At 35.6% G+C, this 51,227-nt stretch carries 43 protein-coding genes; 21 read left to right on the top strand and 22 right to left on the bottom strand.

The window, feature by feature from the left end:
* The 3 genes from HC728_RS17775 to HC728_RS17785 form a co-directional block, all read left to right on the top strand.
* On the top strand, window positions 1–717 hold a 717-nt coding region (locus HC728_RS17775), incomplete at its 5' end, for an OmpA family protein (protein ID WP_190395836.1).
* 120 nt (window positions 718–837) lie between these two features.
* A complete protein-coding gene (locus tag HC728_RS17780; RefSeq protein ID WP_235630887.1) occupies window positions 838–1,473 on the top strand; it encodes a helix-turn-helix domain-containing protein in 636 nt (211 codons plus the stop codon).
* A 1-nt stretch (window position 1,474) separates the two neighbouring features.
* Window positions 1,475–1,870, top strand: a complete 396-nt coding sequence (locus HC728_RS17785) for a hypothetical protein (protein WP_233651461.1) — start codon at window positions 1,475–1,477, stop codon at window positions 1,868–1,870.
* Between the two features lie 18 nt (window positions 1,871–1,888).
* Here the strand turns inward: HC728_RS17785 and HC728_RS17790 are convergent, their stop codons facing one another.
* The gene (locus HC728_RS17790; protein ID WP_017019801.1) at window positions 1,889–4,099 is read right to left on the bottom strand and encodes an ATP-binding protein; all 2,211 of its coding nucleotides are present in this window, start codon (window positions 4,097–4,099) and stop codon (window positions 1,889–1,891) included.
* Between the two features lie 18 nt (window positions 4,100–4,117).
* Window positions 4,118–4,513, bottom strand: a complete 396-nt coding sequence (locus tag HC728_RS17795; RefSeq protein ID WP_017019800.1) for a hypothetical protein — start codon at window positions 4,511–4,513, stop codon at window positions 4,118–4,120.
* A 386-nt stretch (window positions 4,514–4,899) separates the two neighbouring features.
* Here HC728_RS17795 and HC728_RS17800 point away from each other — a divergent pair, with 386 nt between their 5' ends.
* The 4 genes from HC728_RS17800 to glpD all read left to right on the top strand — a co-directional run bounded on the left by HC728_RS17800 (window position 4,900) and on the right by glpD (window position 10,015).
* Window positions 4,900–5,754, top strand: a complete 855-nt coding sequence (locus HC728_RS17800; RefSeq protein WP_017019799.1) for an MIP/aquaporin family protein — start codon at window positions 4,900–4,902, stop codon at window positions 5,752–5,754.
* 65 nt (window positions 5,755–5,819) lie between these two features.
* Window positions 5,820–7,334, top strand: a complete 1,515-nt coding sequence (glpK, locus tag HC728_RS17805) for a glycerol kinase GlpK (protein WP_005422118.1) — start codon at window positions 5,820–5,822, stop codon at window positions 7,332–7,334.
* A 188-nt stretch (window positions 7,335–7,522) separates the two neighbouring features.
* Window positions 7,523–8,290, top strand: coding sequence for a DeoR/GlpR family transcriptional regulator (locus HC728_RS17810; RefSeq protein WP_005422126.1), 768 nt, complete (start codon window positions 7,523–7,525; stop codon window positions 8,288–8,290).
* 177 nt (window positions 8,291–8,467) lie between these two features.
* A complete protein-coding gene (glpD, locus tag HC728_RS17815; protein WP_005422127.1) occupies window positions 8,468–10,015 on the top strand; it encodes a glycerol-3-phosphate dehydrogenase in 1,548 nt (515 codons plus the stop codon).
* Window positions 10,016–10,044: 29 nt separating this feature from the next.
* On the opposite strand, the gene HC728_RS17820 is transcribed toward glpD, so the two are convergent.
* Complete coding sequence (locus HC728_RS17820; protein WP_065597871.1) at window positions 10,045–11,166, bottom strand: winged helix-turn-helix domain-containing protein; 1,122 nt, start codon at window positions 11,164–11,166, stop codon at window positions 10,045–10,047.
* 224 nt (window positions 11,167–11,390) lie between these two features.
* Here HC728_RS17820 and HC728_RS17825 point away from each other — a divergent pair, with 224 nt between their 5' ends.
* A complete protein-coding gene (locus tag HC728_RS17825) occupies window positions 11,391–11,588 on the top strand; it encodes a hypothetical protein (protein WP_005422129.1) in 198 nt (65 codons plus the stop codon).
* A gap of 86 nt (window positions 11,589–11,674) precedes the next feature.
* Complete coding sequence (locus HC728_RS17830) at window positions 11,675–12,763, top strand: linear amide C-N hydrolase (RefSeq protein ID WP_005422130.1); 1,089 nt, start codon at window positions 11,675–11,677, stop codon at window positions 12,761–12,763.
* A gap of 21 nt (window positions 12,764–12,784) precedes the next feature.
* Here the strand turns inward: HC728_RS17830 and HC728_RS17835 are convergent, their stop codons facing one another.
* Window positions 12,785–14,491, bottom strand: a complete 1,707-nt coding sequence (locus HC728_RS17835; RefSeq protein WP_017019797.1) for a GGDEF domain-containing protein — start codon at window positions 14,489–14,491, stop codon at window positions 12,785–12,787.
* 311 nt (window positions 14,492–14,802) lie between these two features.
* Between HC728_RS17835 and HC728_RS17840 the strand changes: the two genes are divergently transcribed.
* Together HC728_RS17840 and HC728_RS17845 are read left to right on the top strand one after the other, a co-directional pair.
* Window positions 14,803–15,006: a hypothetical protein gene (locus HC728_RS17840; RefSeq protein ID WP_026029379.1), complete on the top strand. Its 204-nt coding sequence runs from the start codon at window positions 14,803–14,805 to the stop codon at window positions 15,004–15,006.
* A gap of 118 nt (window positions 15,007–15,124) precedes the next feature.
* Entirely contained in the window at window positions 15,125–16,981 is a 1,857-nt protein-coding gene (locus HC728_RS17845) for a methyl-accepting chemotaxis protein (protein WP_050997531.1), read from the top strand.
* A gap of 43 nt (window positions 16,982–17,024) precedes the next feature.
* On the opposite strand, the gene HC728_RS17850 is transcribed toward HC728_RS17845, so the two are convergent.
* The 4 genes from HC728_RS17850 to glpA form a co-directional block, all read right to left on the bottom strand.
* On the bottom strand, window positions 17,025–18,149 hold the full coding sequence (locus tag HC728_RS17850; RefSeq protein ID WP_238933826.1) for a winged helix-turn-helix domain-containing protein: 1,125 nt from the start codon (window positions 18,147–18,149) through the stop codon (window positions 17,025–17,027).
* A gap of 316 nt (window positions 18,150–18,465) precedes the next feature.
* Entirely contained in the window at window positions 18,466–19,737 is a 1,272-nt protein-coding gene (gene glpC, locus HC728_RS17855) for an anaerobic glycerol-3-phosphate dehydrogenase subunit GlpC (RefSeq protein ID WP_194688053.1), read from the bottom strand.
* Entirely contained in the window at window positions 19,734–21,101 is a 1,368-nt protein-coding gene (gene glpB / locus HC728_RS17860; RefSeq protein WP_190395838.1) for a glycerol-3-phosphate dehydrogenase subunit GlpB, read from the bottom strand. Before glpB ends, glpC begins: the two co-directional genes overlap by 4 nt.
* On the bottom strand, window positions 21,098–22,750 hold the full coding sequence (gene glpA / locus HC728_RS17865) for an anaerobic glycerol-3-phosphate dehydrogenase subunit A (protein ID WP_190395839.1): 1,653 nt from the start codon (window positions 22,748–22,750) through the stop codon (window positions 21,098–21,100). The genes glpB and glpA overlap by 4 nt, the downstream gene beginning before the upstream one ends.
* A gap of 295 nt (window positions 22,751–23,045) precedes the next feature.
* Here glpA and fdhF point away from each other — a divergent pair, with 295 nt between their 5' ends.
* On the top strand, window positions 23,046–27,206 hold the full coding sequence (gene fdhF / locus HC728_RS17870; protein ID WP_065622855.1) for a formate dehydrogenase subunit alpha: 4,161 nt from the start codon (window positions 23,046–23,048) through the stop codon (window positions 27,204–27,206).
* 80 nt (window positions 27,207–27,286) lie between these two features.
* Here the strand turns inward: fdhF and pepT are convergent, their stop codons facing one another.
* Window positions 27,287–28,516, bottom strand: a complete 1,230-nt coding sequence (gene pepT / locus HC728_RS17875; protein WP_017019789.1) for a peptidase T — start codon at window positions 28,514–28,516, stop codon at window positions 27,287–27,289.
* 134 nt (window positions 28,517–28,650) lie between these two features.
* On the bottom strand, window positions 28,651–29,031 hold the full coding sequence (locus tag HC728_RS17880; RefSeq protein WP_005422154.1) for a helix-turn-helix domain-containing protein: 381 nt from the start codon (window positions 29,029–29,031) through the stop codon (window positions 28,651–28,653).
* 552 nt (window positions 29,032–29,583) lie between these two features.
* Between HC728_RS17880 and HC728_RS17885 the strand changes: the two genes are divergently transcribed.
* From HC728_RS17885 to HC728_RS17895, 3 genes are all read left to right on the top strand, one after another.
* Window positions 29,584–30,372, top strand: coding sequence for a helix-turn-helix domain-containing protein (locus HC728_RS17885; protein WP_026029378.1), 789 nt, complete (start codon window positions 29,584–29,586; stop codon window positions 30,370–30,372).
* Between the two features lie 262 nt (window positions 30,373–30,634).
* The gene (locus HC728_RS17890) at window positions 30,635–31,009 is read left to right on the top strand and encodes an MmcQ/YjbR family DNA-binding protein (protein ID WP_017019787.1); all 375 of its coding nucleotides are present in this window, start codon (window positions 30,635–30,637) and stop codon (window positions 31,007–31,009) included.
* A gap of 107 nt (window positions 31,010–31,116) precedes the next feature.
* Window positions 31,117–32,472, top strand: coding sequence for a diguanylate cyclase domain-containing protein (locus tag HC728_RS17895; RefSeq protein ID WP_065597867.1), 1,356 nt, complete (start codon window positions 31,117–31,119; stop codon window positions 32,470–32,472).
* A 33-nt stretch (window positions 32,473–32,505) separates the two neighbouring features.
* On the opposite strand, the gene HC728_RS17900 is transcribed toward HC728_RS17895, so the two are convergent.
* On the bottom strand, window positions 32,506–33,066 hold the full coding sequence (locus HC728_RS17900) for a malate synthase (RefSeq protein WP_017019785.1): 561 nt from the start codon (window positions 33,064–33,066) through the stop codon (window positions 32,506–32,508).
* Window positions 33,067–33,224: 158 nt separating this feature from the next.
* Between HC728_RS17900 and HC728_RS17905 the strand changes: the two genes are divergently transcribed.
* Window positions 33,225–34,727: a DUF3612 domain-containing protein gene (locus HC728_RS17905; protein ID WP_012535451.1), complete on the top strand. Its 1,503-nt coding sequence runs from the start codon at window positions 33,225–33,227 to the stop codon at window positions 34,725–34,727.
* A gap of 37 nt (window positions 34,728–34,764) precedes the next feature.
* Here HC728_RS17905 and HC728_RS17910 read toward each other — a convergent pair whose 3' ends face one another.
* The 5 genes from HC728_RS17910 to HC728_RS17930 form a co-directional block, all read right to left on the bottom strand.
* Window positions 34,765–35,865, bottom strand: a complete 1,101-nt coding sequence (locus HC728_RS17910; RefSeq protein ID WP_017019783.1) for a winged helix-turn-helix domain-containing protein — start codon at window positions 35,863–35,865, stop codon at window positions 34,765–34,767.
* Window positions 35,866–36,288: 423 nt separating this feature from the next.
* The gene (locus tag HC728_RS17915) at window positions 36,289–38,205 is read right to left on the bottom strand and encodes a monovalent cation:proton antiporter-2 (CPA2) family protein (RefSeq protein ID WP_017019782.1); all 1,917 of its coding nucleotides are present in this window, start codon (window positions 38,203–38,205) and stop codon (window positions 36,289–36,291) included.
* A 7-nt stretch (window positions 38,206–38,212) separates the two neighbouring features.
* The gene (locus tag HC728_RS17920) at window positions 38,213–38,830 is read right to left on the bottom strand and encodes an NAD(P)H-dependent oxidoreductase (RefSeq protein ID WP_017019781.1); all 618 of its coding nucleotides are present in this window, start codon (window positions 38,828–38,830) and stop codon (window positions 38,213–38,215) included.
* A gap of 115 nt (window positions 38,831–38,945) precedes the next feature.
* Window positions 38,946–39,275 (bottom strand): multidrug efflux SMR transporter, encoded by a 330-nt coding sequence (locus tag HC728_RS17925; protein ID WP_005422175.1) that lies wholly within the window; start codon window positions 39,273–39,275, stop codon window positions 38,946–38,948.
* A 157-nt stretch (window positions 39,276–39,432) separates the two neighbouring features.
* Window positions 39,433–39,840, bottom strand: coding sequence for an RNA-binding S4 domain-containing protein (locus HC728_RS17930; protein ID WP_017019780.1), 408 nt, complete (start codon window positions 39,838–39,840; stop codon window positions 39,433–39,435).
* A 197-nt stretch (window positions 39,841–40,037) separates the two neighbouring features.
* Between HC728_RS17930 and HC728_RS17935 the strand changes: the two genes are divergently transcribed.
* The gene (locus HC728_RS17935) at window positions 40,038–40,400 is read left to right on the top strand and encodes a hypothetical protein (RefSeq protein WP_017019779.1); all 363 of its coding nucleotides are present in this window, start codon (window positions 40,038–40,040) and stop codon (window positions 40,398–40,400) included.
* Window positions 40,401–40,447: 47 nt separating this feature from the next.
* Here HC728_RS17935 and HC728_RS17940 read toward each other — a convergent pair whose 3' ends face one another.
* The 3 genes from HC728_RS17940 to HC728_RS17950 all read right to left on the bottom strand — a co-directional run bounded on the left by HC728_RS17940 (window position 40,448) and on the right by HC728_RS17950 (window position 43,567).
* Entirely contained in the window at window positions 40,448–41,596 is a 1,149-nt protein-coding gene (locus HC728_RS17940; protein WP_017019778.1) for a YcbX family protein, read from the bottom strand.
* Window positions 41,597–41,670: 74 nt separating this feature from the next.
* Complete coding sequence (locus HC728_RS17945) at window positions 41,671–42,927, bottom strand: HAMP domain-containing sensor histidine kinase (RefSeq protein WP_065597864.1); 1,257 nt, start codon at window positions 42,925–42,927, stop codon at window positions 41,671–41,673.
* A complete protein-coding gene (locus HC728_RS17950; RefSeq protein WP_065597863.1) occupies window positions 42,902–43,567 on the bottom strand; it encodes a response regulator transcription factor in 666 nt (221 codons plus the stop codon). The genes HC728_RS17945 and HC728_RS17950 overlap by 26 nt, the downstream gene beginning before the upstream one ends.
* 81 nt (window positions 43,568–43,648) lie before the next feature.
* On the opposite strand from HC728_RS17950, the gene HC728_RS17955 reads away from it, so the two are divergent.
* Both HC728_RS17955 and HC728_RS17960 read left to right on the top strand, forming a co-directional pair.
* Window positions 43,649–44,530, top strand: coding sequence for a DUF5666 domain-containing protein (locus tag HC728_RS17955; RefSeq protein WP_065597862.1), 882 nt, complete (start codon window positions 43,649–43,651; stop codon window positions 44,528–44,530).
* A gap of 143 nt (window positions 44,531–44,673) precedes the next feature.
* Window positions 44,674–45,582 (top strand): DUF808 domain-containing protein, encoded by a 909-nt coding sequence (locus tag HC728_RS17960; protein ID WP_065622852.1) that lies wholly within the window; start codon window positions 44,674–44,676, stop codon window positions 45,580–45,582.
* Between the two features lie 81 nt (window positions 45,583–45,663).
* On the opposite strand, the gene HC728_RS17965 is transcribed toward HC728_RS17960, so the two are convergent.
* Window positions 45,664–46,677: an acyltransferase family protein gene (locus tag HC728_RS17965; protein ID WP_190395842.1), complete on the bottom strand. Its 1,014-nt coding sequence runs from the start codon at window positions 46,675–46,677 to the stop codon at window positions 45,664–45,666.
* Between the two features lie 239 nt (window positions 46,678–46,916).
* Between HC728_RS17965 and HC728_RS17970 the strand changes: the two genes are divergently transcribed.
* Complete coding sequence (locus HC728_RS17970; protein WP_005422193.1) at window positions 46,917–47,876, top strand: trypsin-like serine protease; 960 nt, start codon at window positions 46,917–46,919, stop codon at window positions 47,874–47,876.
* Between the two features lie 59 nt (window positions 47,877–47,935).
* Here HC728_RS17970 and HC728_RS17975 read toward each other — a convergent pair whose 3' ends face one another.
* Window positions 47,936–49,063 carry a fatty acid desaturase gene (locus HC728_RS17975; protein WP_065640912.1) on the bottom strand — a complete coding sequence of 376 codons (1,128 nt, stop codon included), beginning with the start codon at window positions 49,061–49,063 and terminating at the stop codon, window positions 47,936–47,938.
* 132 nt (window positions 49,064–49,195) lie between these two features.
* Between HC728_RS17975 and HC728_RS17980 the strand changes: the two genes are divergently transcribed.
* Window positions 49,196–49,432 (top strand): DUF3389 domain-containing protein, encoded by a 237-nt coding sequence (locus HC728_RS17980; RefSeq protein ID WP_065640911.1) that lies wholly within the window; start codon window positions 49,196–49,198, stop codon window positions 49,430–49,432.
* Window positions 49,433–49,441: 9 nt separating this feature from the next.
* Here HC728_RS17980 and HC728_RS17985 read toward each other — a convergent pair whose 3' ends face one another.
* Window positions 49,442–50,677: a sensor domain-containing diguanylate cyclase gene (locus tag HC728_RS17985; RefSeq protein ID WP_190395840.1), complete on the bottom strand. Its 1,236-nt coding sequence runs from the start codon at window positions 50,675–50,677 to the stop codon at window positions 49,442–49,444.
* Window positions 50,678–51,227: the final 550 nt, after the last annotated feature.

Raw genomic sequence — 51,227 nt, forward strand, 5'->3', positions numbered from 1 at the left:
GCTAATGCTAATGCTAATGCTAATGCTAATGCTAATGCTAATGCTAATGCTAATGCTAATGCTAATGCTAATGCTAATGCTAATGCTAATGCTAATGCTAATGCTAATGCTAATGCTAATGCTAATGAGAAAGTGGAAGATATAAAAAAATCAGAACAATCGGTTTTAATTTACTGTGGTTCAGTAAATAAAGAGTACCAAAAAGAAGTGAATGTGGCTGAAGGAAAAAGACTTTCACTTAATGAGGGAGGCTTCTATCAAATTCAACACCTTGAACCTATTGAACCTAAAGGTGCATTTGTTAATCGTGAGCTTGACAGCATAGATGTTGAATCAACGTGTTCCGAATTTTTAATCAGTAATACATCTGATGCATTAGTAAATAAAAATGCAGTATTAGCTCGTGTGTATTTTAACTTTGATAAATCAACATTAACTCAGCGCTCAGAGTATGTGCTTGATAAGCTTTACTCCAAAATGGGCGAGAAAGACATTAAATTTAAAGTTGAAGGTCATACTGATTCAAAAGGCAGCAGTACCTATAACTACGACCTGGGTTTAAAAAGAGCGAATATTGTGTATCAATACTTAGTCCAACAAGGAGCTGAACCTAATCAGTTTTCTGTGGTTACTAAAGGTGAGCGAGAGCCTATTAAAACAAATAAAACTGCAAATGGACGAGAGAAGAACCGACGAGTAGAAATTGAGAAAATTTAATTAATTTAAATTTAATTTTTTGGCTCAGAATAGAGTAATAATGAAATTTTAGAATGTAATATTCTATAGTTTTATTGTTGCTCTATTCTGTTTTGTTTTATCTAAAATTAATAGTTTGTTGTGAATAATATAGATGTATATGTAAACAAGAAAGAGAGATTGCTGACAGATAACATGAGTTTGAATGTGTATTTAACTAAATATGAATTCAAGCTCTTTATTTGTTTATTAGAGTTACCAGGAGTAAATCAAACAAATGATGATTTAATAAGTAGAATATGGAATGATGATAAAAAAGACAACTCAAACTTAATACAATTAATATCTAAGACAAGGCGACATTTAAAGCCATTGGAACATGTATTTAAAATAAAATCACAAAGAGGAGAAGGCTACTCAATAGAAATTAATCAAAATTATACATTTGTAGATAACTGGTTTAAATCTAGTGAAATAAAATCAGAAAAAGAGGTCAATACCTTTATATTCGACTTCAATAATAAAGTGTTTAATAAAGAAATTGTTTTATTATTACTAATTTCAGTAATGATTTCTATTTATGTAGTAAATAGAACTGTGTTTTTCCCTAAATTTAAAACAATGAGTGATAATTTTGTTAAGTTAAGTTGCTCTGATGATAATATTATATTATCAACAACTAAATTGGATTGTTCAATGATTAAGGAAAATTTTTCAAAGAGTAAGAGCTATGTACTATCTACTTTTGATGAAAAAGTTGTTTATACAGAAAAGTGAAATGGTTAATAATTCTCTTATATTAACCATTTTTTTTATTGCTGGATTATTCCTAATAACAAAAGAGGTTAAAGAAAACTATGTAGGTACATTAACTGAATTGTCTGGAGATAAATGTAAATATAGGGTTACTATTATTGATTATAAAAAAATCATCGTGAATAAAGCAATCTATGGTTTGAACGATTTTTCAAGTCATATGTGTTTATTTTCTTTAAATCATATAAAAGATAATAAGTATGTTTTGTTAAGTTCAGAATTATATTCAAATGAATCAAATTTTTTAACTTGTGATGGTTTTTTTAGCAATTTGTCAATGATTGCATTTTATCAAGATGATAATGGACTATTTTTAGAAAATAATAATACTTATTTATTTTTAAACAAAATAAAATAAAAATAGGCTCAAGTGAGCCTATTTAAAAATTTTTGTTATTATTGAGTCTAACTCTTTATTTTCAATTGGTTTTGCAAGATAACCGTCACAATGTTTTTTAATCTCAAGCTCTTCATGAACCATACCATGCGCCGTAATTGCTATGACAGGTATATGATGTGTTCGTTCTGATGACTTGATGTGTTTGGTCAGTTCTATGCCATCCATAATTGGCATTTTGATATCAGTAAAAATAATATCAGGTAAATCTGTTGCTGATTCAAGTTTCTCTAGCATGTCTTGACCATGTATTGCCTCGATGATTTCAAATCCATAATCTTCAACTTTCTTTTTTAGTACTTCGCGATTGAACTCAATATCATCAATAATTGCAATTCTTTTTGTTCCTGTAAACTTAGTCACATTTCGACGCATTGTATGGTATTGTTCGATCAATTTAGATTTGATGATTTCAATATCTTTTAATTTAATGCAAATAGATGTTCCTATTCCAACTTTACTTTTAATTGAGATATTGCCATTCATATCTTCTATTATTTTTTTAGTAATAAACAAGCCAAGACCAGTACCATATTCTCTGTCTTTATCATAGAGTTGTTCAAATGGATTGAATATACGTTCTAAATCTTTTTCTTCAATTCCTCGGCCATTATCTGTAAATACCATGATAAGATCGGTTGTTGTGGGTGTTGAATTTTCATACTTAACATCAATATCTATTTTCCCTCCGTCTTCAGTAAACTTAATGGCATTACTTAAGATATTCATTATTATCTTATTTATATATTTTTTATCTATATTTAAATGATGAAATTCCGTTTTTTTGTATTGAATTTGGATGTTCTTTGATTTTGATTGAAATTGTGTAATATCAATAATATCCGAAATGATATTGTCAATCGAGTTTGGTTTATTGTGGGCAATGATTTTGTCGGCTTCAATTTTACTTAAATCTAGAATGTCATTTACCATTTCTAATAAACCTTGACCGGCTTTATTTAATGTCTCTAATGTCTTCTTTTTCTCACTATTTTCTTCTTTTTCAATAAGATATAAACTTAGACCTAATACTGCATTTAAAGGTGTTCTTAATTCATGTGATATATTAGCTATAAATTTTGATTTATTGATATTAGCTTTTTCTGCTTGTTCTTTTGATTGTTGAAGAAGTTTCGTTCTTTCAGTTATTTTACTTTCTAAGTTATTGACTAAAATTGAGATATCTTGAGCCATCAAAGACACATTTCTTGCTAAGGTTCCTAATTCATCTTTCCTATATAATAAAGGATTATTGTATTCATAGTTACCTCTTTGAATCTCTTTGATCCATTCACTAAATAAAATTAGTGGACCTTTTACATAATAAGTGATTAAAATTGATGTTATAAGAGTGAATAAGGTAATAAATATTATTGTGTTAAATAATTTATTACTAAAAAGGATGTAGTTATTATCAATTTTATTCGTTAGATCTTGGTCATAATTGATCGATAGTTTTTTCTTTATAAGGGTAACTATGCTCCATGGGAGGTCTTTTACGGGTTGAATTGCAATAATATGGTCTTCGCCGTTTATTTTTATTTCTGAATCCCATGTTTCCTTTTTTTCGATTTTTCTCATTGCTATCATTAGGTCATAAGAAATTTCATCTAGTTTTGTAATGTCCTTAAGTTTTTGTTTATAAAGAGATAAGTATTGTTTGCTATCTGAATTGTCTGTTACGACATTCATGTTTTTATCTACTATTATTGTAACGAAGTCAGAGTAATAGTCTTTATTCTTTAATTTATTGAGCAGTTCGGTTACGTCTGTTTGAAAAATTAAATATGTACTTTCATTAATTTTATACTGCTGAGTAACGTGTGTTTCATCGGTAGTGTATCTGATCTTTACATCACTGATGGTTACATTAGTAGAATACTTTTTTAGCTCTTGTACAGCAGTGTCTAAGATATCTCTTGATTTAATCGAGCGAATGTTTTTGATTAATTCAACGTATCTTTTGGAGATGTTTTTAATCTCAATCATTTTGCGGTTTAATGAATTGCTTACATCAAGTGAATAATGCAAAGCACTTTGATGTAAGTACTTATTTTCCGCATTTGCAGCAATTGTTTTTATTTCTTCTTGATTTGAAGTGATTATCTTATACGACGTAAACGAAATGAAGACGGAATAGGCAATAATGGTACCAGCAAGAGCAACAAAGAATTTGTTTTTCAAAAGCATTAGTTGTCCTTTCTTTTCTTAATTATGGTATAGGGTAATATTTTTCTTTACTGTATTTTTTAACGTTTTTATCGAAAAAGGCTTTTCTAATATAGTTTGCTTAGGAAAATTGTATTGTTTCATCTCTAATAGTTTCTCGAACGACCCCATTAAAATGACATTTTGCGCAGCAGTGAAAGGATTAAACGATTTTTCACTTAAAAGTTTCATTTTATCTTCAATTGTGTATTTTTCACTGTCTAAATCATAAACAACAAGATCGGGTACAGGTATCTTATGCATGTCTTTTTCTGTGAGTTTATGAAAATTTGCGACTGTCATTGTCTTAGTATCATGTACATCATTTAGTTCACTCAGTACTTTATTTGCTACATCTTTGATAAGAAAGTAATTACTTACTATTAATATGTTCATAACTATGGCTCAAAAAATGATGGATTTCAGTTCACCATACTAATAGTTATTTAGATTGGTATTGATAGCATATTCAACTTAGCCTTTTAAATTTCTGCCTAAAGATCATTTATCTTGTTTTTCTCCTTTCGATAACGAATGTATAACTTTCGTTTTTTGTGGCAATGTTTCAAATAATCTTGCTGCGCAAGTTGGTCAGACCTGTTCGTTTGCTTGTTTTATGCTTTAGATCTTCTTTTTAGAATTCTGACACGTGCTTTCTGTGCTCGAACGCTCATTTTGATTGTGTTGATATTTTAAATATTAATAATAAGAGTACATTTCTTGGTGCTTAACGTGAATGCTGTACCTACATATAACGAATAAAACGCATAAAGGAATCAATCATGAGACAAAACAAACAACATACCTTGTTTGGTGAATGCCTTGCAGAGTTCATTGGAACAGGGTTACTGATCTTTTTTGGGGTTGGCTGTGTTGCCGCTTTAGTGTTAACTGGAGCTGAATTTGGTCAATGGGAAGTCAGTATTATATGGGGCTTTGGTGTTGCCATCGCTATTTATTGTACTGCTGGGGTATCAGGTGCTCATATCAACCCAGCAGTTACTATTGCACTTGCTGCTTTTCATGGTTTTGATAAAGCGAAAGTTCTTCCTTATATCGTCTCACAAATGCTTGGTGCTTTTTGCTCTGCAGCATTAGTTTACTCTCTATACAGTAATTTATTTGCGGATTATGAAATCGCAAATGGTTTCCTAAGAAGCAGTGAAGCCGCATTATCCACTGCAGGTATCTTCTCAACTTATCCTCATCCCTCTTTGTCGATACTTGGTGCTTTTGCTGTTGAATTTGTAATTACTGCTGTGCTTATGTTTGGAATTTTGGCACTAGGAGATGAGCATAATGGTGCTTCTCGTGGACCAATGAACCCATTACTTATTGGTATTTTAATCGCTGTTATTGGTGGTTCGCTTGGGCCGCTAACGGGTTTTGCAATGAACCCTGCTCGTGATTTCGGACCAAAATTATTTGCATATCTAGCTGGATGGGATTATGCCTTAACTGGGGCGAAAGAAATTCCGTACTTTATTATTCCAATCTTAGCTCCTATTGCTGGTGCATGTTTTGGTGGTTGGGCATACCCAAAAATGATTGGTGCTTATCTACCTACGGCAGGGCAAGGTTGTACGATTCCGAATCAATGTGATAAAGATGAAGATAATAAAACGGCTGAAGCATAATTATTAGAATAAATAATATCTAACAAATAACACCCTACAATTAAATATAATAAAGGAAACTCATCATGACTGAGCAAAAATACATTGTTGCACTTGACCAGGGTACTACGAGTTCTCGTGCTGTCATTCTTGACCACGATGCCAATATTGTCAGTGTTTCTCAGCGTGAATTTACTCAGATTTATCCAGAAGCTGGATGGGTTGAGCATGATCCACTAGAAATCTACGCAACACAAAGCTCTACACTTGTTGAAACGTTAGCAAAAGCTGGGATTCGCAGCGATCAAATTGCAGGTATAGGTATTACCAATCAGCGTGAAACAACGATTGTTTGGAATAAAGAGACCGGTAAGCCTGTTTATAATGCCATTGTTTGGCAATGTCGCCGTACCGCTGATACGTGTGAAAAATTAAAAGAAGCAGGATTAGAAGAATACATCCGTGAAAATACCGGTCTTGTTGTAGACCCATACTTCTCTGGAACCAAAATTAAATGGATTCTAGATAATGTAGAGGGAGCACGTGAAGATGCAGAAGCTGGTAAGTTGTTATTTGGTACTGTTGATACATGGCTTGTGTGGAAGATGACACAAGGGCGTGTCCACGTAACCGATTATACCAATGCATCGCGTACTATGGTGTTTAATATCAATACACTTCAATGGGATGAAAAACTGCTAAAAGAGTTAGATATTCCACTTTCAATGATGCCTGAAGTGAAATCATCATCAGAAGTATATGGTGAAACAAACATCGGTGGTAAAGGTGGAACACGTATTCCTATTGCAGGCATTGCAGGTGATCAGCAAGCAGCACTTTACGGGCAAATGTGTGTTGAACAAGGCCAAGCAAAAAATACTTATGGGACAGGCTGCTTCTTGTTAATGAATACAGGAAAAGAAAAAGTAACCTCTCGTAATGGCCTACTAACTACATTGGCTTGTGGTCCTAGAGGTGAAGCATCTTATGCTCTTGAAGGTGCAGTGTTTATGGGGGGGGCTTCTATCCAATGGTTACGTGATGAAATGAAACTGTTGGCGGATGCTAAAGATTCAGAGTACTTTGCGACCAAAGTAGACACCTCTAATGGTGTATATGTTGTTCCAGCTTTTACTGGTCTTGGCGCACCATATTGGGATGCTTATGCTCGCGGTACAATTGTGGGTTTAACTCGTGGTTGTGGTTCTAACCATATTATTCGTGCAACGCTTGAAAGTATTGCTTATCAAACTCGTGATGTAATTGATGCTATGCAGGCGGATTCTGGTATTAAATTATCTGCACTTCGTGTTGATGGTGGTGCGGTAGCGAATAATTTCTTAATGCAATTCCAATCGGATGTTTTAGATGTTGCGGTGCATCGTCCAAAAGTTACTGAAGTAACGGCTCTTGGTGCTGCATACCTTGCTGGTTTAGCCGTTGGCTTTTGGAATGGTCTTGATGAGTTAGCAGATAAAGCTGTCATTGACCGTTCGTTTGAACCACATCATGATGAAGAAAAGCGTAATCAACGTTACCGTGGTTGGAAACGCGCAGTAAAATGTGCACAATCATGGGCAGAGTTGCATGATGAAGAGTAATTAATCTACTTTGATGAATAATCATACAAAAGGAGCATATATATAGTGCTCCTTTTTTCTTTTCCGAACTTTAATTGATATATATCACGCATATTCATCGCAATTATTTCCAATTTTATTCGCTTCTTTGTACACTTTATTGAGTAAAATATTAAGTTGTTGATTGTTCGTAATTAGGGGAGTAATTCGTGAAGCAATTATCAAGACATCAAGAAATCGTAAACTTAGTACAGCAACACGGATACGTCAGTACTGAAGATTTAGTTGAGCAATTTAAAGTTAGCCCACAAACCATCCGTCGTGATTTGAATGAATTAGCCGATGAAAATAAAATTCGTCGTCACCATGGTGGGGCAACCATTCCTCTTAGTTCAGTTAATACAGCCTATACAACACGTAAGGTAATGCAATTAAATGAAAAAGACACCATTGCAGAGGCATTAGCAAAGCATATTCCTGATGGTGCAACACTGTTTATTGATATCGGAACCACGCCTGAATCCGTAGCTAAAGCCTTAGTAAAGAATCACAAAGACCTACGTGTTGTTACTAACAATATCAATGTTGCTATGATTTTAATGGCAAATCCAGACTTTAAAGTGATTTTAGCTGGTGGAGAAGTTCGTAATCGTGATGGTGGAATTGTTGGTGAAGCAACATTAGATTTTATTAAACAATTCCGTTTAGATTTTGGTATTTTGGGGATCAGTGGTATTGATTATGATGGTTCACTACTGGATTTTGATTATCATGAAGTGCGAGTAAAGAAAGCAATTATTGAAAACAGTCGTAGTGTTTATCTTGCTGTGGATCATACGAAATTTGGTCGTAATGCTATGGTTAATTTAGGTAGCATTACTGAATTGCATATGATTATCACCGATCAAGAGCCACCAGAAGAAATTGTAACTATCCTAAAAGATAATGAGATCCCTTATGAAGTAATTTCAAAGTAGCTCTCATTTTTGACCGATAAACGATCCCTGTTCTTGATTGAGATCAGGGATTTTTTATATCTGTATCACAGTAAATGTTCGAATTCGAAAATATAAAGTGACTATAAACGAAAGTTAAGTTATCGTGTTTTTATCGTAAATCATGTTCGTTCGCTCATTTTGTGTAAAGGTCAGACTATGAATAATGAAAATCAAACTCATATAGCCGATTCAGTTTTAGACGTCATTGTTGTTGGTGGCGGTATTAATGGCGCAGGTATTGCTGCAGATGCTGCTGGCCGAGGGCTAACCGTAGGTTTATATGAAGCATCTGATTTTGCTTCTGCAACTTCATCAGCTAGCTCAAAACTCATTCATGGAGGCTTACGATATTTAGAACATTATGAGTTTCGCTTAGTTTCTGAAGCATTAGCCGAACGTGAAGTGTTATTGGCTAAAGCACCACACATTGCAAAACCAATGCGTTTTCGTTTACCCCATCGTCCATTTTTACGCCCTGCATGGATGATCCGTGCTGGCCTTTTCCTTTACGATAATTTGGGTAAACGAACAACACTTCCTGCTAGCCATTCAGTTGATCTTGCTGTATCCGGTTTACTTAAAAGTGAAATAACAAAAGGTTTTGAATATTCGGATTGTTGGGTAGATGATGCTCGTTTAGTTATTTTAAATGCGATGGCTGCAGAAAAAAATGGAGCTGAAGTTAAAAACTATTGCCGAGTAGAAAAGGCGATTCGTGTTGATAATATTTGGCATGTAACGGTTTTTGATGTGCAAGCGAATGTTCGTTTTGAACGTAAAGCTAAGGCATTGGTTAATGCTGCTGGACCATGGGTAAAACAGTTCTTTGATGACAGTTTAGAAGACGAGTCTCCTCGCAATATTCGCTTAGTAAAAGGCTCGCATATTGTGGTGCCTAAAATTCACAATGAAGAACAAGCGTATATTTTACAAAATAAAGATAATCGCATTGTGTTTGTTATTCCTTATATGGAAGATTTTTCAATTATTGGTACTACCGATGTTGAATATAAAGGTGACCCAAGAAAAGTAGAAATTTCTGAAGAAGAAGTTAACTATCTTATTGATGTTGTTAACCAACACTTTGTTGATCAAATAAAACGTGATGATGTTGTTTGGACTTATAGTGGCGTACGTCCACTATGCGATGATGAATCCGATTCACCTCAAGCGATTACCCGAGATTATACGTTAGAATTAGAGCAAGAGTTAGATCAAGCTCCATTACTCTCCATTTTTGGTGGCAAATTAACGACCTATCGTAAGTTAGGTGAAACGGCGATGAAAATGTTGAACCCATATTTTACTAAAATGGGGACGCCATGGACCAGAAATGTTGCATTACCTGGTGGTGATTTTGATTATCCTCGACATCAACTGGTCGATAATATCTGTAGTAAACATCAATGGTTAGCTAAAGAAACAGTGGCACGTTATGTTAATCAATTTGGAACATTAACCTGGACTTTATTAGAGGGCATTGAGTGTCAATCTGATATGGGAGAGTTGTTTGCTCAAGGTGTTTATCAAGCAGAAATTGATTATTTAATTAAACATGAATTTGCTCAGAACGCAGAAGATGTTCTATGGAGAAGAACTAAGCTTGGTCTATATTTGACAGAAGAAGAAGAAAAACAAATAGCGTTATATATCGAAAGTTATTTAAGTCATAGACATAAAGTAAAACTTCAACATGTGATATAAACGAAAGCAGCCATGATTGGCTGCTTTTTTTATGTATGCTTATAAGCAATGTATGAAATGTTCATCTCATCATTAAAATAATAACTTATGTTTTTAGATATCGGGTATGAATAACTATAAGACTGTTTTTCTCTAGGGCCTGATAGCAGATTGTATGCATAAGTCATTTTGCTATTCTTTACCATACCAAATTGAAATCGTAGTGAAAGCAGATTATCGTCATCAATTTTTTTTATTAAATATTTATGATGATTTTTATTCTTTATTGGGGTTATTTTGTTGACTGAGGCATAGCCAAACCCTCCAGAATAGCCAGACTCTTTGATATAAGTTGTCTTTTTTGAAAAATAAGCATTGTTGTTTGTTTTTTCTAAGTCAAAGTTTATAAATAACTCTCCATTATATTTTTTGTTATTTAACGATCTTAATTGTATTTCTGCTGATAACGAAGTTAATTTATCTTTTTTCCCTAATAATAAATCCATATCATCATCAAATTTAACATTAGATATTAAATCTGCCATCTTAATCGGTGTTGATTCTTTTTTAAAATAAATGGCATTATAAACGTTAGTACATATATTATTTTTAAGCTTACATGCTGAAATCGAGATGAAATTATTTTGATTATTTATAAAATATTTAACATTATCTTCTAATTTCAACTTGCTAGTATCGAATTTATTTGATGCAGATGTAGTTACTATATTATTGTTTATTTTTTTGAATTTAAATGATGTCAGTTTCTCATTTCCTAAATTAGAAACTGGGTATTCTAATATTAATATAGATATTATGCTTAAAAATAAAACCAAAGCAGAATACATTCCCATACTTTGATCTTGAACGAGATGCGCCGCTTTGTACCCTTTACCTTTTACGGTTTCAATTGGTTCTAAGCCATGCATACTTAACTTCTTGCGTAGTAAGGAGATAGCTTGCGGAACGACTGATGAATGACATTTAATTTCTTTACACCATGAGTGGTTATGAATCTCCTCTTTAGTAAAGATAACGGTAGGATTTTGTATCAGTAAAGATAGAATATTTCGTTCTACTGAGTTTAATTTTATTTCCTTATTACTTTTTGTGATGATCTTTTTTTCATTTATCAGTAATGTGAAATTATGAAATTTAATTTTATTAGACATTGTAACCCCTATATTCTAAATGACCTATGATTCTCAAATATGATATTTAAAATGTCTATGATTATTGGGGATTATTTTTAGATTAATTTGATTATGTAGGATTCTATTTAAGTAATTTATTTGTTTTTATTTTTTTTGCTTTTTTTATTTCTAACGATGTCGCAGTTATGAGAGGATGGAATTCTGTTTCTTATTTAATCGATATATATTATAAGGATATTTATATGGAAAGAATCACTCTTATATGTAACTCAATGCAATCATTTATGGATCTTTGTGAAAATAATTTAGTTACCTCATGTTTTGTTCACTGTACCTTTATCGTCGAGTTAAGTGATTTTAAATGGATGGAAAAACGGTTAAAAGATAAAAGTGGTAATGGTTTGTCCGTGACCAAATTAGTCAAAGATGGTTACTTCTAAGATAAATTTACACACTAACTAATAAATACTTGGAAACTGATTTGATAGGAGTAATATCAAGCAACCATTAACAGTGAGATCTCAAAATGAAAATAAAAATTCTCTCTATGCTTGTTGCTTCCTGTGTTGCCTATTCAGCCAGTGCTTGTACTGGTATTTCTCTTTCAACAACTGAGCATGATTATATTCAAGCGAGGACGATTGAGTGGGGACAAAATGATCTTAATAGTAAGCTTATTATCTCTCCGCGTAACCATGCTTACGTCTCAACGATGCCAGATCAAAAAAATGGATTGAAATGGAATTCTAAATATGGATTTGTCGGTATTTCAGTAAGTGATGACCGATTTATTGCAGATGGTGTTAACGAAGAAGGGTTAACTGCTGGGCTGTTTTATTTTAAGAATTACGGCTCGCTAGAGAAGTATGACCCCAATGATACTAAAAGAACCATTACAGATATGGATTTTAACCGTTGGATGTTATCTCAATTTAAAACAGTAGCAGAAGTCGAACAAGCGATTAATAAAATTAAAATTGTTCCAGTGTATATTGACGCGAAAGGTACTCCATCACCGACGGCACATTGGCGAGTTGCTGATAAACAAGGGAATAATATCGTTATTGAAATAATGAACAATGGTGAAGTGAATGTTCATAAGAATACGGCAAAGGTATTAACTAATGCACCTGATTACCAATGGCAAGTGACTAATCTTAATAATTATATTCATTTAGTTCCAGGAGCAAGCCAAGGGCAGAAAATCAATGATGTGAATGCCTTTTCATTTGGTGTTGGTTCAAGTTTCTTAGGTCTTCCTGGGGATATTACACCACCATCTCGATTTGTACGTGCTGCATTTTATGTTAATTCTGCACCTATTATGAAAACAGAAAAGCAAGCGGTATCGCAAGCGTTTCATATTTTGAATAATTTTGATATTCCAATTGGTAGTGAGTTTAGCGCTAAAGAACATATTCCTGATTTACCTAGCGCAACTCAGTGGACTTCGGTAATTGATCAAACCAATGGCGCATTTTTTTATAAAACAATGCGAGATAGTACTATTAAGAAAGTAGATTTAACTAAAATAGACTTTAATGAGAAAGAAGAGGTGAAACGCCCACTCGATTCTGGGCGTTTTCATGTGATTGATGTGACCGGTGGATTGTAATTTATTAAATAAAAATAAGCTTCATGCCGGGTGAAGCTTATTTTTCTTCGACTTCTTGCGTTTCCGCTTGTTAATGTACATTGCTTTATCAGCTTGCTCTAATGCACTTTTTACGTCGTGTTCTATTGAAGAGACACCAAAAGAGAAGGATAAATCTAAACCTTTTTGTTGAAAATGTTCTTCAAAACTCGTTCGTATAGCGGCTAATTTTTTGCTTATGTTCATTGTTGAGGTTGAATCAAAACATAGAATAAATTCATCACCACCAAAACGGATTAATAAATCTTCTTTTCTTAAATATTTATTAATTAAGCGTGCACCTTCTTTGAGTTGTAGATCACCACACTGATGCCCTAGCTCGTCATTAATGTTTTTAAAACCGTCCAAATCAATAAACGCCATGGTGTTATACAAATTTGTATCTATGTGTTCTAACTTTATCTTTGTAAAACAGCCTGTTAATGGGTCTATCGCAGCATTTCCTTCTTGATCATCTTCGTAGACGAAAGTCATAATGAAAGTTTTATCAAAGTATTTAATTTTCTGTCTATAAGTATGAAAGTATTGCGTACAACTTCCGACTTCTACCGTTTCATTGGAAATCAGAATATCTGAGCTTTTGTTTAATAATTGTTGATCAAGTTGCAAGCAGGTCTGATAGTCAGGATATCTGGCCAACACTTCGTCAACTGGCATTCCGACTAAGCTACATCCAAGGTAGTCGATATGTTTTTGATTATTATAGATTGCAACCCCATGTTCATCTCGTAAAATGAAAAGACAATTACAATGTTTCATTAAATTTGTTGTAAAAAGAATTGATGGGCTTTTAATACCATCAAGTAGTTCTTGATATTTTAAATTTAACGCATTTAAATTAAAGTTATTATAATCAATACCAAGTAAATTAAATGGATCTTGACGTTTTAGGTTGCTAAGGGCGACAGTGAGTTCAGTATTATTTCTAGCAATATTTATATTATAAATAAAACGATCAATAGGTTCATTGTATTTATTATCACTGTCTAATGAACGATTACTTTTTTCTTTATGTCGTGAATTAAGTTCATTTAGTTCTAAGGGATACGATAAATGATAACCTTGAGATATCACAGAACCAAAGGAATTAATTAAGTTTAACTGGTTTATGCTTTCAATGCCTTTTATCGCTACTTTATAACCGAGAAATTTATGTAATTTATGATATAAAGAGCGTAAAAAGCAAAATGATAAATAGTCATCACTAATCGTACTAATAAGAGAACGATCAATTTTTATATAATCAAAATTGAGGTCTAGTAATGGGTCAGAATGCTTACATTCTGTTCCATAGTCATCAAGAGTAAAAAGTACGCCTAATGCCTTCAATCGTGTCATATTTTGCTTTATTTTCTCTAACTCATAGTCTTGGTTTTTGAAGTTAAGTTCTAGAGTAAATCCTTGGTGTTGAGAAAATATTTGTTCGCAATGTTCAATAAACTCATTTGATTCCAGGCTTTTAGCGAATACATTTATCGAAATATGAATGCTTTCGTTGTTTTTTAACGTTAATTTGTCTGATACGACATGCGAAACAACCTCTTTATCAAAAGACGTTTTATCTTCAAGTGATTCAATGAATTCATTTGGAAGAATCGTTGAGTTTTTAAATCTAATTAATGCTTCGTAAGAAACAATAGAACCTTCAAAGAAGTTAGGCTGATAAATGAAATATTTATTCATAATCATCGTTATTATTTTACTAGAAAAATTGTCGCTAATGTAGCACGCTTTATTTATATTGCCTTTGAATATTTTTAGTACAAATCAAGACATTGATCACATTTATAAATTGATTATATATGTATTTGAAAATCCATATTTTAATTACCCATCTAAGATGGTGATTATGAATATAATGTTATGAGTAAATTAATCTAAAATATTTTAAATTAAAGGGCGTTAAGTAGTTGATATGTAGTTATTTACCTCTTTTTTTATGTTGCCGCCCACTCCTTACTAACAATTTAGTCATGTAGACTTAACTTTTAAAAATATAAATGGAAATGGTAGTTAACAAAAATATGTATGAACAAAACGTCATAGTTAAAAAACAAACTTTAAAAGGCAAAGAACAAGTTGAATGTGATGTATCGATGCGTTCTGTTTTGAGCTCTGAAGAGATTTTTTTTATTGAAACATTGCTAGACGTAAAAATTATTTTTGCTCATTCATTTCCAAGTCAAATGGACAATCGTCGTTAACAAAGGATAACTCGTGGAATACTTTCAACGCATTTTTATGAATCTTAAAGTTAGGTACCAAGTACTGTTGCCTGTAGTCATAGCTGTATCTCTTACTGCCATTTTATCAATGGTTATAATGAACAGTTATGACAGACTTGGAAATAATTCAATATCAATGGATTACAACTCATCAGACAGTACTCAATTAACAGAAGCACAAGAAAAACTGTTACACTTAAGAATTGCTGTGAGTCGCTCAATAGGTATTCCTGATGAGCTGTCTCTTTCTTATTCTAAGTTTGAGGAAACCGATAAAATGGTTTCTGTTTTATTTAATGAAGTTAGGGCTTCAAGCAGTAAATTGTCATCTTCAGACGATTTCATAAATAAAATGAATGAAGTAAGTCGATTACTTGGTATATATGGTGAGAACCTTTCTGATAACATTAATCTTTATAAAGATATGGATAAAGCATGGTCTGATTTACCTTGGATAACTGATTATATTAATGAAGCTAACCGTATTATTTTAGCAAGCACTACAGATGAGTTTGAAAGAAAAGAATGGAATAAAATTAGACAAGAATTATATGCATCAACCGCGATCGTTGTTGTTAGAATGTCATCTGTTTATTCGTTAGATTTAAACTCAGCTTTTAAAAATGAATTGAATCTCCGTTTTAAAAAAATATTTGAAGAAACGAATAAGATCAAAAACATTAAAGCCAAAGAAGTTTTACTAAAAGGGTTCAAAGATTATTATGCAGTTAATGATGTTTTATGGAAGCAAGGACATTTAATTAATATTAATAATAGTGAATTGGTTGATGTTGGTACTAAAGCGGATTCGATCTTATCTGGTCTATTAACCGAAATTATGAATAAAACACATCACTTGAGTCTTGATGCGACTAAGCAAATTGATGAAAGTAAGTCCTTTATGCTTTTATTCTTAATAGCTGTAGCAACATTGTCTATTGGTATTGGTTGGTTGACTGCAAAAATTATCGCTAAGCCAATCCTCGAAATACAGGGGCAAATGAAACTGATTGCTTCTGGAGATTTGACTTATTTAACTAGGCTGGAAGGTTCGAATGAAGTTGGTCAGTTATGTGTTAACACAGACGATACGGTTGCTCACTTAAAAAGTTTAATTAATGATTTAAGGAACGTTGGAGATGAGGTGTCATCAGCTTCAACAGAATTAGCGGCAGTAATGGTGCAGAGTGAAGCTAATGCCAGTGATCAAAAATCACAGGTAGAACTAATTGCGGCAGCAGTAACTGAATTATCCGCGTCTTCTGCGCAAGTTGATGCTTCTGCTTCGCAAGCTGATGAGCGAGCAAGACATGTTTTATCGTTGACGGTAGAAGGGTCCAAAAGTGCGAATGAAAGTGCTAACTTGAGTAGTTCTCTTGTACAGCAAATGGATTTGACCTCAGAAGAAGTGACTAATTTAAAAGTTCAAACCGATAAAATCAGTGAAGTTATTACTGTTATTGAATCTATCTCGGAACAAACGAATTTATTAGCACTAAATGCTGCAATTGAAGCGGCAAGAGCTGGTGAGAGTGGGCGAGGGTTCGCTGTCGTTGCTGATGAGGTACGAGTCTTAGCTGCCAAAACTCAGCAATCAACACAAAATATTCAAGAAATTATTGATAATTTACAGCAAAAATCTGTTGATGTAGTTCAGTCTGTTGATGAGTCAATTCAGATCATTCATGAAACAACACGAATGAGTGAAGAGACCAATCAGAAGCTAGGTGATATCTCTGATGCAATAGAAGAGATAACATTAACGAATTCGGAAATGGCAGCTGCTGCGAATGAGCAGAACAGAGCAATTTCTTCGATAAGCGAAAATGTAAATGTGATCAGTGAGAGCATAAATCAAAATGTAGAAGGAATAAAAGAAAGCTCTCAGGCCAGCAATCATTTATCAGAGCTGTCTGAAGGTCAAAAATCTAAGTTAGCTTTTTTTAATGTGTAATGAATAAACTCAATAGGCTGTATCAATTTGATACAGCCTATTGTTATTTATAGAAAAAAGTTAAGTAACCGATATTTGCATTTTCCATGTAGACATAGTTCACTCCATTTCCCATTGGGTAAATATGATTAAAGTAAGTGGAATGAGTTCCATTTTTCATAAGAGGAAAAGCATACAGTTGACTTTGATCTTTTATAGTTCCAAATTGTTGTCGACCTGATTTAATGCCACTGTATTTCATATCTCTGCTTATTTTAGAAATATAATGTTCATTTGATTGATTTGTGATTTTTTTTGTTTCTGCGTTAAGATTAACAGAGTATCCAAAACTACCAATATAGCCAGATTCTTTTACATAGGCAGATAATTCTGCTTTGTAATGATTTGTCTCTATTTGACTTACATCATAATTAACAAATACATGCCCTGTATAAGATTCATTATTTAAAGCTCTTAAGTTTATGCTACTTGAAACTTTGTAACTACTGTGTTTATTTGAATTACAAAAAACAGGTTCTCCCTTTGGCTTATCGAATTTAAAAGACACGTCACCGATTAGTTTATTCATATCGATTTTGCTATTTTCATCATCAATGAAGAGTATTTTGTTGTATATACTTGTGCATTTTTGATTGGTTATTTTGCAAGCAGATAAGCTTATCGCTTTTTTTTGTACATGTATAAAGTACTTAACATTTTCATTAAGTATTTCGGGGCTTACTACGATAGGGGCTGAGTTTGAGGTTTGATAAATATTATCATCGACTTTGAGCAGTGATTGATCAATTTTGGGTTGTTCGTCTGGCTTTTGAATATAAAAACCATATGTGGTTATGCTGCATGCAAGTATTGCGATTGTAATACCACACTTTTTCTTTCGTTTAGACAAACAACGTTTTCTGCTTGGTGTTGCTTTATATCCCTTTCCTTTTACTGTATCTATAGCGTCAATGCCATCTCGATATAATTTTTTGCGTAAAATTGAGATGGCTTGGGGTACTACGCTGGTATTGTTATTTAGCTCTTGATCCCAAGCATAATTAAGAATTTCTTCTTTACTAAATACTTGTTTTGGCGCTAATAAAAGCAACGTTAATATCTTACATTCGGTTTCTGTTAACTTTATTTCATTATTTTTTTTTGAAATCGAGTTATCCGCGATGTTCAATATGAAATCGCGGTGCTCAATTTTTATTCGTTTAAGCATAGAGTGAATAGACTGTATTTTATATATTCGATGTATTAATTGTTATTATATATAAGATTGTCAATACCGATGTCAAGTTTGTATCAAAAATGAACACTATATTTCTAAGTATTTGATTTTGATCACTTATTGTTACTCTTTGTATTTTAAGGGTAAATATTTTTTCTTGCTGTCATGGGCTTTGGTAATGTTTTGGTATTTTTCTTGTGAATTTGTATCTTGAATGTGATTTGTTTGAGTGATATTTGTGGGCGTTATACCCACAAATATACAAAGGTTAGATTAGAGCTTCACAAAGCAGTGAAATCGGATGGATGGTTGTAGTGTTAGTGTTTTCTTCGATTTGCCATTTACAAGTTTCACAATCAGTAATTGCGTAATCAGGTTTGGCAGCTTTAATTTTGTCGAATATATTCTTACCTATAGCAACTGATGTTTCGTAGTTTTCAGTTTTAAATCCATAAGTGCCCGCTAAACCACAGCATTCACTATCTAATACCTGCACCTCTAAGCCAGGAATAGCTCGGAGTAACTCAATAGTATAAATATTGCCGCCACTGCGTTCTAAATGACAAGGAGTGTGATAAACAATTTTCTTATTTAGAGGCTTCATTTTAGGTCCTCGACCATTCATGATTTCTTTTAATAAGAAACGAGTAACGTATTCAATCTTTTTGGCTACTTTGGTGTTATCTACATTTAAAACATGAGGATACTCTTGTTGCAAAGTAAATGAACATGTTGAAGAGGTGGATAGAATCGGAACATCTTGACGTTCAATCGCAGCTTCTAAGTTAGCCACATTAAATTCTGCATTTTTTTGTGCTTTCTTGTGATACCCATTAGCAATAAGAGGGACACCACAACATTTTTCCTTATCTAACAATTGAACCCCGATGTTCATATTATTCATTACTTTAATGAAGTCTTTACCTAGTTGTGGATGGTTGTAATTAACAAAACAGCCATGAAAATAATGCACTTGTCGCTCAAATACACTCTGATCATTCACTTCTTTCTTATACCATTTTCTAAAAGTACCATGAGAGTATTTAGGCAGTGATTTATGATCATGTACACCAATGGTTTTATGCATTACTTTTTTTACTAAAGGAACGCTGGTAACTGCGTTTACAACAGGTGCTACAGGAGTGGCAATTGAACCAAATAGATCCGTATGACTTAATACAAAATCACGAAGACCTTTCATGTTGTATGCTGGCTTGCCATATTTTCCACGAGCGACTGCAATCATGTCACCAATTTTAACCCCAGATGGGCAAGCGGTTTCACAACGTTTGCAATTTGTGCAGAGTTTAAGGGTTTCATCATAGTATTCTGGGCTTTTAAAACGCAGGCGTTCGCCATCTGGTCCGCATTGTTTTGGTCCTGGATAATCAGGATTTTCTTTTGCTACTGGACAATAGACGGTACAAACGGTGCACTTTAAACATTGATCAAAACTGGTATTCGCCGGCGCTCTAAAAATAAGGTTGTCTTTTAATACGCTGTCTTTTAGAAAAGACGATTTAAATAATGGGCTGCTCATAACGCGACCTCTGCTTTTGTATTGTTATTTTGTAAAAAGTCGCTGCACTGTAATTGCTCTATGATGGATTCTGCAGCGTGAAAGCCTGAACTAATTGCAACACCACTACCGCTTCCTTCTAATATCGGGTTATAGCCAGATAGAATTGCGCCAGCACAGTATAAATTGTCGATCACATGACCAGATTTAATCGCTTGGAAATTGGCTGTTGTCTTAATACCCATACTTAAAAATGGGTGCGATTGAGTACTAAAAAAATCGTGACTATACCAATCCGTTCTTTTATCACTTTGTGCTATATTCAGTCCAAATATGGGTTCAATCATTGAATCAACATTCGCCTTTAATCCTTGGCTAAAAAAGCTGCCAGTGGCTAAGACAAACTGTTTGGCCTGAAGAGGGAAATCACCATGGTTTTTAGTGAAAATGCGGTTTAAACGATAATGAGAGTGTTCAGGATCGCTTTTATCAACATAAGAGAATTCCCCTTGAACGACATGGTCACCATTTAACATGGTGCCACCCAGCTCAATAAAGGCGTGCTTCATGCTTTCTTCCAAGCGTATACCTAATAATGAAGGCGGCATAGTAGGTACTTCGCATAGTGTTAATTTGGTTAGTTGCTCAATTTCTTTGAGGTAGGTTAATCCAGTACCATTACCAAAAATAGAAGGTATTACCACTAAATCACCGGGTTGTGCATGTTGTTGTAAAGCGTAAGCGAGTTCTTGTCTGTGCGCTCGTTTGGATAATAATCGAGATAAGTCAATTGAGCGTAATTCACAATGATTACGCTTAATCTCGTTAAATGCAGAAAGAGATACGCTCGCTGTTGTTATTTCAAGAGCAGATAATTGAGTGAGTTGCTTTAAATTATCTTGAGCTAATTTAGGTTGGAAGTCACGAAAGCCATCAATGGTAACCAAAACCATTTTTTGTGTTTTATTTTTCTCTAAATCCATAGGGAATTGATGAACAAAAGGTTGTGATAGCCAGGTTGATTTCATTGTTCCTAATGGCGTTAATCGATAGTGATTTAGTCCATTATTTTGCGACGTTAATGGGACACCAATAGCTGATAATGTGTTTCTATACCAGTCGATAGCGCGTTCAACTGTTTCTTTACCTAATGTCGCGTAAGGATGGTTAGGATATTCTTTTGCGAAGGTATCAATACAAGTCATTGGGTTAGAAACAGGTTCACCTGAAGGTTTTTTTGCAAGTACATCAATTGAGCCTGATGAGAAGTGCAAAGCGCTTTGACCTGAGGCAATAACCGCGGTTTTTAATCCGGCTTCTAAGCAACGTAAAGCACAGCTTAAGCCTGCCATGCCTCCGCCTATGATGATGGTATCGAAATTCATAATGTTGCCTCTTTTGATTCTTGTTCAGAGTGTTGGTTTGGAATGTCACTTGCTCCGAACAGACCTTCGTAAATCCAATAGCTAAATTCAGCTTCTCGCAATGCATCTCCCCAGAATACAGGTTTGATGCCTTTCCAACGTTCTTCTAGAAAATGAGTTAGTAGTTGACTTGATTGGTTACCACTTATTTGTCCGCATTCTTCAAATAGCCCGGCAGCACGATAAGTACATAGTTCTCCTTGGCAAGGACCCATACCTAAGCGAGTGCGACGACGAAGATCAACCAGGTTGTGAACATCTAATTGGTTAATGGCGTAGTTAATTTCACCTTGGGTTACCATTTCGCATTCACAGATCACCGCTTGATCTTTAGCTTCATCGGTTAAAAACTGTTGAGCGCGTTCACCGTGTCGATAAATGGCACTTTGGTAAACGGGTTTTGCAAGACTTGCGGTTTTTTTTGCGGTAATTGATGCGCCATTTGATCCCGGTAGCGGACGAATATGAGTGGTGCATTCTTGGTTATTTTCGATCTTTTTAGCCACCAGATCTGTTGTCATTTCTGCCATTAAACGAGAGGTCATTAGTTTACCGCCGGTAATGGTTGTAAATCCGTCTAAGCCATCTTTTTCACCGTGATCGAGTAACACTATGCCTCGACTGATGTTTCGGCCTGTACCGTCGTCGTCAACAGCAACTAATGGGCGGACACCAGCATAGGCGCGTAAAACTCGTGTATTTGCCATGATTGGTGCGAGTTTTGCACCTTCACGCATGAGAATATCAACTTCTTTAGCACTTACATGCAAATCATCAATCTTGTCATAATCAATGTGTTCTGATGTGGTTCCGATAAGTGAAATCGTATCCCCTGGCACTAAAATATCGGCATCAGATGGTTTACGGCAACGGTTAATCACTAAGTTATTAATACGATAATCTAAGATCAGTAATGAACCTTTTGCTGGAAACATTTTGATGCTCAAATCGGCGTATTCACAAATATTTTGTCCCCAAATACCAGCGGCATTAATCACTTGTTGTGCAAAGATTTCAATTTTCTGATTGGTCTTTACATCAATACAGTTCACTCCGAGCACCGTATCTTGATGTCGAATAAGGGAAGTTACATGGGTATGTGTGAGCAAACGCGCACCGTTTTCTTTCGCATCCAGGACATTCGCTGCACATAAACGAAAAGGATCGAGCGTTCCATCTGGAACTTGAACGGCGCCAATTAAATCAGGATTCACGTTTGGCTCAAGTAATAACGCTTCTTTTGGTGTGAGTTGTTTTGCCTCAATCCCCGCCAATTCACATGAATCAATAAACTGTTTTTGAAAATCTAAATCATCATCGGGAAGAGAGATAAATAAGCCTTGAGTATCTTCAACACAATGCTTAGCAATGGTTTTTAAGATCTTGTTTTCATGGATGCATTCTTTTGCTGATTCGTTATCAGTCACGGCGTAGCGGGCACCAGAGTGAAGTAAACCATGATTTCGACCTGTGGTACCAGAAGCTAAATCGTCTTTCTCAATTAAAATACAATCAATACCTCGCAAAGCACAATCACGCATAATTCCGGTGCCTGTTGCTCCGCCACCAATAATGATAACGGAAGTTTCTAATCGAGAAGTTTTGTCCATAATTTAGTCTCTTTTTTTACCACTTTTGATGTATGAAATCATCATGATATTAATGTTCGACACATTCTTTGATCTAACGCAAAAATGTTCGTTCGCGCATTCGTCTCGTTTTCGTTTTGGTGGATATGTCACATAGAAATAAATGAACGAACAGAAAAAAGTTGAAAATTGAGAGGGGTAATGAGAATAAATGTCGTTTGTTGAGTGGTGATTTTGTAAAGATACGATCTGGTTCAAAACCAGAATAAAAGTGGTGATATAATCGGGAAAATTAATAGTCAATCTTAGGTATTGAATGATGAAAATAACTATAGATAAACAAACATTCACTATCGATGAAGAGATAACACTTTTAGCAGCTGCAAAGGAATGCAATGTCGAAATCCCTTCACTATGCGGAAACAATATCAATGGTGAGAAAGTACCATGTGATTTATGTGTAGTTGAAATTGAAGGTCAAGGAATTCAACGCGCTTGTGAAACTCAAGCGGTTGATGGTATGCAAGTGATCACTTCGTCTGAAGCGTTAGTAAAACGTCGTCAAAGTGCATTAAACAAAATTCTTTCAGATCATTACGCTGATTGTGAAGCGCCGTGCCAAACTGCGTGCCCAGCTGGCGTAGATATACAGTCATATCTGTACCACATTTCGCAAGATGATCATCAAAAAGCCATTGAAGTCATTAAACGAACATTGCCAATGCCATTATCTATTGGTCGTGTTTGTCCTGCGTTCTGTGAAGCGGAATGTCGTCGTGGTTTGGTTGATGAGCCATTAGCTATTCGTCAATTAAAACGTCATGCGGCTGACGTGGATCTACATGCTCAAGAATCTTATGTGCCACCAAAGAAAGCAGACAAAGGGAAATCCATTGCTGTGATTGGTAGTGGCCCTGGTGGATTAACGTGTGGCTATTATCTGACTAATGAGGGTTACAGTGTAACGGTGTTTGAGTCGATGCCTAAAGCAGGCGGTTGGCTACGTTATGGTATTCCTGAATATCGTTTACCAAAATCGATTTTAGATAAAGAAATTGAATTGATGTGTCGTAACGGTATGGAAATTCAAACTTCTGTGAAACTAGGTGAGGATTTCTCATTAACACAGTTAAGTGATGAGTATGATGCTGTCTGTTTGGCAGTCGGTGCTTCAAAAGCCGTTGAAATGCATTATCAAGGCAGTGAGCTTGGTGGTTGTTATTTAGGCGTTGATTACTTAAAAGATTACGTAACAGAATCTAAATTAACGACAGGTAAAAAAGTAGCGGTTATTGGTGGTGGTAACACGGCGATTGACTGTGCTCGTACAGCGGTGCGTGATGGTGCCGATACAACGCTTATTTATCGTCGTACTCGTGAAGAGATGCCAGCAGAAGATTATGAAGTGGTTGAAGCTGAACACGAAGGTGTTAAATTTCATTTCTTAACCAACCCGGTTGAAAATATTGCTGATGAAAATGGACGAGTAACTCAAGTTCGTTTAGAGAAAATGGCATTAGGTGAACCAGATGCATCTGGTCGTCGTAGTCCTCAGGCAACAGGTGAATTTTTCATTGAAGAGTTTGATACCGTGATTTCTGCAGTATCACAAAAACCGGATTTAAGCTTTTTAGAGAACGATACGATTGATTTGCCACTGACTCGTTGGAATACCGCTGACGCAAACAGTTTGACAATGCACAGTGGTGTGAAAAATATTTTTAGCATCGGTGATTTTCGTCGTGGTCCTGCAACGGCAATTGAAGCGGTTGCTGATGGCCGTATTGCTGCAGAAGCGATTGATCGTTTCTTTAACGGTGACATGGAGAAAATTCCAACCAAACCGTTTAATTCTCAAAAAGAGAAGAAGACTAAGCAAGTTGATCCTAAGCATTTTGAACATATTCAAAAAGCAATGCGCGTCATCATGCCTGAGTTAACCGCTGAGCAGCGTGAGCAAAGCTTTGATGAAGTTGAAACTGGCTTTGATAACTTGGATGCAATACGTGAAGCAGAGCGCTGCTTAGAGTGTGCCTGTCAGGCAAACACCAATTGTGGGCTGCGTGATTATGCGACTGAATATAAAGCGGATGAGACAGATTTAAGCAACGAAAGTAAGCAGAAGTTTGCTATCGATACCAGCTCTGAATTCATCGTGTTTGATGCCAACCGTTGTATTAGTTGTGGTCAATGTGTTGAAGCGTGTAACGAAAAAGGCGTGCATGGCGTTTTAAGCTTCATGAAAAATGAAGACGGAACCAATGCCTCTCGTCCTGAATGTCGTGCAGGGTTTGAGCACGGTTATCAAATGGGTAACTCAAACTGTGTGCAATGTGGTGCGTGCGTTCAAGCGTGTCCTGTTGGTGCATTGGTTGATTCTCGTGATAAATCTCAAGGCCGAATCGAAGTTTTAAAACCGGTTGATACGATTTGTACCTATTGTGGTGTGGGTTGTAAGTTAACCATGATGGTTGATGAATCAACAAACAAAATTAAATACGTTCAAGGTGCTAAATCGTCTCCAGTGAACGAAGGCATGCTGTGTGTTAAAGGTCGCTTTGGTTTTGATTTTGTCAGTAGTGATGAGCGCTTAAAAACACCGTTAATTCGTAAAAATGGTGAGTTAGTTCCTGCAAGTTGGGAAGAGGCGATCACATTAGTTGCTGATAAGTTCAGTGCCATTAAATCTCAACATGGCGGCAATGCACTAGCTGGATTCTCGTCGGCAAAAACCACCAATGAAGATAACTACGCATTCCAAAAATTAGTACGTCGTGAGTTTGAAACCAATAACCTTGATCACTGTGCACGCTTATGTCACTCAACGACAGTAACGGGCTTAGAAGCGTCTATTGGTAGTGGGGCGATGACCAATGATATTCCAAGTATCAAACATTCTGATCTGATCTTTATTATTGGTTCAGATACGACATCTGCTCACCCGATTATTGCTTCTCACATTAAACAAGCCATCCGTCATCACGGTGCTCGTTTGATTGTTGCGGATCCAAAACAAGTAGATATCTCTGATCATGCAGAGCTGTATGTAGCGCAACGTCCGGGTACGGATGTGATGTTACTTAACGGTATTATGCAGCAGATTATTAAGAATAACTGGCACGACCAAGCGTACATTTCTGAACGCGTTGAAGGCTTTGATGAGCTGAAAGCCGAAGTCATGTCAGAGGCGTATTCACATGAGAAAATTGAGCTAATCACAGGCGTAAAAGCACAAGATGTGATTGAAATGGCACGTTACATTGGTACTGCTAAACGTACTGCTATTTATTATTCAATGGGTATTACGCAGCATACGACGGGCCATGATAACGTCCGATCTATTGCTAACTTACAAATGCTGTGTGGCAACATTGGTATTGAAGGTGGTGGTATTAATCCACTTCGTGGCCAATCAAACGTACAAGGTGCGTGTGATATGGGTGCGTTGCCAACAGATTTCCCAGGTTACCAAAAGGTCGAGAATCCTGCGGTTTATGAGAAATTTGTAAAAGCGTGGAATAAGCCAACATTGCCAAGTAAGAAAGGCTTAACATTAACAGAAATCATTGATGCCGCCTGCCATGAACAAGTAAAAGGTCTATTTGTGATGGGTGAGAACCCAGTGTTGAGTGACCCTGACCAAGCACACGTTATTCACGGTTTAGAGAAATTAGATTTCCTAGTTGTACAAGATATCTTTATGACAGAAACCGCCGCGTATGCTGATGTGATTTTACCATCGTGCTCATTTGCAGAAAAAGCGGGTCATTTTACCAATACTGAGCGTCGTGTTCAGCGTATCTCACCTGCGGTAAATCCTCCGGGCGAAGCGAAAGAAGATTGGTGGATCATTCAAGAAATTGCCAATGCAATGGGTGGTGAATGGAATTATCAATCGGTTGAAGATATTACAGAGGAAATTACTCAAGTGACACCTCAGTACCAAGGTATGCATTGGGATGCCATTGGTAAAAATGGACTTCAATGGCCATGTAATGACACGAATCCACAAGGCACTCGTATTATGCATAATCAGCAGTTCTTACGTGGTAAAGGCCAAATGGCGGCGGTTCCATTTAGATATGCGGCTGAACTGCCTGATGAAGAGTATCCATTAGTGCTCACAACGGGACGTTTATTAGAGCAGTACCACACAGGTACCATGACACGCAAAACCAAAGGGTTGAACAACCTTGCTGGTCCGCGCGCTATGATGAGTGTGGCAGATGCTGAGCGTTTAGGTATCTCAAATAGTGAGATGGTTCGAGTATCAACACGCCGTGGTACGATTGAAGCTCCTGCATTTGTGACTAAGCGTATGCAAGAAGGGGTGATATTTGTTCCGTTCCACTTTGTAGAAGCGGCGGCGAATAAACTGACCACAACAGCGCTTGATCCTCATGCGAAGATCCCCGAGTTTAAAGTCGCAGCTGTGAAGGTAGAAAAGGTATTACAACCAGAACCTGAAATGTGCTAAATAACGGTTAAGGTAAATAAAATGCCCGATGATTTGAGTAATCATCGGGCATTTTTTATGTTTAGAAATAGTGTTATGAATTACTTATTGTTGATAGCGTTCAACTCTGCAATTTTCACAATCACATCAACCGCTTGTTTCATGCCATTAATCGTTATGAATTCATGAATACCGTGGAAGTTATAACCACCTGTAAAGATATTAGGGCAAGGTAAACCCATGAAGGATAAACGAGCGCCATCCGTACCGCCACGAATAGGCTTGATATCAGGTTGAATGTCACACGCTGTCATTGCTTCTTTAGCCAGTTCAATTACGTGTGGGTGAGGTTCTACCATTTCACGCATATTAAAGTAGCTATCGGTTAAGACTAATTCAACGCGACCTTTCTCTAATTTTGCATTTAACTCATTTACTTTTTTCTGCATAAAGGCTTTGCGCTCAGCCATACCTTCACGGCTAAAATCACGAACAATATAACCAAGCTCAGTTTTTGCTACGCCGCTTTCCATTGATTTTAAATGATAGAAACCTTCGTAGCCTTCGGTGCCTTCTGGTGTTTCATTTGCTGGCATCATCATTTGAAATTGAGCCGCGATATTCATGGAGTTAACCATCTTACCTTTAGCTGTACCCGGGTGAACGTTCACACCATGACAAATCACATCTGCACTAGTGGCATTAAAGTTTTCATATTCCAATTCACCAACTGGGCCTCCGTCGATAGTGTAGGCCCATTTCGCATTGAACTTCTCAACATCAAATAGGTTTGCGCCACGTCCAATCTCCTCATCAGGAGTGAAGCCGACACAAATATCACCGTGTGGGATCTCTGGATTTGCTTTTAATACAGCAATGGCGGTTAGGATTTCGGCAATGCCTGCTTTGTTATCTGCACCAAGTAAAGTCGTACCATCTGTGGTGATCAAATCATGGCCGATTAAGTTGAGTAAGTCAGGGAACTGGCTTGGTGTTAACTCTTCACCGCTAGTGCCAAGGGTTATTGTGTCGCCTTGATAATTATTGATGATTTGTGGTTTTACATTTTCACCAGACGCATCAGGGGCTGTGTCCATATGTGCAATGAAACCAATCGCTGGCACATCGAAGTCGACGTTTGAAGGTAACCGCCCCATGACATAACCATTTTCATCAATAGAGACATCAGAAAGTTCTAGTTCATTTAATTCAGAAACTAATTGGTTAGCTAAATTGAATTGTTTTTCAGTGCTTGGGCACTGCGGTGCAGAAGGGTTGGATTGAGTATCAATACTCACATAAGAAAGAAAGCGTTCTACAAGGTCTTTCATGATATTCACTCTATGTAATTGAAAACAAAATTGAGTGAAAGTATTGATCAAAAAGGTATTTTAAAGTTTGCGATGGGTCATAAAAAACAAAGTGGTTAGCGCATATTTAGATTATATGCGCTAAGTAAAAATAGTTATTTCTTATCTTTAGCTTTTAAGATGAAACCAAATTGTTCAATTAAATTGCTAATAGATTTAAACAACATAGTACGTTCTGATTTCGAGTATTTTGATAGTTCCTGATGAAATTCAATAACGTCAGACATTGTGACCCCTAGCCAGTCGGGAATATTATCACTACCTGAAATGATCCAACCAATCTCTTTTCTCAGAATAAAGCTTAAAGGGATCAATTTGGATATATGAGGGCTAGAAAGTCCGCTAGTCCAGTTAATTACCGTTCTTGTAGAGACGTCACATGCTGTAGCAATTTGAGAATTAGATAGTCCTAGCTCTGTTTTTCTTGCCTCGATCCGTCGAGAAATGCTTTCCATAGAGGTGCTTTCATCTAACACAATTATATACCTCGGAAATGTTAATTTTTAAAAACGGTTTCATTATTGAGAGAAATAATATTTCAGATTTTTATAGTTACATAAGAAATAAAGTTCATTTTGTGATTTTATTCTAAATAATAGGAACTATGCACTTTATTTAAGATGTTCTTTCTTTCAAGAATAAACGTTTTTAAATCGTCGAATTTTAAAAGAGTTAACACGAATATGTGATAACTAGATGTTGCGTGTTAAGATAAAAGTAAATTAATTTATTTTTATCTTATTGATTATAATCCAATAAGAGTGTATCGGATTGATTGTATGGCTGCATATTAATCATATTTAGATAGTATTGCAAATAGTTTATAGAATAAATATCTAATTAATTAATGTGAAAGTGTTTTATAGTGTTATTGTTATTTTAATATGTGTATGGAATAGGTTTTTAAATACATTCCATTCATTTTCTATTAATAACTTGTTCACTATGGTGAAATATGATTAGATATACTTTTATTAAGGTAATGTATTAATTTATGGTTAATTGTTTGTGTGTTTTTAGGGGGTGAAATGGCTATACCAAGACATATTCAAGCGTCGGTTACTTTTGATACTTTGCCATCGGACATTTATCTATTATTTGATGCATTTCGCTCTAACACAGAGACAAGATCTCATTCTCACTCTTGGGGGCAATTACAAATTATCAGTGGTGGGATTTTAGAGTTAGAAGCAGAAGGGCATCGTTTTTTAGCCCCTTCTCATTTTGCTATATGGGTTCCTGCTGGTGTACAACACCAAAGTTATAATCGAAAACCGATAGCGTATTGTTCGGTGAATATTATTCCAGAACTTGCGAAACAATTACCTGATCACACTTGTTTATTAGAAGTAAGCCCTTTAGTTGAAGTTCTAATTGCGGAATTACGTGAGAATAAGATCCAGAAACCTCAGAATGAGCAGCAGGAAAGATTAATTCATGTTCTTTTTGATCAACTGCTAATTGCTAAGCAGAGTGAGCGCTTTTTACCTACATCACAAGATAAGTTGCTTAAACCTATTTTAGAGGAGCTAGAAGCGAATCCTGCAGATGAAACATCTTTAGCTCAATGGGCTGCAAGAAATCATACAACAGAAAGAACATTGGCTCGCCATTGCCAAAATGAATTAGGTATGAGTTTTACTGAGTGGCGCTTACGGATCCGATACCTTTATTCTTTGGATTTATTACGAAAGAAGATGTCGATTAAAGAAATTGCGTTTAGTTTAGGCTATAACCAAACCAGTCCTTTTATTACTATGTTTAAACGATATGCAGATTGTACTCCTGAGCAGTACAAATTAAAGCATTCAATATAATGCATTAACGCTGGTCGTTTTTTTGAGCGAATTTAAAAGAAAAAAATACGATCAATAAAAAGCTTAAGGGGATGATGGCAGCTGTCATTTCGAGCCAATAAGCGCCTGAAAATAGGCTACTTAGAATAAAATGACCTACAATAGATAGAAGGGCACAGAGAATAGCAATTAGAATCAGTTTTAGTTCAGGTGACATAGGCTTTTTATTGATAATTAGTGTTGTTATTACTTTAACACGAGTGTATTGATGAGAAAGAGGTAGATGTGTGATAAGGAGAGCAAAGTGACACAAAATGAATATACTGATTATCTATTAGCGAAACCATGTTGCGAAGATTCCTTTCCGTTTGGCCCTGAGGCTCATGTTTTTAAGGTATTTAATAAAATGTTTGCTTTGATTGGATGTAGACATGGGCAATTGAGTCTTACTCTCAAAGCGACTCCTGATGATGTTACCTTCTTAACAGAAGAGTTTGCCTCAATTGAAAGGGGCTATCATATGAACAAAAAGCATTGGATTACTATCACACCTTCTCAAGAGATCACTGCAAGTATGATTGAGGCTTGGATTGATAACTCATACTCTCTTGTTACTTCAAAATTAACTAAAATAGAAAGAAGTCAGCTTAATAATTAGAAAAGATAATTTGAAGGTTGATTAAAGCTTCAACAAAATTGCACAAATGCTACCATTGATAATTCAATCATTTAAGTATTTATCGTTAAGGTACTAAAAGGAGAATTATGAAAGCAAAGTTATTTTTTACTAAAAGAATAAGTATCATTACGTTTATTTGTTGCTGTTTTTTTATTGTCACCTGGGTGATAGAAGAATTGCATCAAAAACAAAATAACTTTCTTCATAATCAAATTAGTAATAAAGCAAAAGTGGAGCTAGCAAAGGCTCGCTCTGATCTTGAGAGTGCTATCTATTCTGATATCTACTATGCAAATAGTCTAGCGACACTGCTCACCGTTAATCCTGAATCAACGTTAAAACAATGGGATCCTATCGCTCAAGAGCTTTATCGAGACTCACAATATATACGTCATTTAGCAATCGCTCCAAATGATGTAGTTAAATATTTGTATCCTCTCAAAGGAAATGAGCGAGCGATTGATCTTGATTTAAGAAGCATACCAATACAATGGATTACTGTTCAAAAAGCACGCAATAATGAGAGTATATTTATCGCAGGCCCTGTGGAGTTATTTCAAGGGGGAAAAGCGTTTATAGCTAGAATGCCTGTTTTTCTTGATCCTCCTTTTAATACACAATACTGGGGGTCTATTAGTATCGTTTTAAATATTGATGCTTTGTTTTATGGTACAGGTGTATATCAACTAAAGGTTAAATATCCTTTTGCGATGCGAGGTAAGGATAGCCAAGGAGAATTCGGCGAACTATTTCTTGGTAAAGAAAGTGTTTTTGATGATCCCATTGCGGTTGAAAAAGTAGCTTTGCCTTATGGAAGTTGGCAATTAGCAATACAAAAACAATCTCTAGAAATGTGGTATCCATGGTATCGAATTCAAATTGTTAGATTGGTTGGTTATGCCTTTTTTGGTTTAGGTGTATTTGCGTTAGTGATCATTTTTAGATTGTATGTCATGGCTATTAATAGTTCGCTTGAAGATGAATTAACTCATTTACCTAATCGACGTTATTTCATGTACACCTTAAATACGCTATTTATGAAAGCGAAAAAGAAAAATAAGTCATTTGTTTTGGTAAATTTGGATCTAAATAAATTTAAACGTATTAATGATACTTATGGTCATGCAGCAGGAGATGCTGTCTTGAAAGAAGTTGCCACGAGAATTGTTAGTTTATTAAGAAGCAATGATGTCGTTGCAAGAGTTGGGGGGGATGAGTTTTTAATATTGTTACCTAGAGTTCATAAAAAAAACGATATTGAATTGATAATGAAAAAAATTGAGACGTGTATTTCATCATCACCAGTTAAGTTTAAAGAGTGGGAAATACGTGTTGAGACGAGTATTGGTTATGCTTTATATCTTGAAGAGATGAGAAGTCCTGATGAATTACTGCATCAAGCAGATCAAAATATGTATTTAGATAAACATAATGATCAATAAAGCAGCCATTTCCAATATGAAAATGGCTTTTAATTAGAGACTAAAGCAGCTGTTAAGTTGGTATTCATCTCCATTTTTGGCTGTATATTCTTTATCAACTTGATGAGCTTTAATGTGCGAACTGTTATCACGCTTTATTAAACTAATCCAATGGCGCATAGCCGCTAAGCTAAAGTCTTGGCTAAATGTTGTGCATGTTTCTATTTCTACATCAGCGATGGTAACCAGTGAATCTTTGCCTGGAGTATGCAAACCAAAAATAATTTCAACATGACTGCCACTGTTATCTTTTAATAGAATAGTATCAGGCGATGATCTGTGTCCTGTAAAAGCAACGAATTTTCCTGGATTACGTAATCCACTGCAACCACCATCTTTAAAGAAAACCACTAAATGATGATAATCAAGTAAGTAGTTAGTAACATCTTGATGTGAACCTTTTGTTAATGGGAATAACTGGTCAAGAAGACCTTTGATTTGATGTTGCTTTTCCTCTTGTTTTGCTTCCATTTTTTCGACGGCGTAAACAGCTTCAGCCATAAACGGAGCTTCTTGTTGTGTATTACTTTCTTTGTTTATATTGGTAATCGCCATAATCGTACCCTCGAAAAAGTTTTATCTAACGCCTATTTAAATATCTGCATTGTTAGGTAAGTCACACTGGTCAGAGTTGTTTGCTTACTTAAATTGAAGCTTAGCTTAATTTTAACTACAATTTCACAACAAAAACTTAACAGTGTGAATTTTACAAGATGCGACAGTCAAAAAGTATTATTAGACAAAGCCATTTTCTTGGAACAAAAATTCGTAATCTGAGAAAACGCAATCATTTAACGATGGAAGATCTTTCTACTCGGTGTATTCGAGTGGATCCTGAAAACTCCCCATCAGTATCGTATCTTTCTATGATCGAAAGAGGAAAGCGTGTTCCGAGTGCTGATATGCTTGAAGTGATTGCAACCGTATTTCAAAAAGAAAGCAGTTGGTTTTTAGATAATGAACCCGAGCCACAAGCGATAACACCAGACAAGGGAAGAAAAGGTGGGATAAGTGGTATGGTTCTGGAACCAAGCTTCCTTTTCTCTAATGATATTCTTCAAATTGCGATTCCAGAAATGCTTAATCAAACAGGGGTGACAGGAAGGCAATTTGCTCATCTTCTTATACGTGCACACCAAGAAAATAACCAAAACCATTTCCCAGATCTAGAACGAGCTGCAGAGGAGGTAGGTTTAAAGCAATTGCCTCTTAGTGTTGAACAAATGATGGATATGGCATTAAAACATGGATTAGTTTTAAAGTGGGTGAAAGAAACACCAAAGGCCGTTGTTGATGAGTTTGGCGTTAATGGAAAAGAATTGCTTACTTCTTTTTTCGAACCACCTTGTACAGTTTATTTAAATGAGATGCTAAAACAACACCCAACAAGACTGAAATATGATTTAGCCGTTTATATTGGCCACTGCGTTTTACACAATAAAGAAGGATTAAAAAGCTCGTTATCTGTAGGAAGTCACCGAGTGTTTGATGAAGAAGTCCATCACACAGACAGTGCTTTAAATGCACAAGATATACTGCATGCGTGGCGTGATTTTGAATCAAGCTTTTTTGCTGGAGCTCTATTATGTCCTAAAGTACCATTTAGACAATTACTTGACCGATATGGATATGAAGTTGACGCTCATCGTTTAGCTGGTGTTTCACCTTCCGTTGCCATGCGAAGAATGACGGTTGTTTCGCCTTATCCTCATTGGCATTACTTTGATGCTTATGCTCCTGGAAAGCTTAAGGCTGTGTATAGAGGTAATGGGATCCCTCTGCCATGGGGAAATATGAAACAAGTAAGTGATCCATGCCAGCATTGGGCGGTATTTAGACGATTAACTGAGCCTAAAGAGGGCAGTTCTGCTCAAATATCGATTTTAAATGTAGGTCAAGAACCACGAATATATTGCTGTGAATCCGTAAATATGACCGATCCTGCTGGGAATAATAGAGTGTTATGTGCTGGTGTAGATTTAAATCCAGCAATAGAAGCACAAGGTAAAGATGCGGTTGCCCTAGCTAGAGATTTACAAAAAGCATGTGTGAAAAATGGGGGAGAAAGTTCAATTTCTAAAAATATTAAGCGAGAACTTATTAGTGTAGCTAAAATTTTAAATATTAATTGGATTGAACGTGGTGTAGAGAGTGATGCTAAAGTGATATGTTCTCGTGGTGCGGTTTGTCCTAGAAAACCTACCTGTTATAAATGATAGCCGTTAACTATTGATTTAACGGCTATTTTTTATTTTAGTTATACTGATAAACTAAGTAAGATAATCCTGATTCTGTATTGTAAAATAAGGATACATCTTCATCGATCGGAAACAGTAAAATATTCAACCCTGTTGATGGGTATTGAAATAAATTTTTATACGCAACCGCTTTTTTAGGATCAGATATAGATCCAACATAGCTTGTATAGTCACCTTCATTACATTCAAGGAAAGGCTTTTCTGGTTCCCTAGTGTATGAGCATTGTCCTGCAAATCCAGTTTCATCAATAACAATGGATACTTTGTTATAAACGTATTTATTATTTCTTTGCTTTAAGCTGTAATTGGCAATTATTTGTCCACTGTAATAATTATCATTTTCACTTTTAACGCCTATTCGGGCTGCATAATTAAATCGAATAGGATTTGTATTTAACTCATCTTTATACATTGTTTCTGTGAACTTAACATCTTGAATATATTGAGTAATAACTGTATTTGATTCATTGTTTTGTAAAAAAATAATTTTATTGTACGTTAAATCACACTGTGTACCAATTTGTCGACAAGCTGATATGTTTAAGTTATTTGATTGTCGATTAATATAATAAGTTGTGTTACTTCTTAAAATGGTTGGATCAAAAACAAATGGTAACGAGTCGCTTGTTTGGAATACATTTGGCATTAACTCTTCTAATTTTATTTCATCACTGTTTTTTTCATTTGATATATGTTTCTCAAAAGCGATCAGAAATAAACAAAAGGAGATAATAATAGTAATTGATAAAAATAAATGGTTTTTATTTAGTTTATTTTTATCAAAAAAAGTACCATTTACATCTGCTTTGTATCCTTTTTTCTTAACTGTTTCAATAAGATATATTTCATTGTAATGTAATTTTTTTCGTAAAACTGAAATCGTTTGTGGTACAACACCTATATTGCTTGCTGTTCCTTCCCAAACATAAGTAAAAATCTCGTCTTTTGAGAACACTTTATTTGGTGAGGTTAAAAGTAACTTTAAAATTTTTGATTCACTATGAGTCAGTTTTATCGTGCAATCGTTTTTATTTATTTGGTTAGTTTTTGGGTTAAACGTTATATCTTTAAATCGTATAAGATTGTTTTTAAGCATTATGTAACCTAAGAGAAGGAAACTGAAAAACTAAAGGGATAATTATTATTATTGTTATAACGGCAAGCATATCAAGAAAGAAACTTCATTATCAATAAGTAAAATAAAAACATCCATGAATGTTTTTATGGATAACGATAAAAAAAATAAATCATCTATCTAATTGAAAAAAAAGAAATAAATAATATATTTTGAAAAATTCGTTCTTATTTATAGAATTCTAATAGGAGATTCTATATGTTGGAATAAAAGAAAGGAATTGCATACTGAATATTTAGACTAAATATGATAGTAAAATAAAATTAATTAAAGGTTGTGTTTAAATATTAACATCCCAGATCGCGGTTAACGCTTATACTTTTAAGTATCTAGAAATAAAAGTATAAGCGTAGTTATCATTTAAGTTATTAATGTTTTTATGTGTTATTCATCAATATCATCAGCGTAACCTTTTGGTGGGGGAGTCCATGCTCGTTCTGATTGGTTGTGTTTATCTGAGCGGTCTTTGCTCATTGCATGTTTGATTGTTCCTTCTAGCTCAATAAACAGCTTACGATAGTTGTTATCAAAGCGTTCACCTTCAGAGTCATCTAACCACGCTTGATAGAGCTTATCTGAACTTTGATTTTCTACTTTTTTATATGCTATTTTTTGTTGTTCAACATGGAATGGGTGTTGGCCCAAACTACGCATAGCTTCCGCTCCCATTTCAAGCGCTGATCGGGTTGTTTCTGATTCAATAAAATCAGCACCGGCACAACGGAGCATATATGAATGGCCTCTATCAAAAGCTCGTGCAAGAATTTTTATTTTTGGGTATGTGTGTTTTACATATTTAACCAGTTCTATACTGCTTTCTTGATTATCAATAGCCACAACAAGCATGGCAGCATGTTCAATTCCCGCTGTATGAAGTAAGTCTGGACGAGTTGCATCTCCAAAGTAACTTTTGGTATTTACTTTTCTTAAAGAATCGACTTGATCAGCTTGATGATCGAGTACAACAGTATTCACATGATTAGATACTAAGAAACGGTTTACGACTTGACCAAATCGACCACCACCAGCAATAATCACTGTCCCTTTCTCTTCAATAGTATCGGTTTCTCTTTCGTTGGATTGCTGCTCAAATTTCGGAAGAATTACCTTATCAAACAAGATAAATAAGCCAGGAGTAAAGAACATTGAAAGTGCAACAACCAGTGATAATGGTTGAGCTACCTCTTGTGGTAAAACATGATTCTGAACAGTAAAGCTTAATAAAACAAAACCAAACTCACCGGCTTGAGCTAGGCTAAGTGTAAATAACCAACGGTTACTGTTTTTGATTTTGAAGATCAGAGCTAATATATATAGAACAGCTGCCTTTAATGTCATGACACCGATTGTCAAACCGATGATAAGGAAAAAGTCATCAAATAGAATACCAAAATCGATCCCTGCACCTACAGTAATGAAGAACAATCCTAATAAAAGTCCTTTAAATGGGTCTATGTTAGATTCGAGCTCGTGTCTAAATTCTGAGTTTGCTAATACCACACCTGCAAGGAAGGTGCCTAGAGCAGGTGATAGACCGACTAAGCTCATTAAGGCGGCAATACCAATAACAAGCATGAGTGCCGTTGCTGTGAATATTTCTCTAAGTCCAGAGCTTGCAACAAAACGAAATAGAGGGCGACTTAAATAATGACCACCAACGACAACTAATGCGATGGATGCGGTAATCACTAATCCATATGCCCACCCAGGAAGACCCGCAACGAGACTTAATTCTTCATGATGCTCAGACGCGGTTGCTGCTGCCAATTGCGCTTTTTCTACTAAATCAGGTAAAGCTAATAGTGGAATAAAGGCCAACATTGGGATCACTGCAATATCTTGAAAAAGCAGAACTGAAAAAGCATTTTGACCGCCTTCTGTTTTGGCCAGTCCTTTTTCATTGAATGTTTGCAACACAATTGCAGTGGATGATAGAGCAAAGATTAAGCCAATAGTCAGTGCAATAGTCCATGATTGGCCGAAAAACATAGCAAGTCCCATGACCACCGCAGTAGTGCCGACAACTTGCAGTCCTCCTAATCCCATTAGACGGTTACGCATATTCCATAGCATTTTAGGTTCAAGTTCTAAGCCGACAAGAAATAGCATCATAACAACGCCAAATTCAGCAAAGTGCTGAATGGTCGTTGTTTCTTCACCAACAAGACCAATGATAGGTCCTATAACCACCCCTGCAATTAAATAACCAAGAACAGAGCCTAGCCCTAGACGTTTAGCGATTGGAACAGCAATAACAGCAGCAACAAGGTAGATAAAAGCTTGTAAAAAATATCCAGTCATAATGCTTTTATTCCTTAATAAATTTATCAAATGAGTGATTTAGTTTAGGCAACGTTTTTGCTATTTCAGTATCGACGCGATCTTCAACTAAAGCGGATAGTAAAACTTTAAAACGCTCAGTGTGTCTCTCAATACGATCATCTTCTAACGCGGTTCTAGCGCCAAATAAAACTAACGGAGCAATATATTCCATATGAGTAAGCGAAGCCATCTGCTCAAGTGGATGTAAAAGCTCACGGATAGTAAATTGATTATATCCATTAGTTTGATAGGCTTCTTCTTTACCACCAGCGGTGATGGCGCATAGAAAGGTTTTTCCTTTTAGTGCGTTACCGTCTGTACCATAAGCAAAGCCGTATTCTAAAACCATATCTTGCCATTCTTTTAAAATAGCTGGTGTTGAGTACCAATAAAGTGGAAATTGAAAGATAACAACATCATGCTCTAAAAGCTGTTTTTGTTCTTTATCGATATCAATATTGAATTTTGGATAGTCATGATACAGATCGACAACAGTGACATTTTCAATTTTTTTAGCTTGCTCGATTAATGCCACATTAACTTCAGAGCGATGTTGAGAAGGATGAGCGAATAAAATGAGTACTTTTTTAGCTGGGTTTATCATAAAACCTCTTTCTATTATTTAAGTTATTGTATTTATACTTATATGATAGCAAGAAAATATAATAGAAATGATTTTCAGCTTATGAAATTTGCATAAATTCTAACAATTAGGCTTTTTAGTGTACATGTGGCGTAGATGATAGGTTAATTATTGCAATACCAATGCTGATAAAACCAATACCTAACCAAATTTTGTTGTCTAAATGCTGGTGATAAAATGCACTCGAAATCAGTGTTACTGCAATGATAGCTAAGCCTGCCCATGATGCATGAGCAATCCCTACAGGTAATGTTTTCATTGCTTGACTGAGAAAATAAAAAGCACCTAAGTGGCCAGTAATTACAATGACGTTTGGTACTAGGTGTGAAAGACCATCGGTTGCTTTTAGTGCTACGTGTGAAAACGCTTCTGAAGCAACGGCAAGAAGAAGAAAAAGCCATCCCATTTTATTAATTCCTATTTAGCGGTGTTGATAAGTAGGCGTAGTATAGTTATTTCAAATTTAATGATAATAGCTAAAAGAATGAATTACTTTTACGTGAATGTAATAATGAGAGGGTAAAGAGAAGTCGGCCCAATATTGGTGATATTGAGCCTAATTTTTAGAAGAAGTTAATTGAGCTACGGCCACTCTCAGGATCTACCGTGGTTGGTTGATCTGGTTTCTGTTTTTTCTTCTTATTTTTTTTGGTTTTTGGTGCTGAATGCTCAGGTTCACTCTGCATTGGTTGAGGTTTTTCTTCGATTTCTGGTAGTTCACCAACAGGAGTATCACAAATTACAACGTAGTATTCTTCATTAAACTCAATAACATCGCCATCATACATTTTACGACGTTTACGTTGCTCTAACTCACCATTTACACCAACATAGCCTTCGCCAATAACATGTTTAGCTTCACCACCGCCACTAACAACGTTAGCAATTTTTAGGACTTTATATAGCTCGATAGGTTGAACGTTTACTTCAACACCAATGGCTTCAACTTCAAATTCTTCTTGATCTGACATGAGGATCTCTTTGATTAGCAATTACACATATTGTAACTGAGAGCGTAAGTGTCGCCTAGGGCTATTTTTTGTCTAAATGAGGCCTGTGATGGTTATGTATTTTGGTTACCATTACTTGCGATCTGTTTTTAATCCGTGGATAGTAGGGGAGTATATTTCTGAAGTAGTATTCGTGATAAGAGAAGTTGAGGGACATTATGAAAAAACTGATACTAATAAGTACAGTGTTACTTCTTGCTGGGTGTGCGGCAACACCAGAAAAATTACGTCAATCTGAGCCTGATTTGTTGTTAGAAAGCACTAATGATTCAAAGCAAGTTGCAGATTGTATCGCTGAAAAATGGGAGAGTCTGGATTATTTGATATATAGCCCAGTAGTTAATTATCGGGTAAAAGATTCAGGTTATCAGATCACGCATTACATTGACGGTGAACTAACGTATTTAGCTGATATTAAAACTACTTCCGCTGGTTCTAAAGTGCAAGTATATACCACATCCATAGAGCTTGAGTTTTTAGAAGATAAAGCTCTTAGCTCTGTTAAAGTGTGTAGTTTATAGCATCGAAATAAAACGGTGCTGTATTATTAGCACCGTTTTATTAAGAGTTAATCAATGATTTCAATATCTGTTTTAGGAACAGAGCAACAAGCCAGTATCATTCCAGCGTCTTTTAATTTTTGGTTAAGAGCGGGAGAATCTTCTTGTTCAACTTCACCTGATTCTAATGTTACGCGACAAGCACCACATAAACCGGCACGACAGCTGTTATTTATGCTTAATCCTGCCTCTTCGACTTGCATAAGGAGCGATTGCTCCGTATTACCCGTGAATAAGTGACCATTTAAGCTGATAGTGATTTCTTCTGGAGTATCCGGTTTTTTACTTGTGTGTGTGATTGCTTTTTCCTCTAGTGCTTCAGAGCTAGAATCAAGGTAAAACTCTTTTTCTTTACTTTCTAAAACCTCAATCTTATCACCTAGCTTAATTGTGCCTTCATTTTTGGCAATGAGGTTTTGCCCAAAATACACATTGCCACTTTCATCAGCGCGGAAAGTTGAGAACGTTTTTAAGGGTTCTTTATCTGGGTGATATTGTGCCGTTCTTGGGTTTACTGTTGTTAAAATGCAACGTTGGCAAGGTTTTACTATTTCAAATTCGACTTCACCAATGCGAATGCGCTTCCAAGAATCTTCAATAAAAGCATCATCACCAGAAATCACTAAGTTTGTGCGAAATTGCGACATTGTATGATGGCTACTACTGCGCTTATTTAGTTCTGCAAGAGAGGCTTCGCTAATGACAAGCAATGGATAACCATCGGCAAAGCTCACGTTTGTTTGGATTTTTTCACGGATACGATTTGATTGCTCACCAGTATAAAGTAATTGCGCATCTGTTGATAAAATTGAAGAGAACCATTGATTAGCTTCTTGATTCGTTGAATAGGCAGAGAAAGAGTCATTCCATACTTTTGCTTCTGTCTGCTTCATCTCTAATTCATTGAAAGTGAGATGCAAATCAATTAATCCTGGATAGCAAAGAATTAGACCATCAGGTTCAATGACCGCACTAATTTTAACCATTTGAGGATGAGTGCGAGCGGTGATCATTTTGCCATTAGGGTCGGTAACCATAAAGCGACGGTCACACTGTAGTCCTTGCTTTTCAACGTAAGCGCTAGATTGAGATACACCAGCAATTGATTTAACAGGGAAAATATTAATTTGAGATAAAGTTGAAATTGTTTTGCTCACAATGATGTCCGTATTATATGTGTTATGGAAATAAGGAGTGTACCAAAAGTACTTGAGATACACTCTTTCAATGATTAAGTCATTTGGAAAGAAGTAAAATTAACGGTAGTTATAAAGTCTTTCTCTGTTTGTTCTATGGTGAATGCCCAGTTCATTCTTTCACAAATACGTTCAACAATAACTAGGCCACAACCATATCCTGCATTATAGGTATCATTGCCATCGTGGCAGTTGGTAATGCAAAGTTGGTTGTTATTAAGCTCTATTTGAATGTCTCCAACACTGTAACTGAAAGCATTCTTGATTAAGTTATTAATCACAACGGTAATAAAGCTACTAGGGGCAAGGCAAGGCTCTCCTTTAATGATTGAAAGTTGTGCCCCCATCTCTTGTTTGGCAAATAAAGGCTGTAAGTGATCGAGTTGAGTTTTTAGAATATCTTCAATTTTATAATGATGAAAATGATGCGCTTCAATTTCTTGTTTACCTAAAAGCAAAAAGGTTTCTGTAAGCAGTGTCATCTCTTCACTGGCTTGATGTAAGCGATTAATTGCTTTTAGAGCAACATTTGGTTGATTTGGCACTTTTGCTAATAAATCAGCAGAGCCTTGGATTACCATTATTGGTGTTCTTAATTCATGAGAAGCAAAGCGACTGAACTCTTTCTCTCTCGTAAAGAATTGAGCAATATGATGTTTGCTTTCTAAAAGAGAACGTTCAATCTCTTGGGTTTCTTGATATTTAGTATCAATAGTAAAGTCTGGGTGTTCGGGTGACATTAATCCTACTTTGTGTTGGATATGACGAAGTGGCACCGAGATACTACGAACAAAGTAAATACCATATAAGATCATTAAAATGGTTGAAAAAGTGCCTAAAAATAAAGTTAATGTATGTAGATTGGCCTCATATTCATCTAAATAGTCATCCGCATCATCTTGAAAAAGTATATACAGTAGTCCCTTACCAGAAGGATGTGGACTAACGATAAAGTGCTTGTCTTCTGTGCCTAAAAGTTGCTCATATAGACCTGCTTTTTTATAGTTATTCAACCAAAGAGGGTGCTCTCTTTCACTCCAATACGTAGAAAACTCATCTTCATTAGGCAATGGTGTATCATCACCTAATTGAGCGTATTTCTTGATGTATTGGTTTGCTTCTGTGTCTAACCAGTGATGTAAGCTGATGATCTCTAATTGATCTTCTGCAATATAAATAACCGCCCAGAATAATCCGAACATCAAAAAAGTGAGGATGCCAAATGTCCAACGGATCTTTTTAAAAAAGCTTGGTTGTTGCGAGCCTTTATTTAAGTCGGTAGCCTTTTCCATGAATGGTCTCTAGTCTTGGAATATCAAAATCTTTATCAATGGCGTTTCTTATGGTGTACAAGTGGCTTCTTAGGGCGTCACTTGATGGTGATTCATCACCCCAAACGTGTTCAATGACTTCATTTTTACTGACAATATCAGGTGCTTTTTTCATTAATAACCCAATAATCTTTAATTGTATTGGTGCTAGTTTTATGAGTTTTTGTTGGCGATATAATGTACCAGCTTTTATATCCATTTCCATATCTTCAAAGGTCAGTTTGCCTATGTCAGTTCTTCTGCCTCGTTTAGATAGTGCTAACAAGCGTACGTGCAATTCTTCCATGGCAAATGGTTTCACTAAATAATCATCACCGCCTATCTCAAAAGCATGAACCTTATCTTCCAGTGTATCTTTAGCGGTTAAAAAAAGAATTGGCGTACTACAAGCATAATCAGTACGTAGAACTTCAACGGTACTAATACCGTCGAGCTTGGGCATCATGATATCCATGACAATAACATCAAAGGTTTCTTCTTTTAATATTTCGATGGCAGCTGCACCATGGTAAGCACAATCAATGTCAATGCCAACCAGCTCTAAATAATCAGCAATGGTTTCTGCTACATGGTGATTATCTTCAACAATTAATACTTTCATTTTCTTCTTCACGAATCCTTCACACTCTGTACGCTATTTTACCCCCATAAATTGCATTAAATATAATAATTAGGTTAAAAAATGAAGAAAGTTGCTGTTTTATTATTAGGAAGTATGGTTTTAACGGGTTGTGGTTCTGATGAATCAAGCGATAGCCGCGCATCAAATACTTACATGGGAGAGATTGAGTCTGTTAATGCTCATGCAGATTCAATGACAGTTAATGCTATGGCGTTAAGTTTGTCTAATGCTCGAATTGAGTTGAATGGGCATTATGTTGATTCAACAGAGCTTGAGCCAGGTATGCAGGTTGATGTTGAGTATGACGATGGTATTGCATATGAAGTTGATATTGATCCTGAAATTGTTGGTATCGCTACTCTAGTTACAGAATCTGAAATTACTGTCAATGGTCAAGTATTTGAACATGCAAATATTGCCAAAGATCTTATTGGTACTAATTCGAATCGAGTGATGTTATTTGGTTACGTTGATCAAGCAGGTAAATGGGTGATTAATGCAATTCATAAAGCGAATTTCCTACCTGCAGAAGATTTGTATGAAGGTAAAATTACTTCTATTGAAAAAGCGAGTTCGCATTTTAATATTGGAACAATGAAAGTTGATTATTCAAACGCTGGTATGGATTATGAAGATTTAGCCGAGCTAAAAGTTAACGCTTGGGTTGAAGTTGAAGGGCACTTTAGTACTGATTTTAAAGCTTATGATGTCGATGTTGAAGATGATCTAGATTTAGCAAATGCGGAAGTAGAAGGTTACGTTACAGCCTTGAATAATGATAAAACATTAATGACGCTAAACGGAAGAGTTGACGTTGTGATTACGGAAAACACTCGTTTTGAAGATGGAATTAAAGATGAATTGAAAGTTGGCTCTCGAGTTGATGTTAATTTGATAAATAATGCAGGCCAACTGCAAGCATCAGAAATTGAATTTGATTAATTTGTGAAAATATTAAAACCACTGACTTTCATGAGTCAGTGGTTTTTTTGTTTTTGTAGGTAATATAAAAAATAAGTCATCATGAATGGTTAATTAGCGTTACTATTTAGTTTAGATGTAATGAATACAAATAAGGAAACACAATGGCTGGGTTAAGTTTATTAACATTATTAGATGATATTGCTTCAGTTCTTGATGACGTGGCGTTGATGTCTAAAGTTGCCGCGAAGAAAACAGCAGGTGTTTTAGGTGATGATTTAGCGCTTAATGCACAGCAAGTTTCGGGAGTTAGAGCTGAACGTGAGATCCCTGTCGTATGGGGCGTAGCAAAAGGATCGTTCAGAAATAAATGTATTTTAGTTCCTGCTGCGTTATTAATTAGCTCTATTGCTCCTTGGTTAATTACACCATTATTATTAATTGGCGGTTTATTTTTGTGTTTTGAAGGTGCAGAAAAGGTTCATGAAAAATTCTTTGAACACCATGATGCCCAAAAGGAACATAAGAAAGAGAAAGAAACGAACCCAGAAGACATTGCCGATTATGAACAAAAGAAAATTAAGGGAGCGGTTCGTACTGACTTTATTCTTTCAGCTGAAATTATTGTGATTGCATTAGGTACAGTACAAGGCCATCCATTTTTAACACAAGTATTGGTCATGAGTTTAATTGCGGTATTAATGACGATTGGCGTTTATGGCTTAGTTGCAGGTATTGTCAAAATGGATGATCTTGGTTTTTACTTACAACGAAAAAGTGAAGGCAAAGGCGTCATTGGGTCTATTGGTAATGGGTTAGTAGCAATGGCACCTAAGCTTATGAAATTACTGACGGTTGTTGGTACCATTGCTATGTTTTTAGTCGGTGGTGGTATTGTGGTACATAGCCTTCCATTTGTTCATCATGCACTAGAAAGTGTGACGAATCTGCTTCCTTCTATTCCTTATGTGTCTGCAACATATCCAACGATTGGGAATGGATTTATTGGATTATTTAGTGGCTTTATTTTGCTCTTTATTATGGTTATGTATCAAAAAGTAAAATCAAAATAATACTATTGTTCGTCTGTAAACTTAATAGCGATGGCTTCGGCGTTACCGCGTTCGAAGCCGAAAGAGATTAAGCGCCTTAACTTAAGGAACCAACCAAGCTGTTGCTTTTGATTTAGATAGAAGCCAACTTAATAGTAATGCACCAGAACCACTAAGAATAATCCAAACAGGAATAACCCATAGTGGGTGACCTGTATACCAACCATAATTTTTCATTGGCCATAAGAAGATAGGGTGGAGTAAGTAAATACCTAAACTGTATTTGCTGATGAATCCAATAATAGTTTGAGATTTATCAGAGAGTGATTCTCCAAAGTATCGACATACATAAAAGAGCATTGCAGCAGCAGCTACGGTATTAATGGTTTTGTAAGAAAGCCATCGTCCTACTGTGTATTCGTTTAGCGCTACACTTTGGCTTATTACCATGAAAACGGTTGTGATAAGAGCAAAGGCTCCTAAGCTGATAGCAATAGTTAGATTTCTCTTGCTCAGGTTAATGCGTTGATAAAGTGTATAACCAAGCAGTAGATAACCACTATATAACCAAATTTCCAGACTCCAAATACCTTCAAATTTAATTAGATAGAAGCAGGTTGTTAACAACCAAACACCGAGCAAAGAAAAAAGAGCTGTATCATCTAATTTTTGCACCAAGGCTCTTAGAAAAGGAATAATAAAATAGAGTGGTATAAAGTAATAAAAGAAACCTAAGTGGTAGTATGTATATTCAAAAGGTAAGTCAATAAGTACTGACTTAGCTGAGTCAAAGTCGTAACCTTGAGATGTCAGTCCTGAAAATAACGCATAGAACACCGACCAAAAAAGAAAGGGTATTAATACTTTACCTAGGCGCTTTTTTATATAATAAGATGGATTAAATTCTCGCTGATCACTCAGCATTAAAGCCCCTGTTATCATGATAAAAACAGGAACAGCCCAACGACTTAGCCCGTTGATGGTAACAGCACTTGCCCATTGATCAAAAGGGATTACATTCAACTCATTACGATAAGGGGCTAAGACATGAATAGCAACAACAGCAATTGCAGCTATGCATCTTAGTAAATCAAAAAAGAAGACTCTTCCCATAATATTCCATCCTAATTTAGTGAATTTTTAGTGTAGCAAATAGATAATCAGTTTTATGTATTAGCTCAAGTATTGTCTTTTTATAACGCAATCTTCTTTAACTGATGTCCTAGAATTGTAAGTTACATAAAAAATGTTAACACAAACGTAAATTAACCAATGTAACTGGAATTACTTAATAAACAACAATTTTATGATGTATTATTAACATTGGCCATTAAATAATTATTTAAGGAGTGAATATGAAAATTGTTGCAGGAGCACTGGTTGCACTTTTTGCGTGTTCAATAAGCGCAGAAGAAGATTCTGATTATACTATCAGTCCATATATCGTTGGTGGTAGTGATGCAAACGTTGCTGATTATGCGTTTATGGCATCCTTAATGTACGAGTATGATAATCAACCAGGTACTATTTACCCGTTTTGTGGCGGCTCTGTCTTGGATAGTATGCATATTTTAACTGCAGCGCATTGTGTTTATGACGTTCCTAATTTTACTGTTGGGGATATGAAAGTGGTTATTGAAGCAAATGATGGCCAAGACATGCTTGCTGCCGACAAAGTTCCCGTTGAGAAAATTTATTATCCAAGTGATTATGATGATGATTCATTACTAAATGATGTTGCCGTTTTAAAATTAAGCCGACCACTATCTAATTACACGTCAGGACATGTTGCAGAATTAGGGGATTTAGCTGAGCAAGGATATCGTACTGCTGATACAGATTTTACTATTGTCGGCTATGGGCGCTTAGGCTCTAATCAAGCAAATTCAAACGTAGATTTCTTATCAGCTACAGTGAAATATGTTGATCCAGTTGCGTGTAATATTTGGTCTAATTTTACTACTTCAGACAAACAAGTATGTACAACCGGAAGTTCGCTTGGGAATGGATTAGTAACGGCTACCTGCCAAGGAGACTCTGGCGGACCATTGGTTTGGGACAATAACGGAGTTAAAACTCAAATAGGTATCGTTAGTTTTGGTCCTGGTGTGTGTGGTGATGAAGCTTTAGCAGCACAGTCGGTGTTTACTGATGTAAGCCAATATAAGTCATGGATACGACAAGCACAAAATGGAGAAATACCTCCAACGATTACAGCAAGCAGCGGTGGTGGTTCTGGTGGTTCAATTTCTTTTGCAAGCTTTGTTAGTTTAGCTGCATTTGGTTTGTATCGACGAAGAAAAACAAGCTTTTAATGTTGGAATAAATAGAAAAGGCATAGTATTCGACTATGCCTTTTTAGTATTAAGAATGCTTATACGTATTGAAGAACAAGACGATTCCAAACTCTCTTTTGATGTTCAAATTGCATTTTTATTTGTTTATGTTGGACATTTAAAAGTGCTAATTCGTATTTTTTCGATAACGTGTCTTTTTTATTCTCGATTAACTGCTTTTTTGAATCGTAGTATTCAGCCATTCTTTCAATCAATGCATCATACTCAGCTTCTAAATGCTCTTTAATTGCATGGTAATTATGTAATGTAGCAATTTTACTTTCCGCTTTTTTACGTAACATGAGCGCTTTGGCTTTTTCTATTTTTGCTTGCGGACTCACACGAAGTTTATGAGCTAGACCTAGCCATGAGCAGGTTTTAATAAACCATTTTGTTGGATCATATTGCCACCAGTAAATTCCATTTCGGTAGTCATTTTCAAAAATGTGGTGGTAATTATGATAGCCTTCACCAAAAGTGAAAATAGCTAAAAATCCGTTATCTCGAGCTGTATTTTTTTCTGTATAAGGTTGAGAGCCCCAGATGTGAGCTAATGAGTTAATAAAGAACGTTGTGTGATGACTTAATGTTAAACGAACAGCTCCTACCATTAATAGCATACCTATGATATCGCCATAGATAACGCCTAATAATAGAGGTACGCCAATATTCATTATGAGCGCTAAGGCAATATAGTGTTTGTGTTGCCACATGAGGATATTGTCTTTTTGTAAATCTCGACAGTTGCCATAATCGTCATAGGTAGCTGGTTTATAATGACGTAGCATCCAACCTATATGAGAGAACCAAAAACCACGCTTAGCTGAGTAGGGGTCTTTGTCATTATCGTCAACATGACGATGATGAATACGATGATCAGATGACCAATGAAGTGCACTATTTTGTAATGCAAAAGCCCCACCTAAAGCAAAAATGAAACGTAATGTTGGATGGGCGTTATATGCTTTGTGCGACCATAAACGGTGATAACCAGCAGTTATGGATAGGTTACAGAAGCTAAAAGTTAAAAGTAACCAGATCCAATGCTCACTGCCTAGTCGATTGTAATAAGCATAAATCGGGGTCGCAACAAATGCGAGTAGGAAGCTAGATGTAAAAATAAATACATTTAGCCAAATAATCGATGGTTTGGTTCCTTGATTCATTTTGTAATATCCATTTAAGCGTACAGTTGTGCGCTAGAATAGTTTGAGATTAAATTATAGTCAAGAACAGACATTTAAGAATATGTAACAAATGCGATATAATTCAAGTCGAATTAAGTTTAGGGAAACAACATGAAAATCTCATTTTCTGAAGGGGATATTATTGCTAATCAACGTGAGATAGTTATTCGATTAAGCAATAAATCAAAAACAACTCTACAAGCCGAAGTGGATGCAATTACTTTAATTGGTGGAGTGAATGTTATTAATGCTGTAGGCAGTGGTGCAAAATGGTCAGTTAAGCTAGATGATGAAGCGCAACTGCAACAATTGGCCGAAGAGGTCGGTATTGCAGTTGAATACTATTAATTGGAAAGATTAATATTCAGGTGAAACAATTTGGTTTTTCCCTTGTTGTTTCGCTTTATACATGTTCTTGTCCGCCGTTTGAATCAAGGATTCAATATTACAGCTGGTACTTTGACACTGGCTTATGCCAATACTAGCAGTTATGATGTGGCGATGATCAGAAAATTGATATACTTCTAATTCACACTTTTTTAAAATGGCTGTGCCAATAGCTTTTGCTTGTTGCAAACTATGGTTTGAAAGAAAAACAATAAATTCTTCTCCGCCCCAGCGGCCGACAATACCCGATTCGCCAACGGCTTTTTTACATAAATTAGCAAAACGGACGATCACTTCATCACCTGAAGCGTGACCAAATTGGTCATTAATCCATTTAAAATTATCAATATCGATGAGTAAGCAGATTTCAGAACAAGTGTCACTATCGATGATTTTTTGGTTAAGCTTTTCAGTTATCGCTCTACGATTAAACAGGCCTGTTAAGTCATCATGTGATGCTTGATATTCTATTTGACGTTCAAGATGGTATTTTTCAGTTACATCAATAATTGAGGTCTGTATTGCCGGTAGGCCTCCCCAATCAATGACACTTTCAAATAGTTGAAAATAACGAGTTTGACCGTCAAAGCAGATGTTTTCAACAACATCATTGGTTGAGGTTAATTCTTTTGAGATCAGTTGTTGATATAGATTACGAGCATTTGTTTGATTGTACTCAGGTATAAGGCACATAAAACTATCTAATGCCATCACTTCTGCCACAGAGTTTGCTTTTACTAGATCAACAAAAGCAGGATTTACCATGAGTGGTTTGAAATCTCTATGAACCAGAATTCCTTGTAATGAATGCCAAATAAGGTCTTTATATTTCTGTTCTTGGTCAAGGATTTGCTGGTTAGCCTGATCAATCGTTGACATATCAATTACCGTAATTTGAAGTGCAGGCAGCCCTTGCCATTCAACGACATGATCGACTGTTAATACAGAAAAAATTCTGCCTTGGGTATTTTGGTTAACGTATGAACGAACTTTAGGTGTTTCTTTACCTTGCATAACATCATTATAAGCTTGTTGAGCTATCTGATGATATTTGGGGTCGATAATATCGAATAACGAACTAAGGTTCATCACTTCTTGAGGTGATTCGAAACCAAACAGTTGCGCGTATTTTTCATCAACAAATAGTGGAGTAAAATCTCGATGAATAACGACGCCATACATTGAGTCTATATGGATTGGTTTCATGGGGTACCTTAGAACGTAAATCTGTAATGTGTATGGTATACCTTTATGACAAATAAGGGAAATTTATGAGCTACATTAGTGAGATAGATAATGATACTACTGTCATTATGCTGTTTTTATGTGAAGGGAAGGGCAGTTTTTTTAAATGAAAGATTGGTTTTTTAAAGGTTAGATGCTATCTGAATTTTCAAAAACGATGGTTTTTATATTCGAAACATACAAAAAAGGCATCGTCTTTCGACAATGCCTTCGTTGTATTGGCGGAGCGGACGGGACTTTCTATCTACCTTGAGAGCAGCACGACCCTCGGCGTGTCAGGCCGCTAAGCTCTCCAATAAAAAGCCTAACCAACTGAACTACCGCTCTAATTTTTGCAACCCAGACTTTATCTGGAACTCGGAAGTATTTTCATTTTCGACAGATACAAAAATGTATGGTCCGCCTCTTAATTGCAACTACAATTAATTAATGACGGAGTTAGTTTGCGCTAATGTATTCGGAGTCACGTTTGGTGAGCCCATGGCTTACCAGCTCCACGATGATATCCGCG

Source organism: Aliivibrio sp. S10_S31 (genome assembly GCF_014694495.1).
GTDB lineage: Bacteria > Pseudomonadota > Gammaproteobacteria > Enterobacterales > Vibrionaceae > Aliivibrio > Aliivibrio fischeri.

Excerpts from the sequence above, each read along its gene's own strand:
- HC728_RS17785 (WP_233651461.1), top strand. The coding sequence starts at position 1,475 with ATGGTTAATAATTCTCTTATATTAACCATTTTTTTTATTGCTGGATTA.
- HC728_RS17790 (WP_017019801.1), bottom strand. The coding sequence starts at position 4,099 with ATGCTTTTGAAAAACAAATTCTTTGTTGCTCTTGCTGGTACCATTATT.
- HC728_RS17795 (WP_017019800.1), bottom strand. The coding sequence starts at position 4,513 with ATGAACATATTAATAGTAAGTAATTACTTTCTTATCAAAGATGTAGCA.
- HC728_RS17800 (WP_017019799.1), top strand. The coding sequence starts at position 4,900 with ATGAGACAAAACAAACAACATACCTTGTTTGGTGAATGCCTTGCAGAG.
- glpK (WP_005422118.1), top strand. The coding sequence starts at position 5,820 with ATGACTGAGCAAAAATACATTGTTGCACTTGACCAGGGTACTACGAGT.
- glpD (WP_005422127.1), top strand. The coding sequence starts at position 8,468 with ATGAATAATGAAAATCAAACTCATATAGCCGATTCAGTTTTAGACGTC.
- HC728_RS17820 (WP_065597871.1), bottom strand. The coding sequence starts at position 11,166 with ATGTCTAATAAAATTAAATTTCATAATTTCACATTACTGATAAATGAA.
- HC728_RS17825 (WP_005422129.1), top strand. The coding sequence starts at position 11,391 with ATGGAAAGAATCACTCTTATATGTAACTCAATGCAATCATTTATGGAT.
- HC728_RS17830 (WP_005422130.1), top strand. The coding sequence starts at position 11,675 with ATGAAAATAAAAATTCTCTCTATGCTTGTTGCTTCCTGTGTTGCCTAT.
- HC728_RS17835 (WP_017019797.1), bottom strand. The coding sequence starts at position 14,491 with ATGATTATGAATAAATATTTCATTTATCAGCCTAACTTCTTTGAAGGT.
- HC728_RS17840 (WP_026029379.1), top strand. The coding sequence starts at position 14,803 with ATGGAAATGGTAGTTAACAAAAATATGTATGAACAAAACGTCATAGTT.
- HC728_RS17845 (WP_050997531.1), top strand. The coding sequence starts at position 15,125 with ATGAACAGTTATGACAGACTTGGAAATAATTCAATATCAATGGATTAC.
- glpC (WP_194688053.1), bottom strand. The coding sequence starts at position 19,737 with ATGAGCAGCCCATTATTTAAATCGTCTTTTCTAAAAGACAGCGTATTA.
- glpB (WP_190395838.1), bottom strand. The coding sequence starts at position 21,101 with ATGAATTTCGATACCATCATCATAGGCGGAGGCATGGCAGGCTTAAGC.
- glpA (WP_190395839.1), bottom strand. The coding sequence starts at position 22,750 with ATGGACAAAACTTCTCGATTAGAAACTTCCGTTATCATTATTGGTGGC.
- fdhF (WP_065622855.1), top strand. The coding sequence starts at position 23,046 with ATGATGAAAATAACTATAGATAAACAAACATTCACTATCGATGAAGAG.
- pepT (WP_017019789.1), bottom strand. The coding sequence starts at position 28,516 with ATGAAAGACCTTGTAGAACGCTTTCTTTCTTATGTGAGTATTGATACT.
- HC728_RS17885 (WP_026029378.1), top strand. The coding sequence starts at position 29,584 with ATGGCTATACCAAGACATATTCAAGCGTCGGTTACTTTTGATACTTTG.
- HC728_RS17890 (WP_017019787.1), top strand. The coding sequence starts at position 30,635 with ATGTGTGATAAGGAGAGCAAAGTGACACAAAATGAATATACTGATTAT.
- HC728_RS17895 (WP_065597867.1), top strand. The coding sequence starts at position 31,117 with ATGAAAGCAAAGTTATTTTTTACTAAAAGAATAAGTATCATTACGTTT.
- HC728_RS17900 (WP_017019785.1), bottom strand. The coding sequence starts at position 33,066 with ATGGCGATTACCAATATAAACAAAGAAAGTAATACACAACAAGAAGCT.
- HC728_RS17905 (WP_012535451.1), top strand. The coding sequence starts at position 33,225 with ATGCGACAGTCAAAAAGTATTATTAGACAAAGCCATTTTCTTGGAACA.
- HC728_RS17910 (WP_017019783.1), bottom strand. The coding sequence starts at position 35,865 with ATGCTTAAAAACAATCTTATACGATTTAAAGATATAACGTTTAACCCA.
- HC728_RS17915 (WP_017019782.1), bottom strand. The coding sequence starts at position 38,205 with ATGACTGGATATTTTTTACAAGCTTTTATCTACCTTGTTGCTGCTGTT.
- HC728_RS17920 (WP_017019781.1), bottom strand. The coding sequence starts at position 38,830 with ATGATAAACCCAGCTAAAAAAGTACTCATTTTATTCGCTCATCCTTCT.
- HC728_RS17925 (WP_005422175.1), bottom strand. The coding sequence starts at position 39,275 with ATGGGATGGCTTTTTCTTCTTCTTGCCGTTGCTTCAGAAGCGTTTTCA.
- HC728_RS17930 (WP_017019780.1), bottom strand. The coding sequence starts at position 39,840 with ATGTCAGATCAAGAAGAATTTGAAGTTGAAGCCATTGGTGTTGAAGTA.
- HC728_RS17935 (WP_017019779.1), top strand. The coding sequence starts at position 40,038 with ATGAAAAAACTGATACTAATAAGTACAGTGTTACTTCTTGCTGGGTGT.
- HC728_RS17945 (WP_065597864.1), bottom strand. The coding sequence starts at position 42,927 with ATGGAAAAGGCTACCGACTTAAATAAAGGCTCGCAACAACCAAGCTTT.
- HC728_RS17950 (WP_065597863.1), bottom strand. The coding sequence starts at position 43,567 with ATGAAAGTATTAATTGTTGAAGATAATCACCATGTAGCAGAAACCATT.
- HC728_RS17955 (WP_065597862.1), top strand. The coding sequence starts at position 43,649 with ATGAAGAAAGTTGCTGTTTTATTATTAGGAAGTATGGTTTTAACGGGT.
- HC728_RS17960 (WP_065622852.1), top strand. The coding sequence starts at position 44,674 with ATGGCTGGGTTAAGTTTATTAACATTATTAGATGATATTGCTTCAGTT.
- HC728_RS17970 (WP_005422193.1), top strand. The coding sequence starts at position 46,917 with ATGAAAATTGTTGCAGGAGCACTGGTTGCACTTTTTGCGTGTTCAATA.
- HC728_RS17975 (WP_065640912.1), bottom strand. The coding sequence starts at position 49,063 with ATGAATCAAGGAACCAAACCATCGATTATTTGGCTAAATGTATTTATT.
- HC728_RS17980 (WP_065640911.1), top strand. The coding sequence starts at position 49,196 with ATGAAAATCTCATTTTCTGAAGGGGATATTATTGCTAATCAACGTGAG.
- HC728_RS17985 (WP_190395840.1), bottom strand. The coding sequence starts at position 50,677 with ATGAAACCAATCCATATAGACTCAATGTATGGCGTCGTTATTCATCGA.